Raw genomic sequence first — 57,479 nt, forward strand, 5'->3', positions numbered from 1 at the left:
CCGTCCAGCCGCCTGCCGAGCAAGACGCAGGCAAGTCTGCGCATGACGCATTGGCGAAGGCCGATCGCCTTGACGTCGTCGCTGTGAGCAGCGAGATGCCGACACAGGCTGCTTTGGTCGAACCGCCCGTTGCTCCGCCAGACGACATCCATTTCGATTCGCACAAGCCGGAAACGATCACCCGTCATCGGCACCATCCGAAGAAGATCGCGACCGCCGAACGTCCCAAGCCAAAACCGAAGGCAGCCGTTATCAAGCGAACTGCCAATGTCCAGCGTTCAAAGGCCGCCGACAATACCGAGCCCTGTCGGCTCAAGGCGTTTGGTGGCTTGCGCAAGGCATTGAATTTGACCAGTTGCGAAATCTGAGGACGCTTCCGGCCCCTTGACCTGCATGTGGCGTGCTTGGCCCGACCGGGCAACGCGAGGAATTGTATGCGACCACGCATTCGTACATGATCGCATAGTTCATCACGATTGGCAGACCATAGATGAAACCTGCCTCGGCGAAGTCCATGGCGGAGCGGATGAGGTCATAGCCGCAGGCTGGACCGGCCGAGGTACTCGAGAGCTTGTGCTGTCGTATGCCTTCGGCTCAGGTGACCTGCTTGACCGGCGGAATCTTCCAGGATCCATTGATGATCGAGGGGTTCTTCTCGTTCGGCCAATACAGCCGCATCATCAGGACAAAATCGCCTGACGGTGCGGGAAGCCAGTTGGATTCCTTGTCCTTCCCCGGCGAGTCCTTCTGGATGTAGAGATCGGTGGAGCCGTCAGGATTCGATTTCAAATTCTGTCGCGCGCTGATCGAGTAGCGGTCGAGTGGATTGGCTACGAAGAAATAGTTCGCATCGTACATCGTCAACGACCAGAACCCGAGCGCCGGCGGCAGCTGCCCCTTGGCAAATCGCAGCACGTATTTGTTGGCACCGTTGTATTTGCGGCCGTCAGCGTCTTTCAGCGATGTCGGATATACGGCGTCCTGCGGCCGGTTGGCACCGAGCCCGATGGCGGTAATCAGCGCACGCATCAGATAGTCGGTACCGTAGATGCCGGTCTTGGTGGTGAAGCCCCAGCCGTTCTCGTCCTTCATGTCCTTGTTGATCTTGAACTGAAGCATGATGCGATCGAAGCCGATTTCCGGAACTCGCTTGACGAAATCCGCCTTGAGTTTGCTTGCGTCGAAATCCTGCCCGGGCACGATTCCGATCCTCGCGAACTTGGCGAGTTGCGGCGCGTCGGCGGCCGCCGGCGGATTGTCCTTCATGAGCTTGCAGAGCAACGTGAAATAGGCCGTCGCATCCATGCGATTGACCTGATCACGAACAGCAGTCTTCATGTCGATGGAAGCATCGACCTTGCCTTGGGGCGGTGTGTAGGGTTTGCCATAGGAGCTCAGCGGGACCAGCCTGCATTCATCCTGCAGCTTGTGCACCTCGGCGTAGTCTTCGGGCGTGCCGGTGCAATAGATACGGCCGAGCAGCCACACGATGCTGGTGGGCGACTTGTATTCCTTGACGCCGGACGGCAGCGTGCCCTTCCATCCGGGGCCCGTGATGGCGTAGGTCTGCGCGCCGGTGCCGGTCGTCCGCTTGCCCGGCACCTGGAATACCGTCGTCCAGCCGTCCAGCATCGGGAAGAGTGCGTAACGGCCCTTCATGTCCGGGATGCTGAGCACCCACGGTTCCTTGCCGACGTCGAAGAACGCACTGGTGTAAAGCGTGTCTGCATTTGGTGCCGTCACGTCGCGGAAGGACGCATCAGGGTACTTGCGCAGCTTGATGATCTGGCCCATCGGCGCGCGCGTGCCGACCGGCGTTGCAACGTTGGTGATGACACGGCGCGTCATCTCCATCGTCACGAGCGGATAGCCGAAGATGTAGGCGTCGGTGGCGAGTGCGAACTCCTCGAGTCCCTCGCCGATGCCGAGAAGTTCGCCGAGCTCGGCGTGGCCCATCGTGCTTATCGAGGAACTGGCGAGCAGGCTCATGCCGCCGATCGTTACGTTGCGACGGGTGATATCCATGATACGAACTCCGTTGAAATGAAGAACTGGAAAACTTTCGATGCGCTGGTCGCTCAATTCACCGAGCTAAGGGGAAACCCGCTCTTCTCTCGTCTCAATAACAGGGCGGATACGGGTAATAGCCGCATGCCGGCCGCGCGTAGGGGTGATAGTACGCAGCCGCGCCATGTGCGGCGCCTGCATACATCGCGCCGCGGAATGCGCTGCGCCGGGCAACGCCGGCAAACGACATCGGTGTGAACGGCCGCCCGATGATGTCGATGAAGAGGGCAGCGCCACCGTCGGCGCCGGCAAGATCGCCTTCCAGAGTCTGGACATGGAAGGGGAGCTTCTCGCCCTCGAGCTTCGGATTCTTGAGGACCACGACGGCGTCCTTGATCGAACCATCCTTGCCCAGCACGGAAACGGTCGCGTTCGGAGGATTCTTGACAAAATTGTCATCGCCCGAGCCCCACTCCGCAATCACATCAGCCGTCGCCTGGTGGCCCGCGGATCGCACTGGACGGTCGGCAAATATGATCGAGTTGAGCGACACGCCGGTCAAAGTGAGTGTGTCCCCTTGCAGCGTGGCGCCACGGGAGTTGAGCACGAACAGCGACGGCACGATCTCGGGTTTGGCTGAGGCTGCTGGCGTGCCGATCGTCTTCATGGAAGACGGTGCCGCGTTCTGGGCGAGCGACGCACTGGCGCTGCAAAACGTCATGGCCAGGGCGAGTGTTGCGATAATCCGATCTGATCCTGCGATCCGCATGTGACGTTCACTCCTGTTCTGCCGCTCGTCTTTTTCGTTGGCCGTTACCTGCCGAAACCCAATGGTTGACGGCAGGTATTCCAAATGCCTGCAAGACGCACTTCCCAGTTCACTGATCAATCAAGGTACGCTCGCACCAGCGTTCAGAATGATCTCTCGATGTCGCGACGTCTTGCCATTTCGCGCCAATCATTCCGAGGTCGAGTTAGTCATTTCGAGGTCCCGAGAAGCGCTTACCTGCCGGCTTTGGGGCAAAAGGACCTTACTTCGAGCCATTCGTCCGGTTTGACTGCTGTCGCCGATAGGCAATGGGTTGGATCTTCATCAAGCGCGCGAAGTTGCGGCTGAAGCTGCTTGCACCTGCGAACCCCAAGCGCGCAGCGATGTCGGCGATGTTTTCGTCCGATTCCGCGAGCAGATGGCAGGCGGTGTCGAGCCGAACCTCCGCGACGAGCTCAGCGTAGGTGGTGCCCATCTCGGCAAGGCGGCGCTGCAGCGAGCGGGCACTGATGCCGAGCCGCCGCGCCGTTTGGGGGAGCACCGCACGGTCCTGGCGCAGCGATGCGGCGATGGCCGCTCGGACAGCGTATCGGGACGGTGTGGAGACTCGCTTCATGATGCGGCGCAAAACCTCCGCTCTTCCGACATATTCGCCAATGTTTACGCAGAAGACGCCATTGCGTATGGCCATCGCGCGCCAAAATGCGACCTCGCCGACCGTTGCGAAGGGTAGCGCCGGCATGATGCCGCGGCGCAGCGTGGCAAGGTTGATCTCGAACTCAGTCTAAAGTAGCATCATACGCAGGGCGCACGGTTGCATCACCTTGGGAGGCCGGGACAGCGGAAAGCCGTGTCGTCCCGGGGCACGACCATGAAGGCCATTGTCGTGGCGCGTTGCGCCCTGCTTGCACCATTCGTTGAGGTTTTGAACGATGCCGGGGCCCCGGCTGAACGGATGCTGAGCAGGTTCGGCCTGCCCGCACATCCCGAACAGAAGCCCAATGACTATTTCCCTCTCATTCCCGCACTTCAGTTCGCAACGATTGCACAGTCATCGCAGGGGATTGCGGATCTTGGATTTCGAGCCGTCCAACGAATGCACTTTGGTCATATGAGTGACCAACTTCAAGCTGCGGTTCGCCACGCGCCGACCTTGTTTTCCGTCTTGGAGCAATGGTGTCAGCTTATCCAGATCGAAGACAACTTCGTCCGCTATTGGCTCGAGCGTCATGATGACCTCTTGAGGGTTTGCAACAGCATCTCCGGAACTGCTGGAACTCTGCATCTCGAGCATACGCAATGGCTGCAGAACGTGATGATGGTGTACGTCATCCGCCAGTTTGCAGGGCCGAACTGGGCGCCGGCGACCATTGCCTTTGAAGCTCGATACACGCCTGGTCCCGAGACCCAATCCCGGTGGCCTCACACCCGTTTCCTATCGGGTCAGAAGGTTTCATGGATTGATGTGCCCGTTTCACTGCTGAGCTTGCCCAATCCGGTGAAGCCCGCGGCATCAGGCCCATCGGAGCGCGAGTTTCGGCGCATCGGCACCGATGCCATAACATCGCTCAAGATGATGCTTCCATCGTACCTGGATAAGGGCCCCCCCGGCATCGCCGAGGTGGCGGAGATCGCCGGGACCAGCGTGAGAAGCCTTCAGCGCGGCCTCGCAAGCGCAGGACTGACATACTCTCGTTTGCTCGATCAGGTCCGGTTCGAGAAAGGTGCCGACTTGCTGCGCAAGACGGACGCCAGGATAATCGATGTTGCCTTTGCCACGGGTTACACCGACCCGGCTCACTTTGCCCGTGCGTTCCGCCGCATGGCGGGCATAACGCCGCGCGAGTTTCGAGAGAATTCGCCGCGAGCCTAGCGATGCGAAAGTCCTACAGGAGCGTCGAGCGTCGCGAAGCTCCAAAGTCTGCTTCGCCGGAGCGCACCGGCCCCCGCGACCGACATTGACGCGTCCGCGCGCCTCAAGCCGGCACGATCACCTTGCCGATCGGCCAGAGCGCGATGCCGGCGAGCTTCAGGTGTGCCCAGGCGAAGGGAATACCGATGATGGTGACCGCGAGGACCAGTGCGGTCAGGACATGGCCGAGCGCCAGCCACCAGCCGGCGAGCACGAACCAGATGATGTTGCCGATCACCCCCAGCGGGCCGGTGCCGATATCCTCGACGCCGGTGACGTCGTAACGGTTGACTGCCTTCGAGCCGAACGGCAGCAGCGTGTAGACGGCGATGTTGAACGCCGCCCGCGCCCAGGGCAGGCCGATGATGGTGATGGCCATGATGATGGCAGCCACCAGCCAGCCGAACGCCATCCAGGCGCCGCCGATCAGGATCCAGAGGATGTTGAGGAGAATGGAGACGGGGGCCATGGTTCTATCCGCAGGTCGATGACCCCTTCACTATAGCACGTCCCGCGAGGTCATAGTCCATGACGCCGGCTGCGTTCCGCACGCAGCGATGTGCCGACGAACCCGACATCCTCGATCCCGCGCAAAATCTCCTTCGCGCAGAGCCAGAGCGTCAGCACGGCGACGCCAATCGCGGTGAGTCCCGAGATGAGAATGGGATTCGGACAGAATATGACAAGAAGAACGTCGAGCGGAAGAAATCCGATTGGCATGTGCGGCCAGCAATAAAATGCCAGAGCCCAACCGCACAGCATCACGACGGCGGCGTTCACTCCGGCCAAGGCCGTCACAACGATCGCGAGACCCTTCTTCATGGAGAGCCCGAGATCAACCAGCTTCACGACGGCACAATATGCGACCGCGATCATGATCACCGGCTCCCAACCGGAAGCCCCCACGGCGATGGCCTGGGCCGGACCGCTCCAGACCCACAGCGCCATCACGCAGGCAAGCACGGCCAGATTGACCTTCACGGCTTCGGGAAACTTGCAGCGAAGCAGATAGGCATTCGCCTTCTCGACCAGGTCCAGCAGCGCGCAGACGATCAGCCCGGCCGCAAAGCCACCGAGGTGAACGCCCCAATCGATGCGCGAATTGCCGAGCGCGAACGCAATGTTCAACCCGATGTTGATCGCGAAGAAGTCGAACTCGACCTCGAGCTTGCCGAGGATCCACAGGCAAAGCAGCGCGCCGAGGATGCCCGACGTGGCGCCGGACGCGCCGACCGTCAAATAGGGCGTGGAATGGATACCATTGCCGATGACGGCACCGAGCACCATCGCGCAGAGATAGATGATGAGGAAATAGGCCGGCCCGACCCGCCGCTCCAGATGTGCCCCCCACAGCACGAGGCACAGCATGTTCATGGTGAGATGAACGAAATTGACGTGCAGGAACCCATAGGCGACGAGGCGCCAGTATTCATGCCGAGCGATCACGGTCGCATACATGCCGCCGTAGCGAAACAGCAACTCCGCCGGCGCCGCCGGACCGCCCGCCTGGATAAAGCAGAACCCCGACGCGAGGACCGTCACGGTCATCAGCGTATAGACGGCGGCATGAGGGACTTCGAAGAAGCCGGGACTGGCGCGGTATGAGGGCATGGATGATCGCAACGGGCTGGCGTGGACAACGCCAACCTAGCCGAGCCGACCGACGATTGCTACTCCAGCGCGTTACATCCGGTGTCCGCTACCGTCCCTCGAATTTCGGCGCGCGCTTCTCCATGAAGGCCTTCATGCCCTCGGCCATGTCCTCCGTTTTGAACAGCGGCAGGAGCTGGAGATAGACGTGGTGGACGTGGTCCTGGAAATTCTCATTGAGGCCCATCCGCATCATGCGCTTGGAGGCCTGCACCGCGAGCGGCGCATTGGCGGCGATTTCGCGCGCGATGGCCATGGCGCGGCCCATCAGCTCGGCGTCCGGCACGACCTCGTTGGCCAGACCCCATTCCAGGCACTCGTGCGCACTCAGCGTACGGCCCGTGAAGATCAGCTCGGAGGCCCTTGGCCCAGCCGAGCATGCGCGGCAACAGCCAGGTGCCGCCGGATTCCGGCACCACGCCGCGCTTGACGAAGGCGGCGGCGAGCTTTGCGGACTCGGCCATGATGCGGATGTCGCAGCCGAGCGCTGTGTCCATGCCGTAGCCGGCCGCGCCGCCGTTGACGGCGCAGATGGTCGGCTTGTCCATGGCGTGCAGCACCGTCGGCGGGGTATTGCGGAGGTTGATCGTGGTCGGCGAGGACGCCGCGCTGAGGCCGTTGCCGTCGCGCTCCTTGCGCAGGTCGAGGCCGGCGCAGAACGCCCTGCCCTTGCCGGTGAGGATCACGACGCGGACATTGTTGTCCTCATTGGCCTCGGTCAGCAGCCGGGCGAGGTCGTTCAGCATCGGTCCGGAGATGGTGTTCATGCGCTCCGGCGCGTTCAGCGTGATGGTCGCGATGTGGTCGGCGACTGTGTATAGGACTTCTTTTGTCTCGCTTGCCGCATCACTCATGGGAGCCCCTCTATTACAGCCCGGATGAGCGAAAGCGACATCCGGGGCTTTACTCTCATCGTCCCGGGTATCGCTGCGCTCACCCGGACTACGCACCGTCAGATTTTCCGGCCCACCTGCTCCCAATAGGGATCGCGCAGCCGCCGCTTGAAGATCTTGCCGGAATCTTCGCGCGGCAGCCCGCTGCGGATCTCGATGTGCTTGGGCACCTTGTAATCGGCGAGCGAGGTCTTCAGTCGCGTGCGGACTCCGGCTTCATCGAGCGTGACACCGGCCTGCGGCTCGACCACCGCCATCAGCGCTTCACCGAATTCAGCGTCGGGGATGCCGAACACGGCGCAATCATGCACGCCGGGCACGGCGTGCAGCACGGACTCGATCTCGGCCGGGTAGATGTTGACGCCCCCTGATATCACCATGTCGCGCTTGCGGTCGCAGATGAAGACGTAGCCGTCCTCGTCGATGTAACCGACGTCGCCGGAGGTGATGAAGCCGTCGCGGTCGATCTCGGCGCGCTTCTCCGGCTTGTTGTGATAGGTGAAATCGGCCATCTCGGCCATGCGGGAATAGATCTCGCCGACCTCGCCGACGCCAAGCACGCGGCCGTCCTCGCCGAGGAACCGCAATTCGGCGCCCGGCGAAATCCTGCCGACGGTACCGGGCTTCTTCAGCGCGTCCTCCGACGTCGCGAAGGTGACGGCGCTGGATTCGGTCGAGCCGTAGAACTCGTAGATGACCGGTCCCCACCATTCGATCATGGCGCGCTTGACGTCTGCCGGGCATGGCGCCGCGGCATGAATGACGTGGCGCAGCGAGGAGACGTCGTACCTCCTGCGCACCGCCTCGGGCAGCTTCATCAGACGGATGAACATGGTCGGCACCATGAAGATGGTGTCGATCTCATAGCGCTCGATCAGCTCCAGAAACTCCTCGGCTTCGAAGCGCGGCATCAGCACCAGTACGCCTCCGAGCTTGCCGGCACGGATGCCGAAGGAGTTCGGCGCCGAGTGATAGAGCGGGCCCGGCAGCAGCGCGCGGGCGCCGGGCTTGAGCCCGTAGATCATTGCGCGCATGCGCTCGCCGGCCGCCTGCTGCTCCGGCGTCGGCGCGTGGCGGCGTACGCCCTTGGGATGGCCCGTCGTGCCCGACGTGTAAATCATGTTCATCGGCTGCGGCACCACCGGCCCGTCATAGGGCTGGTGCTGCGCGAGCCAGGATTCGAGACCGATCGCGAAGTCCGGCGTTGTCAGATGCTCGGGATCGATCTTGTAGGTGGAGCGGATCTCGGGCGGCGTCGGCACGCTGAGCACGGTGACGCCGTTGGGGATCGCATCGCGCAAGCCGTGCAGCAGGTCGGCATGGCCGATCAACACCGACGCACGGGAGTCCTCGAGGATATAGTTGATCTCCTCCGGCTTGAAGTGCCAGTTGATCGGCACGCCATAGGCGCCGAGCCGCATCGTCGCGTAGGCGGCTTCGAGGAAGGCGATGTCGTTGCGCATCAGCATGCAGACGCAATCGCCAGGCTTGACGCCGAGCTTGGCGAGGCCGGAGGCGATGCGGTCGCTACGGTCGGCGACCTCGGCGTGGGCACGACGGCGCTCGCCGGAGACGAGGCCGAGGAATTGGGGCGTTTCGCTCATTGTTGTTTTTCTTTGATGTTATCTGCCGTCATTCCGGGGCGATGCGAAGCATCGAACTACGGCGCGCAGTTGCGCACCTGAGAATCTCGAGGTTCCGGGTCTGGTCCTTCGGACCATCCCGGAACGACAGGAAGCTAGTCCGCAAACTTCGGCGCGCGCTTCTCCAGATTGGCGCGCACCGCTTCGGTCTGGTTCGGGCTGCCGATCAGCTTCTGCTGCTCGACGGATTCGGCGAGCAGCGCTGGCCCGGGATCGACCGAGAGATTGTTTAGCATCCGCTTGGCCGCGCGGATTGCTTCGGGGCTTTTTCCCGCGATCGCGCGCGCGGCCTCGAGCGCCGCGGCGCGGGGATCTTCGCAGATGCGCGTGGCGAGGCCGTAGGCCATCGCCTCCTGGGCGGAGAAGATGCGGCCGGTGTAGGTGAGATCGCGCAGGATGTCGTCGCGCACGAGCGAGGCCAGGATCGGCGTGCCCGCCATGTCGGGCACGAGGCCCCATTTGATCTCCATGATCGACATCCGCGCATCCGAGCTGAGAAAGCGCATGTCGGCACCGAGCGAGAGCTGGAAGCCGCCGCCAAAGGCGACGCCATGCACGGCCGCGATGACAGGCACCGGAAGCTGGCGCCAGCCCCACACCGCTTGTTGCGGAAAGTTCGCCTGGCCGTGCGTGCGCTTGGTGAGATCGCGATTTTCGCCACCCGGAATTCCGTTGCCGCCCTTCTCCTTCATGGCGGCAAAACGTCCCATGTCGAGCCCGGCGCAGAAGGCGCGGCCTTCGCCCGAGAGCACGACGGCGCGAAGGCCTTTCTCCCTGGACAGCCGCTCGGTTGCGCCGACAAGGGCCTCGAACATCGCCTGGTCGAGCGCATTCATCTTGTCCGCGCGCACCAGCCGCACGTCGGCGACGCCTTCCGAGATCGAGATCGAGACGCGCTCTTCCATGGACGAATTCTCCCCTGTTCTTGTTCAGTGCCGCTTTACAGGACGCTGGCGGCCGGATTTAGTCAATCGACCAATTAACTGACAATCCCTACGGGGGAAACAGCCATGTTCAAGGAAAATCTTCTCGCCGGCCGGAGCATTCTCGTGACCGGCGGCGGCACGGGACTCGGCAAGTCGATGGCGGAGCGATTCCTCCAGCTCGGCGCCGACGTGCACATTTGCGGACGGCGCAAGATCGTCTGCGACGAGACCGCGACCGAGCTGATGGATCGCCATGGCGGCCGCGTCACCAGCCACGGCGTCGACATCCGCAACGCGCTCGCGGTCGAGGAGATGGTGGAGAACATCTTCCGCGAGGCTCCGCTGACCGACCTCATCAACAACGCCGCCGGCAATTTCATCTCGCGTACCGAGGAGCTGTCGCCGCGCGGCTTCGATGCGGTCGCCAACATCGTCATGCATGGCACGTTCTACGTGACACATGCAGTCGGCAAGCGCTGGATCGCCTTGAAGCAGCCCGGCAACGTCGTCTCGATCGCCACGACCTGGGTGCGCAACGGCTCTCCTTACGTCGTGCCGTCGGCGATGAGCAAATCGGCGATCCACGCCATGACGATGTCGCTGGCGACCGAATGGGGCCGCTACGGCATCCGCCTCAACACCATTGCGCCGGGCGAGATTCCGACCGAGGGCATGAGCAAGCGCATCAAGCCGGGCGACGAGGCCGGCGCGCGCACCAAGGCGATGAACCCGATGGGCCGCGTCGGCACCATGGAGGAACTGCAGAACGTCGCCGTGTTCCTGATCTCCGGCGGCTGCGACTGGATCAACGGCGAGACCATCGCGATGGACGGCGCACAGGCCCTCGCCATGGGCGGCAATTTCTACCAGCTCCGCGACTGGAGCGACGACGACTGGAAGACCGCGCGCGAGAGCATCATGGCGCAGAACGAGAAGGACCGCGCGAAGCGGGGGTGATGCTCTCTCGTGCCCCGGACGCAGCGCAGCTCGCCCCCGGCGATGCGAAGCATCGTCCGGTGCGGCGTGGAGCACTGCTGAGCCGGGGCCCAGATTTCTTGCACGTGGATAGAATGGGTCCCGGCTCTGCGCAGCAGCGCAAGCGCTGCAGCGCGTCCGGGACACGAAATCATCGATTATCTCTCCCATCTTGTCTTCACCCGCGGATGTCGCCACACTCCCAGGCATAAGAACAAGACGTACGGGAGAAACATGTCCACACAGCCATTGGCGAATCTCGCCGATATGGTGCGCGAGCGCGCGAAGAGCCGCCGCAACGCCATCGCCTATGAGTTCGAAGGCCGCACCACCAGCTTTGCCGAATTCGATATCAAGACCAACAAGGTCGCCAACGCCCTGATCGCGATGGGCGTGAAGAAGGTCGACCGCATCGCCTATCTCGGCAAGAATAGCGATATCTATTTCGAGCTGCTGATGGGCGCGATGAAGGCCGGCGCCGTGATGGCGCCGGTGAATTGGCGGCTCGCAGGGCCCGAGGTCGCCTTCATCGTTTCGGACTGCAGGGCGCCGGTGCTGTTCGTCGGGCCGGAGTTCATCACACAGGTTCGCCAGATCAGGGACCGGCTGCCGGGCGTGCGCACTGTCATCACCACCGAAGGCGGCGCACCGGAATGGCAGGATTTTACTGCCTGGCGCGATGCGCAGAGTGGCGACGACCCGAGGGTGCCGATCGACACCAGGGACATCGCGATCCAGCTCTACACCTCGGGCACGACAGGCAAGCCGAAGGGCGCGATGCTGAGCCACGCGAACTTCCTCAACCTGGTGCAGACAGGCAATGCCGAGGACAAGCCGGAATGGAACCGGTGGTCGACCGACGACGTGTCGCTGGTCGCGATGCCGGTCTTCCACATCGGCGGCTCCGGTTGGGGCGTGATGGGGCTCTATCATGGCGCCCGCGGCGTGATCGCGCGCGAATTCGATCCGACCAAGGTTCTGGACTTCTTCGAGCAGTCGGGCATCACGAAATTGTTCATGGTGCCGGCGGCGATGCAGTTCGTGGTGCGGCAGCCGCGCGCCAGGACGGTGGATTTCTCGCGGCTGAAATACATGCTCTACGGCGCTTCCCCGATTCCGGCAGCGCTGCTGAAGGAGTGCATCGACGTCTTCAAATGCGGCTTCGTGCAGATGTACGGCATGACCGAGACCACCGGCACGATCGTGGCGCTGCCGCCGGAGGATCACGTCGAGGGGCTCGAGCGGATGCGCTCGGCCGGCAAGGCGTTGCCGGGCGTCGAGATCGCGATCCTGGACGTGGACGGCAAGCCGCTGCCGCCGCGCCAGGTCGGCGAGATCGCGACGCGTTCGGGCTCGAACATGGCGGGCTACTGGAACCTGCCCGAAGCGACCGCCGCGACGCTGCGCAGTGACGGCTGGCTGCGCACCGGCGATGCCGGCTACATGGACGAGGACGGCTATCTCTACATCCACGACCGGATCAAGGACATGATCATCTCGGGCGGCGAGAATATCTACCCGGCCGAGGTCGAGAGCGCGCTGTGCGATCATCCCGATGTCGCCGAGGCCGCCGTGATCGGCGTGCCCGACGACAAATGGGGCGAGGCGGTGAAAGCGGTCGTGGTGATGAAACCGGGCAAGCAGGCGACCGCCACCGACATCATCAACTTCACCCGCGAGCGCATCGCCGGCTACAAGACGCCGAAGAGCGTGGAGTTCCTGCCGGCGCTGCCGCGCAATCCATCGGGCAAGATCCTGCGACGGCAGTTGCGGGAGCCCTATTGGGCGGGGAAGGACCGAAGGGTGAATTGATCCGCGGTCTCGTAGGGTGGGCAAAGGCGCAAAGCGCCGTGCCCACCATCTCCGTATTCAAGGGATTGTGGGCACGCTCCGCTTTGCTACGACAGCGATGCAAGCCTCAATGCTTCCCCGGGCCCATATAGCCGAACAGGAACCCCGCCACCTTGCGCATCTGGATCTCCTCGCTGCCTTCGGTGATGCGGTAGCGGCGGTGGTGGCGATAGATGTGCTCGAACGGCTTGTGGCGTGAATAGCCCATGCCGCCGTGGACCTGCATGGCACGATCGGCGGATTCGCAGCAAAGGCGGTTTGCCCAGTAGTTGCACATCGAGACGCGGTCGGAGAGCGTACGCTCGATCTGCTCCTCGGTGAGCTGGTCCATCTCCCAGGCGGTCTTGCGGATCAGAAGACGCAGCATCTCGGCTTGCGTGGCGAGCTCGACCAGCGGGAACTGGATCGCCTGGTTCTCGGCGAGCGCCTTGCCGAACGGCTTTCGCTCGCGCGCGTATTTCACGCTCTCATTGATACAGTAGACCGCAGCGCCGAGCGAGCTCGCGGCCTGCCGGATGCGGTTCTGATGCACGAAGCACTGTGCCAGCGAGAGACCACGGCCGACCTCGCCGAACAGCGCATCCTCCGGAACGAAGACGTCGGTGAAGCTGACGCGCGGATGGTCGGTCGGCATGTTGAAGGTCCACATGTACTCTTCGACCTTCACGCCATGGCTCTTTGCGGGCACCAGGAAGCAGGTGATGCCGCGGGCATCGCCGTCATTGCCGCTCGTGCGCGCGAACAGCGCGCAGTGCGTCGCGACGTGCATCCCGGTGGTCCACATCTTCTCGCCGTTGATGATCCAGCCCTTGACGTTGTCGCGCGTCGCCGGCACCGCGCGCGTCTCCATGTGGGTCGCATCCGAGCCGTGATGCGGCTCGGTCAGGCCAAAGGTGATGCGGTACTTGCCCTTGATCGAACCGTCGATCATCGCCTTCTGGTCGTCGCGGCCGTAGCGGTCGAGCATGGTGACGACGGGGAAGTTGCCGACGATCGAGTGCTCGTTCTGGAGATCGTTGTGGAGGCCAAGCCCCTTCGCGGCGAAGTGCTCGCGGATCACGGCCATCCAGAGGTTGGACCCGTCCTTGCCGCCATATTGCTTCGGCACCGGAAAACGCAGATGGCCGGCAGCGTCGGCGAGATCCTTGGCCTTGCGCAGCAGCGCTTCCCATTCGTGGCGCGGCAGGCCGCCGTTCTCGAAATCGGTACGTGCCCATTCGCGGCGGTGGTCGAAGAAGCGGATGTTGTCGTCCGTCTCTTCCAGCGGCTTGATCTCGTGCTCGATGAAACGGTCGAGCTCTCCGAGATAGGCGACGAGATCGGCAGGCAATGAGAAATCCAAAGCTTCTCTCCCGGATGATTTTGTGGTTTTGCGTTAAGGCGCTAGGCGCACTCATGCTTCGCACGATTAAGGTGAGAAGAGCGCGTGCAAGTCAAGCAAGCCGAGACGTGTGGCGCGCGCAAGGCGCATTGCGTAATTCAATGGTGCTCTGCCGCCGGCGCGCTGTAGTATGTCGTCAAATATTCATTCACGAGAAAATGCGGGAGCGCGCGATGGAGCTGAAATTCTCAAAGGTGGAACGCAAGGGGCCGATCACGATCGTCACGCTGTCGCGACCCGAGGTCTACAATGCGCTGCACACCGATGCGCATTTCGAGCTTCAGAAGGTGTTTGACGATTTCTCTACCGATCCCGAGCAGTGGATCGCCATCGTCACGGGCAGCGGCGACAAGGCGTTCTGCGCCGGCAACGACCTGAAGTGGCAGGCGGCGGGCGGCAAGCGCGGCTGGGACAAGGGCGGCTTTGCCGGCCTAACCTCGCGGTTCGACTGCGACAAGCCGATCATCGCTGCCGTCAATGGCGTCGCGATGGGCGGCGGCTTCGAGATCGCGCTGGCGTGCGACCTGATCATTGCGTCGGAGAACGCGACCTTCGCCCTGCCCGAGCCGCGCGTCGGCCTCGCCGCCCTCGCTGGCGGCCTGCACCGGCTGCCGCGGCAGATCGGGCTCAAGCGCGCCATGGGGATGATCCTCACCGCGCGCCATGTCAGCGCCAAGGAAGGGCTCGAGCTCGGCTTCGTCAACGAGGTCGTGCCGCAGGGCGAGGCACTCGCGGGCGCGCTGCGCTGGGCCGAGATGATCGCCAAGAATTCGCCGATGTCGATCCGGGCCTCGAAGCAGGCGATCCAGAAGGGGCTTGGCGTGTCGCTGGAGCAGGCGATCGAGGAGCAGCGCGAGTATCCGGCCGTGAAGGCGATGGTCGCCTCGCAGGACTACATCGAGGGCCCCAAGGCGTTTTCCGAGAAGCGGCCGCCGAAATGGGTGGGGAAGTGACCGCGCTCTGCGCGGTCATTCCGGGGCGCGCCCCGCTTGGGGCGCAAGCCCGGAATCCATTAAGCGTCAGAGACAATGGATAAATGGATTCCGGGCTCGCCGCTTCGCGACGCCCCGGAATGACGGCGGAGGGAGCGCGTAGGATGGGTAGAGCGCAGCGAAACCCATCAATGGTGAAGCGGGATGTGAGATGATGGGTTTCGCTGCGCTCTACCCATCCTACGAATTGCGCCCCTGCTCACGCTTGTAGGACGCATAGTTCGGCTGATCCACCGCGAGCTTGTCCATCGTGGTCGCCCACAGGTGCTCGGCGAAGCCCGGGGTTGCGAGATCGATTTCTCCCTTGGCGATCCGCTCGGCGAGTGCGCGGTTCAGCTCCGTCACCGAGCCATCCATGCCGAGCAGCGCGCGCAGGCGTTCCGCTTCGGCAGCATCGCTCCCCTCTTCCTGCGTCAGCTGCCGGGTCACGAGATCGAGAATGTTGACGGCAACGCGCAGCTTGAAGGCCTGGTGGCCTGAGATCAGCGGCGTGATGTCGTTGCGGAGGAAATCGGCGACCGCTTTCGTCAGCTCGATCGGTGTCGGTTCGTCCTGCATCCGTCAGCTCCCGCGCGGCACCAGGAGCCGCAACAGATCGATCTCGGTCTCGGAGGCACGGCGGCCGATCATGGCGCGTTCCATCGAATGGTCGGGCCCCTCGCGGAAGCGCTGCATCATACCGCCGCACATGATGCCCCAGCGCAGCGTACCCATCACTTCCCAGAATTTCACGCGCGCCGGATCGACCTTTCGGCCCGCCGCCTCGTAGCCGGCGAACAGCTCCTCGCGTGTGCCAAAACCGCCGACCGGCTTGTCGATCTCCCCGAAGCGCCAGGAGTTCACACAGACCCAGCCGAGATCCTCCATGGGATCGCCGAGATGGGCGAGCTCCCAGTCGAGCACGGCACGGACGCCGTCGGCGCCGATGATGAGATTGCCGTTGCGGAAATCACCATGCACCAGCGTGGTCTCGGCCGCGGGACCGGGATCGTGGTCGCGCAGCCAGCGCAGCGCCAGTTCGAACACGGGCTTGGGCCAGTTCAGGCTGCGATAGTCGCGCTCGAATTCGGCGATCTCCTGAGTCGCACCCCGGCTGCGCAGCTCGGGCAATCTGTCCTGCGGCAGCCTGTGAAGGGCCGCAAGAATGTCGCCGATCTGCCGCGCCAGACGCGGCCGCGCCGTGGCGTATTCGTCGTCGCGCAAAATCTTGCGCGCGATGGTCTCGCCCTCGACCCGCTGCATGATGAAGCCGGTGCCGAGATCGTCTTCCGGCACCAGCACATGCATCACGCGCGGTGACGGCACACCGGCCTCGTAGGCGAGCTGCATCAGCTGCGCTTCCGCGGCAAGACCCGCCGCACGCGTCGGTGCTGCGCCATAACCCTTGGGCGAGCGACGGAGGATCGCGCCGATCGGTCCATCGGGATGCACGATGTCGAAGCGCCAGGTTTCCTGGCTGGCGCCGCCGGACAGCTTTGCCGCTCCGGTGACGCCGCTCGCCCCGCTGCACCAGCGCGCGACGCTGCGCGAGAGCTCGGCCTCGATCATTTGCCCTTGAACTGCGCGGGACGCTTCTCGAGAAACGCGCCGACGCCCTCGCGAAAATCCTGGGTGTCGCCGGCGCGGAGCTGGCACTGGAACTCGAGGTTGAGCTGATCCTCGAAGGAATTTTCCGGGCTGTCCCAATAGAGCTTGCGGATCAGCGACAACGCGACCGTCGGGCCGCTGGCGAGATCGCGCGCGAGCTTCATCGCCTCTTCCATCAGTACGCCGTCATCGTAGACGCGGTTGACGAGGCCCCATTCCAGCGCCTTCTCGGCCGGCAGCCGCTCGCCCATCAGCGACAATTCGATCGAGCGCGCCCGGCCGACGAGACGCGGCAGGAGCCAGGTCGAGCCGCAATCCGGCACGAGGCCGATGCGGCGGAACGCCTGCAGGAAGTAGGACGAGCGCGCGCACAGGATCATGTCGCCGAGTAGCGCGAAGCTCATGCCGGCGCCGGCGGCGGGACCATTGACCGCGGTGACGATCGGGCAGTGCAGATTGCGGATGCGGCGCAGGAAAGGGTGGAAGCCGGTTTCCAGCGTCAGGCCGGCCTTGGCCTTCTTCGACTGGTTGTTGCGGCCCTGGAGATTCGCACCGGTGCAGAACGCGCGGCCCGCGCCGGTCAGCACCACACAGCGCACCTCGTCCTTCTTCTCCTCGATCGCATCGAGCGCCTCGGCAAGGCCACCCAGCATGTCCACGGAGACCGCGTTCATCACCTCCTGATGGTCGAGCTTGAGGATCGCGACGGCGCCATCGAAATCGAGCGTGACGTGTTTGAACTGCATGGTTTCCTCGTCGGTTGCGCCTGCGTCAGTTTCGCAGACCGGAATTACTTTTGCCGGGGCGCATATTTGATTTTTGTCGCGACCTTGTCCATGGTGATCGCAGCATGGCAAGCAATCTTGTGCGCAGCGGCTGATGCTGCGGCATGCCAGGATGACTTGCCGAGAACTTGCCAATAGCAGGGAACGCCATGAACCTCTTCGACCTTACTGGCCGCGTCGCCGTGATCACCGGCGGCAATGGCGGCATCGGGCTCGGCATCGCCCAGGCGCTCGCCGCCCAAGGCTGCAACGTCTCGATCTGGGGCCGGAATGCGGACAAGAACAAGGCTGCGGCCGCCAGCATGGCCGGCCTTGCCGGCAAGGTCGAGACCCGCGTCTGCGACGTCACCGATCCCGCATCGGTGAATTCCGCGATGAAGGCGACGCTCGACATTTTCGGCCGGGTCGACGGCTGCTTCGCCAATGCCGGCATCGGCGGCGGCGGCCGGCGCTCCTTCATCGAGCGCACCGAGGAGGAATGGCGCACGATGTTCGCGACCAATCTGGACGGCGTGTTCCACGCCTTCCAGGCCGCCGCGAAGCACATGACGGATCGCGCCAATGGAGGCGATCCCTTCGGCCGCCTCGTCGCGACTTCGAGCCTCGCCTCGATCTTCGGCACGGCACGCAATGAGCATTACGCTGCGACGAAGGCCGCCATCAACGCGCTGGTGCGCGCGCTCGGCGTCGAGCTGGCGCGCCATGGAGTCACCGCCAATGCGATCCTGCCAGGATGGATCAAGAGCGACATGACGGCGGGGCTCATGGCCAACGACAAGTTCGTCGCCAACGTCATGCCGCGCATTCCGATGCGGCGCTTCGGCGAGGCGTCCGATTTCGGCGGCATCGCCGTATATCTGATGAGCAAGGCATCGTCGTATCACACCGCGGACACGTTCGTGATCGACGGCGGCTATACGGCGTTTTGAGATTTCGTAGAGTGGGCAAAGGCGCACTTGCGCCGTGCCCACCATGAGCATTTTTCGAATGTCGGGGGGCACGCTGCGCTTTGCCCACCGTACGGCACCTCGTCTTGTGAGCGCAGAAGGGAATGGGCAAATGTTCTCGCACGTCATGATCGGCACCAACGACCTCGACAAGGCAAAGGCCTTCTACGACCAGCTGCTCGGCACGCTCGAGGTGCGGCCGGCCAGGGTCGACGGCCATCGCATCTTCTACATCACCAAGACCGGCGTGTTCTCGGTGTCGAAGCCGATCAACGGCGAACCGGCGACCTGCGCTAATGGCGGCACGATCGGTTTTGCCTGCAATTCCCCGGAGCAGGTCGACGCGTGGCACGCGGCTGGTGTCGCAGCCGGCGCAAAATCCATCGAGGATCCGCCAGGGGTGCGTCAGGGCCCTGGCGGCAAGCTCTATCTCGCCTATCTGCGCGACCTTGACGGCAACAAGATCTGCGCGATGCACCGGATGCCTGCGTGATCTAGCCACAAACACATCTGTCATGCCCCGGCTTGACCGGGGCATCCAGTACGCCGCGGCCTCTCGGTAAACGACGGCCGTCTCTGGAATACTGGATCGCCCGGTCTTCGCCGGGCGATGACGGTGGGGAGCGGGGCACGTCCGTGGCCGCCCCTCCGCCTCATTCAAACAACATTTCAAACGTCCTCGCGAATTCCATCGCATGGCATGCTTGCGGGTGAAAATGCGCGCTCGCACTTTCACGGCGCTGCGACTATTCTTCGCTCAACACATTCTACCGATCCCGGGAGGAACAATGACAAAACACGCCTACATTCCCCGCACCACCAACTACACCCTCAATCCCGGCGACGAGCTCAACGACCTCAGGATGTCGGACCAGGTCCGCCCGCTCTATGATCACGTCAAGAAGTTCATCCGCGACACCGTCGAGCCGATGTCGATCGAGTTCGCCAAGGCGGGCGAAGGCAAGGAGGATCGCTGGAGCTTCACGCCGAAGCAGCTCGAGGTGCTGGAGAAGGCCAAGAACAAGGCGAAGCAGGAAGGTCTCTGGAACTTCTTCCTGCCCGATGACGAGACCGGCCAGGGCCTGAAGAATCTCGACTACGCCTATATCGCGGCCGAGCTCGGCAAGAGCCCGCTGGCCTCCGAGACCATGAACTGCTCGGCGCCCGACACCGGCAACATGGAGGTGCTGGAGCGCGTAGGCACCAAGGAGCAGAAGGAGAAGTGGCTGAAGCCGCTGCTCAACGGCGAGATCCGCTCGGCCTATGTCATGACCGAGCCGAACGTCGCCTCCTCCGACGCCAAGAACATCTCGACCACGGCCAAGCTCGTCGGCGACGAATGGGTCATCAACGGCGAGAAATACTACATCTCAGGTGTCGGCGATCCCCGCTGCAAGATCCTGATCGTCATGGTGAAGACCAACCCGGATGCAGCGCCGAGCAAGCAGCAGTCGCAGATCCTGGTGCCGCGCGACACGCCCGGCGTCGAGGTGCTCGGCCCCATGTACGTGTTCGGCCAGGACCACGCCCCGCGCGGCCACATGCACATGCGCTTCAACAACGTGCGGGTGCCGAAGGAGAACATCCTGCTCGGCGAAGGCCGCGGCTTCGAGATCTCGCAGCTCCGCCTCGGCCCTGGCCGCATCCATCACTGCATGCGCACCATCGGCAAGGCCGAGAAGGCGCTCGACCTCATGGTACAGCGTGGCCTGACCCGCGAAGCCTTCGGCAAGAAGATCGCCCATCTCGGCGGCAACATGCAGATCATCGCGCAGGCGCGCTGCGAGATCGAGGCGATGCGGCTGATGGTGCTGAAGGCTGCGAAGGCCATGGACGTGCTCGGCAACAAGGAGGCCCGCGTTTGGGTTTCCATGGTCAAGGCCATGGTGCCGGAGCGCGCCTGCAAGATCATCGACCAGGCCATCCAGATGCACGGCGCCACCGGCATCTCGCACTGGACCCCGCTCGCCGAAATGTACCAGGACGTGCGTCACCTGCGCTTTGCCGACGGTCCGGACGAGGTGCACTGGATGGTGGTCGGCCGGCACGAGCTGAGCATGGCATGATCGACGAGATGCCGTGGGGTGGGCAAAGGCGCCCTCGTCGCGCGCCGTGCCCACCATCGCGGCCTACGAGAGAGGTGGTGGGCACGCTTAGGCTTTGCCCACCCTAAGATATTGGCGAATGACGTTACGCAGTCTTCGCCGCCTCGAGCTTGTCCTGTGTCCTGGTCTCGAAATCGCTCGCGTCGTGGCGTTCGTGGAGCTGGCTGGCGGGATCGCCGGAGATACGGTTGACCATGCGGCCGCGCTTCACGGCCGGACGCTTGGCGATCTGGTCGGTCCAGCGCTGCACGTTCTTGTAGTCCTGCACCGAAAGGAATTCGCCGGCGCCATAGACCAGCCCCTTGGCGAGCGCGCCGTACCAGGGCCACACCGCGATGTCGGCAATGGTGTATTCCTTGCCCGCGAGATATTCGTTGTCGGCGAGGCGGCGGTCGAGCACGTCGAGCTGGCGTTTGACTTCCATCGCGAAACGGTCGATGGCGTATTCGATCTTGGTCGGCGCATAGGCGTAGAAGTGACCAAAGCCGCCGCCGAGATACGGCGCGCTGCCCATCTGCCAGAACAGCCAGGACATCGCCTCGGTGCGCGTCTTGATGTCCTTCGGCAGGAAGGCGTCGAACTTCTCGGCCAAGTAGAACAGAATCGAGCCGGACTCGAACACGCGGATCGGCTCCGGACCGGAGCGATCCATCAGCGCCGGGATTTTCGAGTTCGGATTGATATCGACGAAGCCGCTGCCGAACTGATCGCCGTTGCCGATCTTGATCAGCCAGGCGTCATATTCAGCGCCCTTGTGGCCGAGCGCCAAGAGTTCCTCCAGCATCACCGTCACCTTCACCCCGTTCGGCGTCGCCAGCGAATAGAGCTGCAAGGGGTGCTTGCCGACCGGCAGATCCTTCTCGTGGGTCGGGCCGGCGATCGGGCGATTGATGCTGGCGAACTGCCCGCCATTTTCCTTGTTCCAGGTCCAGACTTTGGGCGGCACGTAGGCGGGGGTGTCGGTCATGCGAGGGCTCCGGCGAAAAGATGCGTCTGCATTAATTAGCCCGCGAACGGCCGATGACAAGGCCTCGGAAACGCATTGCCCGGCGGGGAAACTCACCGTTTCGTCATGGCAAGCCCTTCCCCGTCATTCCGGGGCGCCCATAGGGCGAGCCCGGAATCCATCGCCCGCCAGGAATGCGCTGAGATATGGATTCCGGGTTCTCGCTTGCGCGAGCCCCGGAATGACTGAGCGAGAGTGCGCGCTGTCTTAAGATGCCGCCGCCCGCGGCTGGTCCGCCCGCCCCAGCGAAAACCCTTCATATCCCTTCGCAGCGACCTCATCGCAGATCCGCCGGTAGACGCCGACGCCACCGATATAGGGCATGAAGATGCGCGGCTTGCCCGGGATGTTGGCGCCCATGTACCAGGAATTGGCCTGCGGATAGAGCGTGCCCTCGGCGACCTCGTTGACGTGCGCGACCCATTTCTCCTCGGCCTCCCCGCTCGCCTCGATTGTCGTGAGGCCGCGCATGCGCATGTGGGTCAGGCACTCGGCGATCCAGTCGACATGCTGCTCGATCGACACGATCATGTTCGAGAGCACCGACGGGCTGCCGGGCCCGGTGATGATGAAGAGGTTCGGAAAGCCAGCGCTCATCAGGCCGAGAAAGGTCTTGGGGCCCTCCGCCCATTTCTGGTTCAGCGTCTGCCCGCCACGGCCCAGAATGTCGATCCTGGCGACCGAGCCTGTCATGGCGTCGAAGCCGGTCGCCAGCACCAGCGCATCGACCTCGTGATCCTTCCCGGCGACGCGCACGGCGTTCGCCGTGATCTCCTCGATCGGATTGGTCTTGATGTCCACCAGCGAAACATTGGGTCGGTTGAAGGTCGCGAAATAGTCGGTGTCGACGCAGATGCGCTTGGTGCCGATCGGGTGGCTGTTCGGCTGAAGCAGCTTCGCGGTGTCAGGATCTTTCACGATCTCGGCGATCTTGCCGCGCACGAAATCCGCCGCGGTGTCGTTCGCGGCCCTGTCGAGGCCGAGATTGTTATAGGCATACATGAAGGTGAGCCCGCCGCGCTCCCAGCGGGCGGAATACTTGGCGCGCCTGACATCGTCATCGTCATCGAGCGCGCCAAGATCTGGCTGTTCGGTATAGATGCCATTGCGGGCGACCTCGCGGGCGAAGCGACGGATCTCCGGATAGTTCTTGCGAAACGCGCTGCGCTCCTCATGCGTGAGCGCGGCGTTGCGGGCGGGAACGGAGAAATTCGCGGTGCGCTGGAACACCGTGAGATGTCTCGCCTGCTCGGCGATGATGGGAGCCGACTGGATGCCCGATGATCCCGTACCGATCAGGCCAACGCGCAGGCCCGTAAAGTCGACCTCTTCATGCGGCCAGTTGCCGGTGTGGTAGACCGGCCCATTGAAGTTTTCCAGACTCTTGATGTCCGGCTTGCGCGCGTTCGAGAGACAACCTGTGGCGAGTACGACGAATTTGGCTTCGACCGTCTTGCCGTCCGAGGTCGTCACCGACCAGCATGTCGCGCGCGCGTCGAACGCGGCGCGCTCGACGCGCGTGTCGAACTGGATGTCGCGGCGCAGATCAAAGCGGTCGGCGACGTGGTTGGCATATTTCAGGATCTCTGGTTGCGGCGCGTAGCGTTCGCTCCAGTCCCATTCCTGCTGGAGCTCTTCGGAGAACGAGTACGAATATTGCATGCTCTCGACGTCACAGCGCGCGCCGGGATAGCGGTTCCAGTACCAGGTGCCGCCGACGCCGCCGCCCTGCTCGTAGACGCGCGCGGAGAAGCCGAGCCCGCGCAGGCGATGCAGCATGTACAGGCCGGCAAAGCCGGCGCCGACGACGACCACGTCGTAAGCCTCGGCGGCGCGGGCCGGGTTCGATTGCGCTGACGACATTGGCGCTCCCTGATTTTTCTGTTGTTGCGAGCCAGCATTTGCTGTCGCTCTCGAAAGCGCAAGAGGCAAATCGGGCGGCTCTGGGCCGCTTATTTTGTACAGCGGAATGGCTCGTCCGCCTCGTGGCGCCTGCACGCAAGATGCGCGGCCAAATCCGGCTTGGCATCGCGGATGGCGATGGGCTAGCGTCGAGCGCCTGCACAAGCAAAGCAACAACAGCAACGCGAAGGCTGCTGCCGGGAGAGGGCCATGAAATCGCCGATCTGCGACATGCTGGGCATCGAGTTCCCGCTGCTCGCCTTCAGCCATTGCCGCGATGTCGTTGCCGCCGTCAGCCGCGCCGGCGGCTTCGGCGTGCTGGGCGCGACCGTGCACACGCCCGAGACGCTCGAACGCGAACTGGCGTGGATCGATGCGCATGTCGACGGCAAGCCCTACGGCATCGACGTGCTGATCCCCGAGAACATCTCGACCGCGGGCGAGAAGGACGTCACCTGGAAGAGCCTGGAAGCGCGGGTGCCGCAAGAGCATCGCAACTATACGCGCGATCTCCTGAAGAAGTACGACATCGAACTCACCACCACCGAGGTCGCGGAAGACCAGCCGCAGCCGTTCGATGCGAAGACGGCGCTTGAGCTGCTCGAAGTCTCTTTTCGTCATCCGATCCGGCTGATCGCCAACGCGCTGGGCGTGCCGCCGAAGGCGATGATCGAGATGGGCAGGAAACACGGCGTCCCCGTTGCGGCACTGGTCGGCGCCAAGGAGCATGCGCTGCGCCAGGTCGCAGCCGGCGTCGACATCCTCGTGGTTCAGGGCACCGAGGCCGGCGGTCATTGCGGCGAGGTCTCGACCATGGTGCTGGTGCCGGAGGTGATCAAGGCAATCAAGAATATCCGCGACGTGCCGGTGCTGGCGGCCGGCGGCATCATGACGGGACGGCAGATGGCGGCCTGCATGGCGATGGGCGCGGCCGGCGCCTGGACAGGCTCGGTGTGGCTTGCGACCGTCGAGGCGGAGACCACGGAGATCTTTCGCGAGAAGATGATCGCGGCCTCCTCGCGCGACGCCGTGCGCTCGAAGGGCCGCACCGGAAAGCCGGCGCGGCAGCTCCGTTCGGTCTGGACCGATGCCTGGGACCGTGCGCCGGAGAGCCCCGGAGCGCTGCCAATGCCGCTGCAAAGCATCATCAGCCGCGACGCCTTCAATTCGATCGACCGCGCGGCGGCGAGCGGGAATGCGAGGGCGCGCGATCTCGTCAGCTATTTCGTCGGCCAGGGCGTCGGCCTGGTCGACAGCGTGAAATCGGCAGGCGCGGTGGTGCAGGAGTTCAAGGAAGAATTTGCGGAAGCCGTCGAGCACATGAATGCGCTGGTCGCGGAGTAAGCCCTATTCGTCATTGCGAGCGCAGCGAAGCAATCCAGGCTGCCTCTACGGAAAGATCATGGATTGCTTCGCTACGCTCGCAATGACGAAACAACTGACATCGTGAATTGAAGCATGACAGATAAGAATGAGATTCCTGAAGACTGCATTCCCGTCATCGTCGGCGTCGGCGAGATCGTCGACCGCCCGAAAGAGATCACCGAGGGCCTCGAGCCGCTCGATCTACTCGAACGGGCGCTGCGGCGCGCGGAAGCGGATGCGAGCGCAAAACTGCTCGGCGAGGTGCAGTCGCTCGACGTCGTCAACTTCCTGAGCTGGCGCTATCGCGATCCGGAACAGCTTCTGGCGCAACGGCTCGGGATCGCGCCCGCGCATTGCTATTACGGCCCGGTCGGCGGCGAGAGCCCGATCCGCTACATCCACGAGGCGGCAAAGCGCATCGCGCGGGGCGAATGCAGCGTGGCGGCCGTGTGTGGTGCCGAGGCGCAGTCGACCGCGACCAAGGCGGAACGCGCGGGCGTCAAGCTGCCATGGACCCCGTTCGCGCATGACGTCGAGGAGCCCAAGCGCGGCGCGGCGTTCCAGAAGCCGCTGGCGGTCAAGCTCGGCGTGTTCCGTCCCGTCACGGTCTATCCGTTCTATGAGGCGGCTTCCTCCGCCCATTGGGGCCAGACGCCGCGCGAGGCGATGGCCGAGTCCGGCGTGCTGTGGTCGCGCTATTCCGAAGCCGCCGCGCAAAATCCCAACGCGTGGCTGAAGCGGCGCTATGCGCCCGAGGAGATCACGACGCCGACCGCCGACAACCGCCTGATCGCATGGCCCTACAACAAGCTCATGGTTGCCAACCCGAGCGTTAACATGGGCGGCGCGCTGCTGCTCACCAGCCTTGCCAAGGCGCGCGACGCGGGGATTCCCGAGGACAGGCTGGTCTACCCGCTCGGCGGCGCCTCGGCCGAAGAGCCGCGCGACTATCTGCTGCGCGACCAGTTTTACGAGAGCCATCCGCAGAACGCGGTGCTGAACGCCGTGATGGACCTCGCCGGCGGCAACGGCAGAAAGTTCGATGCGATCGAGCTCTATAGCTGCTTCCCCTGCGTGCCCAAGATGGCGCGGCGGACGCTTGGCCTGGGCGCTGACGTGCAGCCGACCGTGACCGGCGGGCTCACCTTCTTCGGGGCGCCGCTCAACACCTACATGACGCATGCAGCCTGTGCGATGGTGCGGCGCCTGCGCGGCGGCGCCGGGCTCGGCCTGCTCTACGGTCAGGGCGGCTTCGTCACCAAGCACCACGCGCTCGTCGTTTCGACGACGGCGCCGCGCGAAGCGTTGATGCAGGAGACGAGCGTGCAGGCTGAGGCCGACCGCAACAAGCGCGCGGTGCCGGAGTTCGTCACCGAGGCCGGACGCAAGGGCAGGGGCGAGAGCTTTACGGTGCTCTATGGCCGCGGCGGCGATGTCGAACACGGCGTGGTGATGCTGCGCACCGAAGACGACCGGCGCACGCTGGCGCGGATTCCGGCGACCGACGGCGCGACGCTCGCGCATCTGCTCGACATGGATCGCACGCCGGTCGGCTCAATCGGCGAGATCGCGATGGCCGCGGATGGCGTGCCGGAGTGGCGGGTGGCGTAGCTCCCGCAAGGTAGGCAAAGCGAAGCGTGCCCACCATCTGCATGTGAGAAGGATTGGTGGGCACGGCGCAATCGCGCCTTTGCCCACCCTACGAGACCTGCGTCCGGGGCACGAGACCGTCCTAGCTCTTCGGTGCCTGCTTCTCGGACGCCGTTGCCGGTTTGCCCTTGGCGCCGACGACGCGGACTGCATCGCCATCCGAGAGACCATCCGGCGGGGCGGCGATGATGCGATCGTCCGGCGCGATTCCCGACGCGAGCTCGATCTCGCGGCCGAGATCGCGCGCGATGGTGACCGGCTTGAACAGCACCTTGTCGTCCGCACCGACGGTCGCCACGCGCAGGCCGCTGCCGTTGAAGATCAGGGCGCTGGCGGGGATGCTGAGCGGCGCGGAGTCACGCTGGAGGCTGAGCTTCACGCTGGCATAGCCGCCGGGCATCAACTCGCCTTTGGAATTGTCGAGCCCGAGCTGCATGCGCGTGGTGCCGGAAGCGACGTCGACGGCCTGCGAGGAAGCCTCCACCGTCGCCTGAAAAGTCCGGTTGGGATATTCCGGCAGCGTGATGATCGCCTTGGCCCCGATCTTGATCGCCGGCACGTAGTTCTGCGGCACGTTGACGTAGACGCGCAGCTTGGTGATGTCCGAGATCACGAACATCGCCGGGCCCGAGCCGCCGCCGGCATTGATGAGCGCGCCGACATCGGTGTCGCGCGCTGTGACGACGCCGTCGAACGGCGCGGTGATCTTCTTGTAGCCAGCGAGCGCTTCCAGCCGCTCGACGTTGGCCTGCCCCGAATTGACGGCGGCCTTCTTGTTGGAGAGGTCGGCGGTGCGCTCGTCAATCTCCTGCGCGGAGACGAAGTTGGAGGCAACCAGCGTCTTGCGCCGGTTCAGCGTTGCCTCCGACAGCCTGGCGCTGGCCTGCTGGCTGGCGAGGTCGGCGCGGGCTTGCAGCAGCTGCTGATCGAGGTCGGGCGCCTCGATCTCGGCAATCACCTGGCCGGCCTTGACGCGCGCGCCGATGTCGGCGCTCCACCTCGTCAGGTAGCCCGACACGCGCGCGAAGATCGGAGCGCGGTAGTAGGCTTCCAGCCGGCCTGGCAGCTCGATGGTGGCATCGAGGTCCTTGGCATTGGGCAGCGTCACCGCCACGCTGGGAATGGCCTGGTCGTCGGTCCATTCTTTCAGCTTGGAGCCCTGCTCCTCGCGGGCACGGATGCCGGTGCCCACGACGAGGCCTGCCGCAATCAGCGCCACCACGCCGAAGATGCCCAGTTTCCGGTGCGACACCGGGGAGCGGGGTTCAGTGGGCGACATGCGGAGTCTCCAATGAGGCGGCGGCTTCGGCGCCCTGTTTCTTGTGAACCATGCTGAACACCACGGGAACAAACATCAGCGTGGCGAAGGTTGCAAAGATCAGGCCGCCGATCACGGCCCGGCCGAGCGGTGCGTTCTGCTCGCCGCCCTCACCCAACCCCAGCGCCATCGGCGCCATGCCGATGATCATGGCGAGCGCGGTCATCAGCACCGGGCGGAACCGGACGAAGCCGGCTTCGAGCGCGGCGGCGATGGGATCGCCGAGTTCCTCGTAGCGCTCGCGGGCAAAGGAGATCACGAGCACGCTGTTGGCGGTGGCAACCCCCATGCACATGATGGCGCCGGTCAGTGCCGGCACCGACAGCGTGGTCTCGGTCATGAACAGCATCCAGACGATGCCGGCGAGCGCGGCCGGCAACGCGGTGATGATCACGAACGGGTCGGACCAGGACTGGAAGTTCACGACGATCAGGAGGTAGATCAGCACGACGGCCCCGAGGAGACCGAACAGCAGGCCGGTGAAGGCGCTGTTCATGGTCTGCACCTGGCCGAGCAGCACCACGGACGAGCCCTTCGGGACCTCCTTGGCGGTGTCGGCGATCAGCTGGCGGATGTCAGCGGCAACCGCGCCGAGATCGCGGCCGGAGGTCGTGGCAAAGATCTGTACCATGGACTGGATGTCGTATTGCGAGACCACCGCGCTCGACGTCGAGCGCTTGATGTCGGCGATGCCGCCGAGAATCGGCGACTGCGCGTTGCTGGCCGCGGTGATCGGCAGGGTCTGCAGCGCACTGAGCGAGTCTATCTGGTATTGCGGCGTCTGCATCACGATCGAGTAGGACACGCCGTTGTCGGGATTGAGATAGTAGGTCGGCGCCACCTGCGAGGAACCGGCGAGATTGACCACGAGGCTGTTGGTGACGTCGCGCTCGGTCAGGCCGACATATTGCGCGCGGGTGCGGTCGACATCGATGTTGAAGGTCGGGTTGTTCGGCGATTGCTGGATACGCGCATCGGCAACGCCGGGAATCTTGCGGACCTTCGCCAGCAGGCTGTTGGCATAGGCGAAATTCGCGCTGACATTGGCGCCGCGGATTTGCAGGTCGATCGGCGCCGGCGCGCCGAAATTCAGGATCTGGCTGACGATGTCGGCCGGCAGGAACGCGAAGCTCACGCCGGGAAACAGCCGCGGCAACTGCTCGCGCAGCACGCGGACATGCTCTTCGGTCGGCTTGTGGCCTTCCTTCAGCTTGATCTGAATGTCGCCGTCCTGCGGGCCGATCACGCCGGTGTTGTTGTAGGTCAGGTTGATGCCGGAGATCGGCATGCCGATGTTGTCGGTCATGGTTTCGATCTCGCCCGGAATCAACCGGCGCACCGCCTTCTGGATATCGGCGAGCTGGTTTGCGCTCTCCTCGATTCGGGTGCCGACCTGGGTGCGGACATGCATCAGGATGTTGCCGGCATCGACGGCTGGAAAGAAGTTGCGGCCGAGGAACGGCACCAGTGTGAAGGACGCGCCGACGATGCAGATGAAACCGATGACGAACACCGCCCGGTGTGCCAGCGCCAAGCCGAGGAGGCCGTGATAACCACCGCGGATGCGTTCGAACCGCGCCTCGAATCCGCGCTGGAACCAGACGAAGGGATTGCGCGATGCTGGGGGCCCCCCCTCGTGATGGACATGCGCCTTGAGCAGATAGTTCGCCATGGTCGGCACAAGCGTGCGCGACAGGATGAACGACCAGATCATCGCGAAGATCACGGCTTCCGCCATCGGCACGAACAGGAAGCGCGCGACGCCTGAAAGGAAGAACATCGGCACGAACACGATGCAGATGCACAGCAGCGAAACGAAGGCCGGGGTCACGATCTGGTTGGCGCCGTCGAGGATGGACTGCTCGACCGGCTTGCCCTGCTCCAGATGGTAGTTGATGTTCTCGATCGTGACCGTGGCGTCGTCGACGAGGATGCCGACCGCGAGCGCGAGGCCGCCGAGCGTCATGATGTTCAGCGTCTCGCCGATCGCCGACAACATGATGATGGCGCCCAGCACCGACAGCGGGATGGAGACCGCGATGATGATCGTCGAGCGCCAGCTGCCGAGGAACAGCAGGATCATGACGCTGGTGAGCAACGCCGCGATCACGCCCTCGAAGGCGACACCCTGGATCGCGCCGCGGACGAACACCGACTGATCACCGATGAAGCCGATCTTCAGTGCGTCGGGCAGCTGATCCTTGACGTCGATGACCTTCTGCTTGATGCCGGCGATGATATCGAGCGTCGATGTCGCGCCCGCCTTCAGCACCATCATCAGCACCGAGCGGTTGCCGTCGACATGAACGATGTTGGTCTGCGGCGGATTGCCGTCTCGCACGGTCGCGACGTCTCGCACATAGACCATGGCGCCGTTGACGGTCTTGATCGGCAGATTGCCGAGTTCCTCGATCCGGAGCGGCGAGTTGTTGAGCTGGATGTTGTACTCGAACTGGCCGATCTTCTGGGTGCCGACCGGTGTGATCAGGTTCTGGGCGGCCAACGCGTTGGCAACGTCCTGGCCGGAGAGACCACGGGCCTGGAGCGCGGTCGGATTGAGATCGATCTGAACCTGGCGCTGCTTGCCGCCGAACGGATAGGGAATCGCCGCGCCCGGCACCGTGACCAAGGGCGTACGAAGCTGGTTGATGCCGATATCGGCGAGATTCTGCTCGGTGAGCCCGTCGCCCGACAGCGCCACCTGAATGATCGGCACGGTGGACGCCGAGTAGTTCAGGATCAAGGGTGGCGTCGCGCCCGGCGGCATCTGCTTGAGCAGCGTCTGCGAGATCGCGGTGACCTGGGCGTTGGCGGTGCGGATGTCGACGTTGGGCTGGAAGAAGATCTTGATGATGCCAAAGCCGTTGTAGGAATTGGCGACGATATGCTCGATGTCGTTGACCGTGGTCGTCAGCGCGCGCTGGAACGGCGTGGTAATGCGGCCGGACATCTGGTCCGGCGGCAGGCCGGTGTACTGCCAGACCACGCCGATGACAGGAATACGGATATCCGGGAAGATGTCGGTCGGGGTCCGCAGCGCCGCGAGCGGTCCGATAATCAGCAGCAGCAGCGCCAGTACCACGAACGTGTAAGGCCGGCTCAGGGCAATACGGACCAGAGCAATCATGCGCCAGGCAATTCCAGGTCAAGCGAGAATATGGAATCCGCCCCCTACGGCGATCCCCTTCCCCCTTTACCTGAGCACCGCCGGAAACGCTAACCCCCGGCGACTATCCTGCATTCACTTCCCCGCTACCGCACTGCGAAACGGACATCGCAGCCATGCGGCCGCACGCCTCAGGCGGCGCGGACCGAGTTCAGGAACTTGCCGACCTCGAGCTTGAGGCGGTTGGAGTCGCGCGACAGCATCTGCGCCGCCGACAGCACCTGCGACGACGCCGAGCCGGTTTCGGAGGCGCCGCGCTGGACATCGCCGACATTGGACGACACCTGCTGCGTTCCCCTGGCCGCCTCCTGAACGTTGCGGGCGATCTCCTGGGTTGCGGCGCCCTGCTGCTCCACGGCCGCGGCGATCGCCGAGGCGATCTCCGACAGGCGCGCGATGGTGCCGCTGATCTCGCCGATGGCGCTGACGGAATCCTGCGTCGCCGCCTGGATGCCGCCGATCTGCTGGCCGATCTCGCCGGTGGCTTTGGCCGTCTGCTCGGCCAGCGCCTTGACCTCGGAAGCCACCACCGCGAAGCCGCGACCGGCCTCGCCCGCCCGCGCCGCCTCGATCGTGGCATTGAGCGCCAGCAGGTTGGTCTGGCCGGCAATCGCGTTGATGAGCTCGACGACATCGCCGATCCGCGATGCAGCCCGCGACAATTCGCTGACACGTTCGGTAGTCGCGTGGGCCTGACTGACCGCCTCGCTCGCGATCCGGGAAGAATCCTGCACCTGCCGGCCGATCTCGCGTACCGAGGACGACATCTCTTCGGCGGCCGACGCAACCGAATGGACATTGGTCGACGCGGCTTCCGAGCCGGTTGCGACCGCCGTCGCCAATTCCTGCGCCCGGCCCGCGGTCGAGGACAGCGTCGAGGCCGAGGCCTCCAGCTCGGTCGCCGCCGACGACACGGTCTCGACGATCTCGCCGATCGCGGCCTCGAAGCCGTTGGCGAGCTTGGTCATGTCGGCCTTGCGTTGCGCCTCGGCACGGCGCTGCACCGCCTGCACCTCGTCGCGGCTGAAGCGGACCAGGGTTTGCACGGTCTGAAGGTTGCGCAGCGCCTCGCCGATCTCGTCGTCACGCTCGATCACGATGCGATTGTCGAGCTTGTCCTGGACGATGTTGACCAGAGTGTCGTTCAGCTGCCGCATCGGCTCCTGGATCGCACGCATGGTCGCAAAGCCAGCGAAGCAGACGATGGCAGCGGCTACGACGGCAAGCGCCGACAGGATGAGACTGGCCGAACCGCCGGTGGAGAGCGCCCCGCCGACGCCGAGCGCGAGCATGAACAGCACCTGGAGCACCATGGTCGTGACCAGGCGTGCCTTCAGCGTGCCGGTGAAGATGCTGAAGCGGTCGAGCCAGGAGCGGCGACGGATGATGCCGGCGTCGATACGATAGCCGTGCGCCTTCTTCTCACGGATCGCGGCGTAGACCTCTTCGGCGAGCTTGCGCTGGTCGGCCGGCAGCCTGGTGCGGATCGAGGTGTAGCCCTTGACCTCGCCGTTCTCGCGGATCGGTGAGGCCGTCGCCAGCACCCAGTAGAAGTCGCCGTTCTTGCGGCGGTTCTTCACTGCGCCGAGCCAGGGCTTGCCGGCCTTCAGCGTGTCCCAGAGATTGTCGAACGCCTCCGGCGGCATGTCGGGGTGGCGGACGATGTTGTGCGGCTGGCCCATGAGTTCCGCCGACGTGAAGCCGGCAGCGGCAATGAAATCCTCATTGAAGTAAGTGAGCTTGCCCTTGAGATCGGTTCGCGAAACGATCAGCGTCTCGTCACTGACGGGATATTCGACGGCCGTGACCGGAAAATTCTTGCGCATCGGATCCCCCAAAAAGACCGGTTCAGTGTGAAATCATTCCAATGGGAATCTCGCCCCTTGCTGGGCTGCCCTCGCCCCAACATTCGTAAAGCCGGTTTAACTATCCATGAAACGGCGTGCCCGTAAGATTACTGGGAAGGCCTCGGACGCTTGCATCAAATGACATGATGCTACCGAAAAAAAAACGAGCGGCGCTTACAGCGCCGCTCATGGGCTTGATGGATGGGCCGCGCTTTACGCAGCGCGGACGTTGGTCAGGAATCTGTCGACCTCGGTCTTGAGCCGGTTCGAGTCGTTCGACAGCATCTGCGCCGCCGACAGCACCTGCGAGGAGGCCGTGCCGGTTTCGGTCGCCCCGCGCTGCACGTCGGTGATGTTCGACGACACCTGCTGCGTGCCCTGCGCGGCCTGCTGCACGTTGCGAGCGATTTCCTGCGTCGCCGCGCCTTGCTCTTCCACCGCCGCCGCGATCGCCGACGAGATCTCCGACAGCCGCTCGATGGTCGAGGAGATCTCCTTGATCGCACCGACCGAATCGTTGGTCGCGGCCTGGATGCCGGAAATCTGCTGGCCGATCTCGCCGGTCGCCTTCGCGGTCTGCTCGGCAAGCGCCTTCACCTCGGAAGCGACCACGGCGAAGCCGCGGCCGGCTTCGCCCGCTCGCGCCGCCTCGATGGTGGCGTTCAGCGCGAGCAGATTGGTCTGGCCGGCGATGGTGTTGATCAGCTCGACGACGTCGCCGATGCGCGCGGCGGCCTTGGAGAGCTCGCTGACGCGCTCGGTGGTGGCGCGCGCCTGGCCCACGGCATCGCCCGCCATCCGCGCCGATTCCTGCACCTGACGGCTGATCTCGCCGACCGACGAAGCCATCTCTTCGGTCGCCGAGGCGACCGATTGCACGTTGGTCGAGGCTTCCTCCGAAGCGGAGGCGACCGTGGTCGCCAATTGCTGCGAGCGTTCGGCCGTACCCGTCAGGGTGGTGGCCGACGCTTCGAGCTGCGTCGAGGCGGACGAGACCGTTCCGATGATCTGACCGACAGCGCCTTCGAAATCGTCTGCGAGTCTGGTCATGTCCTGCTTGCGTTGTTCCGCATTCCGTCGCTCAGCTTCGACCTGTTCCGCCTTCAACCGCTCGACCTCGATGGCATTGGTCTTGAACACCTGGACCGCCTGGGCCATCGCGCCAATCTCGTCCTTGCGTTCTGTGCCCGATACGACCACCGACGTATCTCCCTTCGCCAGAATGCCCATCTCGCTGGTGATGCGCTGGATGGGACGGGTCACCGCGACGGCGACACCGAAGGCGCCCACCAGCGAAAGCAGCAGAGTCAGGAGGCCGCCGATCATCATGGAGAGCGTCGCGTTGGCGGAAGCGGCATCGGATGCCGCAGCGCGCACCGACAGGAGCGATCGCTCCTCTGCATCCATCTCCTGCACGACCGCGCGCAGTCCATCCATGGACTTTTTGCCGGCGCCGGATGCCTCGAGTTCCCGTGCCTTGGACTGGGTTGCAGGGTCCTTCATCATCGCGATTTCGCGCTGCGCGACATTGGTGGTCCAATCGCTGGCGAACGCCTTCACGCGCTCGAGGCGCTTCTGCTGCGCGGCGTTATCGGACGTCAGGCTGCCGACCTTGGCCGCTGCGGCCTGAAACTGCTTCTGGCCGGACTCGTAAGGCCCGAGAAAGGCGCTGTCTGCCGAAACGAGGTAGCCGCGCACGCCCGTTTCCGAATTGACCATGGCTCCGACGAGGTCGGAGAGCTGCTCCAGCACCTCATAGGTATGCACCGTCATCTTCGCCGTGGAGTCCATCACCCTCAGCGAATTGTAGATCGCCGCGGTGCTGCCGGCGACGACGAGACAGATCGCCACAAACACCGCAGAAACCTTAATCGAAATGCGAACGTTGTTTATCCAAGACATCAAAATTCCCCAGTATTGCAGATTGAAGGCGCCTATCGGATCGCCGGCCCGTCCAACCTCGACCAACTCCAACCCGACATTGATACGGCCCCTCAGGATCATTCACCTTAACGGCACTCCGTACTTGTACTGAGCCGCCATCAAGGAAGTAGTCCGGACTTCTTCGGGCATCTCCAGGCGCGACCCAGTATACGAGCGCCCCGGAGAGTACAGCTGCTGATGCCGACCTCGTTGACTCTGTGGCCATGGCCCGGAATGCCAAGCCGTTCCGTCGTCGGCAGGTGCCCGAAAAGACGAGAGCGGCGCACGGCGCCGCTCTCACTTGACGAAAGGAGACGCGCTCGCTTCTAAGCCGCGCGGACGTTGGTCAGGAACTTGCCGACCTCGGTCTTGAGCCGGTTCGAGTCGTTCGACAGCATCTGCGCCGCCGACAGCACCTGCGAGGAGGCCGTGCCGGTCTCGGTCGCCCCGCGCTGCACGTCGGTGATGTTCGACGACACCTGCTGCGTGCCCTGCGCGGCCTGCTGCACGTTGCGAGCGATTTCCTGCGTCGCCGCGCCTTGCTCTTCCACCGCCGCCGCGATCGCCGACGAGATCTCCGACAGCCGCTCGATGGTCGAGGAGATCTCCTTGATCGCACCGACCGAATCGTTGGTCGCGGCCTGGATGCCGGAAATCTGCTGGCCGATCTCGCCGGTCGCCTTCGCGGTCTGCTCGGCAAGCGCCTTCACCTCGGAAGCGACCACGGCGAAGCCGCGGCCGGCTTCGCCCGCTCGCGCCGCCTCGATGGTGGCGTTCAGCGCGAGCAGATTGGTCTGGCCGGCGATGGTGTTGATCAGCTCGACGACGTCGCCGATGCGCGCGGCGGCCTTGGAGAGCTCGCTGACGCGCTCGGTGGTGGCGCGGGCCTGGCCGACGGCATCGCCCGCCATCCGTGCCGATTCCTGCACCTGACGGCTGATCTCGCCGACCGACGAAGCCATCTCCTCCGTCGCCGAGGCGACCGATTGCACGTTGGTCGAAGCTTCCTCCGAAGCGCCGGCCACCGTGGTTGCCAGCCGCTGCGAGCGATCCGCGGTCGCAGTCAGCGTCGAGGCGGAGGCTTCGAGCTGAGTCGAGGCCGACGACACGGTCTGAACGATCTCGCCGATCATCGTTTCGAATTCGCGGGTGATATTGTCGACACGGCGGCCGCGCTCGATCTTCGCTTCGGCGTCCGCCGCGGCGGCTTCGTCGGCGGCCTTCTTGGCGATCAGCGCCTCCTTGAAGATCTGGAGCACGTCAGCCATGGCGCCGATCTCGGTCTTCTCGCCGCGGTGGGGGACCTCTGCGGAAAGGTCGCCCTTGCCCAGCGCCTGCATCGGCTGGATGATCGAGCCGATGCCGCTGGAGACGTCTCGGACGAGATAGAAGCCGAGCCCAAGGCCGATCACGACAGCGGCGCCGAGAATGACCGAAACCAGCATGAAGGCATAGGCGTAGCTGTCGGCAGCATCCTGAGCGGCCCGATCGCCGCCCATGGTGTTAAGCTCGATGTCCTTGTTCAGGACCTCGTCGGCCTGGAGCCCGATCTTGTTGACGGTCTTGGAGTTGAGCTCCTGCGCCTCGCGCGGGAGCTTGCCGGCCTCCTTGCGCGACAATGCCATGACCTCCTCGGTGCCCTTCTTGTAGTCGTCCCAGAGCCTGGACCACTGGTTGTAGAGCGACCGCTCTTCCGGGGAGGTGATCATCGGCTCGTACTTGGCGCGCACCTTGGCGAGCGACTCAGTTACGGTGGCGGCGGTCTTCTCGGTCGCGAGCTTGTCTTCCAGAGCTTCGGCCAGCATGTGCTGGCGAACCACGTTGCGGTAGGTGATGACGCTGGCGCGCAAATCCCCGATTGTCCGCACGCTGGGCATCCAATTGGTGGTGATGTCCACGGTGCTGGCGTTGATCGATCGCATCTTCATGACGGCAAGCAGGCCCATGCCGGCCATCGCAACCAGCAGGAATGCCACGACACTGACGATTTTGGTGCGGATGGAGAGTTTGGCGAACATAATCGGGTCTCGCTGTATTGGCGCCGGCGCGCGTCGGAATTCTACGAATCAACCAAAGGGAGCAGCACCGACATCCAACACCAGAGCACTTGTGCAGATGTTAACGACGGCTCCGCGCGAGTACGGAGCCCGAAAGAAATGAACAGGCAGCTAAAAATGCTCTGCGCTCAGCGCATGAGCCTAAGTGCGTCGGAGAAAAACTCCGCTCCGCCGAAATTTCCGGACTTCAGAGCGAGCAGCATGTCGCTTGCGGCACCCACCGCGCGCAGCACCGGAACGCCTGCGGCAATTTCCACTCCCACGAGAAATCCAGGAATCTTCAACCGATCGACAACGGCCCCCGACGTCTCGCCGCCGGCAACGATCAGTCGCCGGACGCCCGATTTTACGAGGCTTTCTGCGATATCGGCCATGGCCTGCTCGATGGCATGGCCGGCGGCGTCGCGACCGTGGCGCGCCTGCAGCGCGGCGACCTGATCGGGTGTCGAGCTCGATGCGATCAGCACCGGACCGTCGGCCAGTCGCGGTGCTGCCCAGTCCAGCGCGCGCTGCACTTCGTCTGCCCGCGCGATGATACGGTCCGGATCGAGATGAAGCACCGGCATGATGCGTTCGGCATTGGCGATCTGCTGAAGCGTCGCCTGCGAGCAACTCCCGGCAAGGCATGCCGCGGGTCCGCCGACCGGCGCGCCTGCATCACTGATTGCCGCTGCCTTGACGCTTCCAGTCGATACCAGAGCCCGTGCGAGCCCAAGGCCGATGCCTGAGGCGCCGACCGACAGCCGATGTTCGGCGGCGACGAGACCGATGGTCTCGAGATCACGGTCGAAGACGGCGTCGATGATCGCGGCGCCGATGCCCTTGCCCGCGAGCTCGGCCAATCGCGCCCGCACGGCCTCCGCGCCGCGCGTGACGGTGGCGAGATCGACGAGGCCGATCTGCGTGTTGCTCTGGCGCGCCAGCACGCGCACCAGGTTCGAATCGTGCATCGGGTTGAGCGGATGGTCCTTCAGCGGGCTCTCGTTGAGCGGCACGGCACCGACGAACAGGTTGCCCTGGTAGACGGTGCGGCCGGTCTCGGGGAACGCCGGTGTCACCAGCACGACGGCTTCGCCGCAATCGGCCCGCAACGCGTCCATCACCGGGCCGATATTGCCGGCGTCGGTGGAATCGAAGGTCGAGCAGATCTTGAACAGCACGTGGCGCGCGCCACGGCCACGCAGCCATGTCTCCGCCGCGCGCGAGCGCGACACCGCGAGGCCGGCTTCGATCGAGCGGCTCTTCAGCGACACCACGACGGCATCGACTTCGGGCAGCGCGAGATCGTCGGCGGGCACGCCGATGGTCTGCACGGTGCGCAGGCCCGCGCGCGTCAGCGTGTTGGCGAGATCGGAGGCGCCGGTGTAGTCGTCGGCGATGCAGCCCAACGCAAGCGTCACGACTTCACTCCTGCGTAAGGCTTGAACCAGGCGAGCCCATCGGTGGTCTTGCCGCGCGGATTGTATTCGCAGCCGACGAAGCCGGCATAGCCGAGCCGGTCGAGCTCTGCGAACAGGAACGGATAGTTCAGCTCCTCGCCGTCGGGCTCGTTGCGTGAGGGGATGCTGGCGATCTGGACGTGGCCGATGATGGGCATCATCTCGCGCAGCCGCATCGTGACGTCGCCATGGATGATCTGGCAGTGATAGATGTCGAACTGGAGCTTCAGGTTCGCAAGCCTCAGCTCCTGGATCAGATCGCGCGCGAAGCCGAAATCGTTGAGGAAGTAGCCGGGCACGTTGCGGGCATTGATCGGCTCAAGCACGATGTCGATGCCATGCGGCGCGAAGAATTCAGCAGCCCAGGCCACCGACTTGTAGAACGCCTCGATCGCCACGCGCTCGCCGCGGTTGGCGATGCCGGCCATCAAATGCAGCCGCTTGACGCCGGTCGCCTTGGCATAGGGCAGCGCGGTCTCCAGGCTCGCCTTGAGATCATTGAAGCGCGCTGGCAGCGCCGCAAAGCCCTTCTCGCCGGCGTTCCAGTCGCCCGGCGGCAGGTTGAACAGCGCCTGGGTCAGGCCGTTGCGCTTGAGCCGCTCGCCGACGGCCTCGGCCGGATGCTCGTAGGGAAAGAGAAACTCGACGGCGGTGAAGCCGGCCTGGGCTGCGGCGTCAAAGCGGTCGAGGAACGGCACCTCGGTGAACATCATCGAGAGATTGGCGGCGAAACGGGGCATTGGAGTTCCTCTTGCTTATTTGTCGCCGGGCAGCTTGACGCCGGTGACCTGCGCGTACATGCGCGCCACCGAAGCATCGTCGTCACGGCCCATGCCGGCGGCTGATGTCATCAGAAACATCTGGAGCGCGGCGGCGGAGACCGGCACGGGGAATCGGGCCGTGCGTGCCATGTCCTGAATGATGCCAAGGTCCTTGACGAAGATCTCGACGGCGCTGCGCGGCGTGTAATCGCCGTCGAGCACGTGCGGCATGCGATTCTCGAACATCCAGGAATTGCCGGCCGAAGCCGTGATCACCTCATAGACCTTGCGGATGTCGAGGCCCTGCTTCGCCGCGAACGCCATCGCTTCGCTGGCGGCGGCGATGTGCACGCCGGCGAGCAATTGATTGATCATCTTGAACGCAGCGCCCTGCCCTGCGGCATCGCCGAGCTCGTAGAGCTTTGCGGCCATCGCATCGAGCGCGGGCCGCGCCTTTGCAAAAGCGGCGGGACTGCCGGAGGCGAGGATCGTCAACTCGCCTTGCGCGGCGCGCTGCGCCCCGCCGGAGATCGGCGCATCGAGATAGTGGCGGCCGGTCGCCTCGAGCTGCTTGGCAAGGCGCCGCGCCACGTCGGGATCCATGGTAGCCGAGGATACGAACACGCTGTCCTTCGGCATGGTCTCGGCGGCACCATCCTTGCCGAACAGGATCGCCTCGGTCTGCGCGGCATTGACGACGACGCTGACGACGATAGCGGCCTCCCTGGCCGCTTCGGCCGGCGTCCTGGCCCCCGCGCCGCCATCCTTCACGAAGCGCGCGACGACATCCGTGGAAACGTCGCAGCCGGTCACAGCGTGGCCGGCGCGCTTCAGCGAGGTCGCCATGCCAAAACCCATCGAGCCGAGCCCGATGACGGCGATACGCTGATTTTGTGACGTGGAGGCCGACATGCAACTGATCCTTGCGAACGTTTCCCGGACGGCCGCCCTTTGCGGCGGCTCATCGAACCGATAACACGGCTTGGCCGCGCTGCCAAAGCGTGAGACAAGCAGGCATGACGGCCATGAGCAACGAGACACGGCTGCGCGAGGATATCTGCCGCTTCGGACGATCCCTGTTCGAGCGCGGGCTGACGCCGGGCTCCTCCGGCAATATCAGCGTGCGGCTGGACAGCGACGGCTGGCTGGTGACGCCGACCAATGCCTCGCTGGGCTTCCTCGATCCCGCGAAGCTGTCGCGGCTGGACGATCAGGGCCGGCTGCTGTCGGGCGACGCGCCGACCAAGGAAGTTCCGCTGCACACGGCGCTCTACGAGACGCGTGGGAGTGCGCGGGCGATCGTACACCTGCACTCGACCCATTCGGTCGCGCTCTCGATGCTGCCCGAGATCGACCCGCGCGCCGCGCTGCCGCCGATGACGGCCTATTACCTGATGAAATGCGGCGCCACCGCGCTCGTGCCCTATTATCGCCCAGGCGATCCCGCAGTCGCGGATGCGATCAAGGGACTGGCGGGAAAATATTCGTCCGTGCTGCTCGCCAATCACGGCCCGGTCGTTGCCGGCGACACGCTTGAGGCCGCGGTGTTCGCGACGGAGGAGTTGGAGGAGACGGCGAAGCTGTACCTGCTGCTGCGCGGGATGAACCCGCGGTATCTGTCGCCGGAGCAGGTGACGGATCTGGTGAGGGTGTTCGGAGTGACGTTGCCGGAGCATGGGCACGGGCATTGATCCCCCACTGCTGTCATTCCCCGCGAAAGCGGGGAATCCAGTACACCGCGGCTTCTCCGCATATCACTGCCGTCTCGGAGTACTGGATCGCCCGATCAAGTCGGGCGATGACACCGAATATGTTGCGCTGGCGTGGCCGATACTTCTCGCCTACAGCCCCAGATACGCCTTTCGCACATCCGGATTTCCCTTGATCTCGCTTGCTGCGCCCTGCATCAGCACGCGGCCGGTTTGCAGGATGTAGGCGCGGTCGGCGATCTCCAGGCACTCGGCCATGCGCTGCTCGACGATCAGGACGGTCATGCCGGCATCGCGGATGCGCTTCACCGCCTGGAAGATCTCGTCGACCAGCTTCGGCATGATGCCCTGCGACGGCTCGTCGAGCATCAGAAGCCGCGGGCGTGTCATCAGCGCGCGGCCGATCGCGAGCATTTGCTGCTCGCCGCCGGAGAGCGTCTCGGCGCGCTGCTCCAAACGTTCCTGAAGACGCGGGAACAGCTTGAAGACGAGATCGAGCGGCCCTTCGCGGTTGGCTTCGCCACGGTAGAGGTAGCTGCCGAGGCGAAGATTGTCGCGCACCGACAGCCGTGGAAACAGGCGGCGGTTTTCCGGCACATAGGCGATGCCGGCGGCGGTGATGTGGTGCTGCGCCATACCGTCGATGCGCTTGCCGTCGAACGTCACCGTGCCCGAGCGCGGACGCTCGGCACCGGCGATGGATTTGAGCAGCGTCGACTTGCCCGCGCCGTTGGCCCCGGCGACGCAGACGATCTCGCCCTTCTGGACCTCGATCGAGACCGCGGAGATCGCGACGAGGCCCTGATAGGCGGTCGTGACTTCACGCACCGACAGCATGACGATCTCCCAGATATGCGCTGATCACCTTGGGATCGCGGACGACGTCGGCGGGCTTGCCCTCGACCAGCACCTTGCCGAGATCGAGCACGATGGCGCGGTCGACCAGCGGCATCACGATCTCCATGACGTGCTCGACCATCAGCACGGTGATGCCGGCATCGCGCACCTTGCGCACCAGCGCCACACCGGTCTGCGCTTCGGTCGGCGTGAGCCCGGTGAGAACTTCGTCGAGCAGCAGCAGCTTCGGTTCGGTCGCGAGCGCACGGGCAACTTCGAGACGGCGCTTCTCGGCCGGCACGAGGTCGCTGGCGAGCACGTCGGCGCGCGCGGCAAGGCCGGTGAATTCCAGCACCTCATGGGCCTTGCGGCGCGCCTCGCGCATCACGGTGTTGCGGACCAAGGCACCGACGATCACGTTGTCGATTACCGTCATGGTCTCGAAGCTCTTGACGACCTGGAAGGTCCGGCCGATCCCGCGCTGACAGCGCTCGGCCGCCGGCATGCGGGTGACATCCTCGCCGTCGAATAGAATCGAGCCTTGGGTCGGCGGCAGCACGCCCGCGATGAGATTGAACAGGGTCGACTTGCCGGCGCCGTTCGGGCCGATCAGGCCGACGATCTCGCCGCGGCCAACCGAGATCGACACATCGCTGTTGGCGATGAGACCGCCAAAGCGCTGCCAGACGCCGCGGGTTTCAAGGAGCGCCGTCATCGCGTTGCTCCCTTTGCTTTCGAACGGGAGAACAGGCTCACCAGACCTTGCGGCAGGGCCAGCGAGATCAGCACGATCAGGGTGCCGTAAACGATGAGATCGACGCCGCGCCCGGAGCCGCCGATATAGGAGCGGGTCAGCTCCGTCATCGGGATCAGGATGGCGGCCCCCAACACCGGGCCCCAGAGGGTGCCGATGCCGCCGAGCACGGCCGGCAGCGCCATCAGCAGCGAGAACTGGAAGCCCATCACGCTTTCAGGATCGATATAGGCGAGAAACTGCGCGTAGAAGGCGCCGCCGATGGCGACCAGGAAGGCGGAGACGGCGGCCGCGCCCATCTTGGAATTGAACACGACGACGCCGAGGCTTTCGGCCGCTTCCGGATTGTCCTTCACCGCACGCCACCAGAAGCCCCATTTGGAATCTTCCAGCCACCAGGTGACGAACCAGGCGAGGCAGCACAGGCCCAGCGCGAAGTAGAAATACGGCAGCTTGGTGCGCAGGAACTGGAATTTCAGCCAGCTGTCGCCGCGGATCGGAATGGTGATGCCCATCGCGGCTCCCGCCCATTCCCAGTTCTGGAACAGGAGCAGACCGATCTCGGCGATGACGATGGTCGCGATCACGAAGTAATGGCCGCGCAGGCGGAAGAAGGGATAGCCGAGCCCCATTGCGATGAGTGCCGCGATCACGCCGCCGCCGAGCATGCTGAACCAGGGCAGCACGCCGAACTTGGTGAACAGCAACTCGGTGGTGTAGGCGCCGATGCCGAAATAGAGCGCGTGTCCGAGCGAGATCTGTCCGCAATAGCCGGACAGGATGTTCCAGCTCTGCGACAGCGCTGCGTACATCAGCGTCAGGATCAGGATGTTCTGGACGTAGACGTCCTTGACGAACAGCGGCGCCAGTGCGGCGATCCCGGCCAGTCCTGCGGCGATGATGAGGTCGCGGCGGCGCCGCGCTGCAAAATTCTTGTCCATCACATCGACCCGAACAGGCCGCGTGGCCGGATGAAGACGACGAGCAGGTAGACGGCGTAGATGCCGACGGATTTCAGCGAGGGCGGCAGCACCAAGGCCGTGACCGCCTCGACGAGACCGACGATGATGCCGCCGGCGAAGGCCCCGAACACGCTGCCGAAGCCGCCCAGCGCCACCGTGACATAGGCGATCAGCGCGAAGGACGCGCCGACGTCGGGGTAGATGTAGAAAAACACCGCCATGATCGCGCCGGCGAGACCGACCAGCGCGGCGCCGAGGCCCCAACCGAACGCGAACACGCGGTTCTTGTCGATGCCGACGAGAGCCACCGCACCTGGATCTTCGCGGGTGGCCTCGATCGCGCGGCCGAAATCGGTGCGGTGGATGAAGAAGTAGAGACCGGCAAAGGCGAGAATCGAGACCAGCGCGCCGACCAGCTGCGGCTCCGGCAGGAAGATGCCGGCAAAGGAGATGGTTTTGCCGCCGAGCCAGGACTGCGGAATGCTGCGGTAGTCAGGAGTGAAGAAGAACTGCGCGAGCCCGCGCATCACGATGGCGAGACCGAAGGTGGTGAAGATCTGCACCATGCCGGCATTGGCCTTGGCCCGCATGGCGAAGCGAACAATGAGCAGGTAGATCACCGCTCCGAAAACGAACAGCGCCGCGGCGACCAGGGGCGCCGACAGCAAGGGGTCGATGGCGAAGAACGCGAACAGAAAGAAGGACAGGTACATCGCGAGCATCAGGAACTCGCCATGGGCGAAGTTCGTGACGTCCATCAGGCCGAAGATCAGCGCGAGGCCGACTGCGATCAGTCCGTAGAGCAGGCCCATGAGGAGGCCGCTCGCGAGACTTTGAATTATGGCTTGGGCTGTCAAAAGTCTGTCCCCCGAAATAGATCCTCATCCTGAGGAGCGCGCATCAGTGCGCGTCTCGAAGGATGGCCCAGCCCTCGTCCTTTGAGACGCGGGCTACGCCCGCTCCTCAGGATGAGGGCGGGAGCTACATCTGAGCTCCCGCTTCCCACTCTTACTTCATCGGCCAGATCGCCTCGGCGATCGCGGCCTGCGGCGGGAAGATAGTGACGAACTTGCCGCCGACATATTGCAGCAGCACCGGGTCGGCGTCGTTGTTCTGGCCCATCTCGTCGAACTTGACGCGCTTCCAGGGCATAATGGTCTGATCGCCCGGGATGTCGGTCGCCGCCAGCGCGTCGCGGATCTTCTCGCCGTCGGTCGACTTGGCGCGGTTGATGGCGTCGGCGAGGATAATCAGGCCCATGAACTGGCGCGAGGTGAGATCGTTGAAATCCTTGCCGGACTTCGCCTTGAACATGTCGTTGATCTTGCCGACCATCGGACGCTTCTGCGCGAGGTCGAGCGAGAAGGTGCCGCGCGAGATGACGCCTTCGAGCTTGTCGCCGACGGCATCATAGAGCGCCTTCTCGGAGAAGCCGGCGTCCTGCGCCACGATCGCATTCGGCTTGTAGCCGAGCTCGGCCATGGTCTTGACCAGGAGGATGCCGTCGGTTGTGTAGCTCGAGGGCATCAGCACGTCGGCATTGGCGGTCTTGAGCTGCTGCACCTCGGCCGAGAGCGAGGGCGAGTTGGCGCGGTACTTGATGTCGGTGACGATCTTGTAGCCGCGCTCGCCGGCGATCTTGGTCTGGGCATTTCCGGAGTCGGTGCCGAAGATGGTGTCCTCGTGGAACAGCGACAGCGTCTCGATCTTGGTGCCCTTCTTCTTCATGGCATCGAAGAAGTCGAACATCGCGGCCGAGTACATCTCGTCATGCGGCGCGGCGCGGAAGTAATATTTCAGGCCGCGGCGATGCAGGCTGGGAGAGGAATTGTCGGCGGACACGAACGGGACCTGGTAGCGTTCGCAGATCTGGCTGACGGTGACGGCGACGGCGCTCTGATAGGTCCCGATGATGGCGCAGACCTTCTCCTGCGTGATCAGGCGCTCGGCCTCGGCGCGGCCCTTCTGCGGATCGGCCTGGTGATCGGCGAACACGAGACGGATCTTCGCGCCGCCGAGACCCGGCAGGCCTTCGCCCTTCGCCAGCGGCAGGTCGAAATCGGTGTTCTTGTTGATGACTTCGAGCGCAGTCTCATAGGCCTTCTGCGCGTCGACGCCTTGTTGCGCGCTGCCGCCCGAGAACGGATAGATCACGCCGATCACGACTTCCGAGGTCTGTGCGCGCGCTGCCAGCGGCACGAGAGCGGCAGTGGCGGTGGCTCCCAACAACACGTCGCGGCGAGTGATCGTCATGGCAAAGTCCCCTGTTACTGAATTTCGGCTGATCGAATGAAGCGAATGATGGATGCGGTAAAGCCTGAAGAAGCAGCAGACGCTGCCCACTAAATCACGGCCATGGTTCTGTTCTTCAGATCCGTCACCAGCATGAGGCCGGGCGAATGCGTGATGGCGAACGGGAGTTTCGCGGCGTTGATCACCGATTGCGGCGTCACCCCGCAGGCCCAGAACACCGGAATCTCGTCGTCGGCGACCGGCACCGGATCGCCGTAGTCGGGCTTGGCGATGTCCTTGATGCCGATCAGATGCGGATGGCCGAGATGCACGGGTGCGCCGTGCACGGCGGGATAGCGTGAGGTGACCTGCACCGCGCGGATCGCGTCGGCCGGCTTGAACGGGCGCATCGACACCACCATCGGACCGGCGAATGGACCAGCCTCGCCGCAGGCGATGTTGGTGCGGTACATCGGCACGCGCACATTGTGCTCGATGTGCCGGATCGGCATGCCCTCCTCGAGCAGAGCTTCTTCGAACGAGAAGGAGCAACCGAGCACGAAGGTCACGAGATCGTCGCGCCAATACTTCGTCACGTCGGTCGGCTCGTCCACGACCTCGCCGTCGCGCCAGACGCGGTAGCGCGGCACGTCGGTGCGGATGTCGAGATCGGCACCGAGGGACGGGATGTGCGGGCTGCCGACATCGGACATGCCGATGATCGGGCATGGCTTCGGATTGAGCTGGCAGAAGCGGTGAAAGGCGCCCGCATATTCGGCAGGCAGGATCGCCAGATTGCCCTGGACAAAACCCGGAGCGACGCCGGCGGTGGAGGCGACCAGCCCCTCGCGATAGGCCAGCCGAGCCTTGCGGCTCGGAAGGGAGTCGGGTGTTTCAGTTTGCTGCGCTGCCACCAAAACAGTCATGTGATCGACCTGCCTAGAAACTCGACAAAGACAAGCCAACACCAAGCGTGCTATAAAGTCTAATCGTCGTTTCTAATCAATATCGATAAATCCAATTTATCGATCGGGAAAATCCTTCCAATGCTGGACTTCAGGTCGATCGAGACATTCCTCTGGGTTGTGAAGCTCGGCAGCTTCCGTGGCGCCGCACAGCGGCTCAACACCACCCAGCCGGCGATCTCGCAACGGATCGCCCAGCTCGAGCGCGAGATGGGCGTGAAGCTCCTGAACCGCGATCATCGCGTCGCCTCACCGACACCGAGCGGCCGGCAGATGATGGTCTATGTCGAGAAGCTGATCGGCCTGCGCGCGCAGATGATGGCGGAGATCGGCGACCGGTCGGCGATGCGCGGCGTGATGCGGCTCGGCGTCGCCGAGACCATCGTGCACACCTGGCTGCCGCGGCTGGTGAAGAGCGTGAACGAGGTCTATCCGAACCTGTCGCTGGAGATCGAGGTCGACATCACGCCGAACCTCACCGCGCGCCTGCTCGCGCAGGAGATCGAGCTCGCTTTCGTCGTCGGGCCGTTGTCCGCCTCCGGCGTGCACAACCGCGTGCTCGCCGATTATCCGATCGGCTTTCTCGCAAGCCCCTCGCTGGGGCTCGGCAAGGGCCCGGTGACGCCGGCGGACCTCGCCCGGTTTCCGATCATCACCTTCCCGCGCAAGACCAAGCCTTACGAGGTTGTCCGCGAGGTGTTCGACCGGCCGGAGCTGCCGCCGATCCGCCTGCATGCCTCTGCTTCGCTCGCGACGGTCATCCACATGGCGGTCGAGGGACTCGGCATCGCCGTGATCCCCGACGCCATCGTGGCGAACGAGCTCGCCGACGGACGGCTGCAACTGCTCGACACCGATCTCGCGATCGCGCCGCTGACATTCACCGCGAGCTGGCTCGCCTCTCCCGACGTCGTCGCCGTGGAGCGCGTCGCCGAGTTGGCAAGGCAGATTGCGCAGAGCAGCCTCGCGGTTGACGCGCCCGCGCAGGCGCGTCATTGAAAAAGCGCCGGGTTTTCTACCGTCATTCCGGGGCTCGCGCAGCGAGAACCCGGAATCTCGAGATTCCGGGTTCGCCCTTTGGGCGCCCCGGGATGACAGCGATCAATGGAAGAGACGCATGAGCCGAGCCGCCACCAATCTGCAAATCGATTCCGCCCGCCTCTGGGGCTCCATTCACGAGACCGCGCAGTTTGGCGGGACGGCCAAGGGCGGCGTACGGCGGCTGACGCTGAGCAGCGAAGACAAGCAGGTACGCGACTGGTTCCGCAAGGCCTGCGAGGACGCCGGGCTCGAAGTCCACGTCGACGCGCTCGGCTCCATGTTCGGCCTGCGCAAGGGCCGCGACATGTCGAAGCCGCCCGTCGGCATCGGCTCGCATCTCGACACCCAGCCGACCGGCGGCAAATATGACGGCATCCTGGGGACGCTCGGCGCGCTGGAGGTGATCCGGACGCTGAACGACGCCGGCATCGAGACCGAGGCTCCGATCTGCGTCGTCAACTGGACCAACGAGGAAGGCTCGCGTTTCGCACCAGCGATGATGGCCTCCGCCGCCTATGTCGGCGACTTCACCACCGACGACATTCTGTCGCGCAAGGACGCCGAAGGCATCACCGTCGGTCAGGCGCTCGACGGCATCGGCTATCGCGGCAACAAGCCGGTCGGCTTCCAGAAGCTCGGCTGCTTCGTCGAGCTGCACATCGAGCAGGGTCCCATTCTGGAAGCGGAAGGCAAGACCATCGGCGTGGTCGATTCCGGCCAGGGCGTGCTCTGGTACGACGGCAAGATTTCCGGCTTCGAGAGCCATGCGGGTTCGACCCCGATGCCGCTGCGGCGCGACGCGCTGGCCACACTGTCGGAGATCGTGCTGGCGATGGAGGCCATCGCGAGGAAGCACGGGCCGAACGCGGTCGGCACCATCGGCGAGGCCGTGATCGCCAATCCATCGCGTAACGTCATTCCCGGCGAGATCGCCTTCACCATGGATTGCCGCAGCGCCGACGGCGCCATCATGGACGCGCTCGATCGCGATTTGCGCGCCGCCATCACCGATATCGCCGCGCGCCGCAAGGTCGATGTGAAGATTGATCTGGTCTGGCGCAAGCCGCCGACGCATTTCGATCCCAAGCTGATCGCGGCCGTCGAGAACGCCGCGAAGACACTCGGCTATTCCTCGCGCCGCATCACCTCCGGCGCCGGCCACGACGCCTGCAACCTCAACACGATCATGCCGGCCGCGATGGTGTTCGTACCCTGCAAGGACGGCATCAGCCACAACGAGCTGGAGGATGCCACGCAGGCCGACTGTGCCGCAGGCACCAACGTCCTCATGCATACCGTGCTGGCGATCGCCGGCGTCGCGTCCTGATTGGAGAGAGCCATGCGCGGAGTTTTCGTCGACGCCAATGAAGCCCTCGCCGTGATCATGGAGCGGCTGGAGAAACCCGGTGATCCCAAGGTGCGGATCCACAGGGACCCCGACATCAAGCCCGAGCAATACCCGGAAATCCTCGACGGCGCCGAGATCGCGATCGTCGACCACACCGCGCTTCCCACCGAGGTGGCGAGGAAATGCACGGGGCTGAAGCACGTCGTGTTCCTCGGCACCGGGGCGCGCAGCTACATGAACCCGGAGGAGCTCGCCGAGCTCGGCATCTCCGTGCATCTGATCAAGGGCTATGGCGACACGGCAGTGGCCGAATGCGCGATCGCCCTGATGTGGGCCTCCGCCCGCGTCATCGCGATGATGGACCGCGAGATGCGGGCCGGCAACTGGCTGCGCGAGGACGGCACGCAGCTCACCGGCAAGACGCTCGGCCTGATCGGGTTCGGCGGTATCGCGGCGGAAGTTGCGCGCATTGCCACGGGAAGCGGCATGAAGGTGATCGCCTGGAATCGCTCGCCGAAGAGCTATCCCGGTGTCGAATTCACCGATCTCGATACGGTGCTGGCGAAGAGCGACGTCGTGTCGCTGCATCTGCTGCTCAACGACGAAACCCGCGGCATGATCACGCGCGACAAGATCTTCGCGATGAAACGTGGTGTCATCCTCGTCAACACTGCCCGCGCTGCGATCGTCGACGAAGCCGCCATGATCGACGCGCTGAAGTCCGGCCACATCCGCCATGCCGGCCTCGACGTCTTCAACACGGAGCCGCTCCCCGGCGATCATCCGCTGACGAAACTGCCGAACGTGACGCTGTCGGCGCATTCGGCCTTCCGCACGCCGGAGGCGAGCGAGAACCTGATTGAAGCGGCCTGGGTCCACTGCCGCCGGATCGTGAAGGGATAAGAGCACAACAAATGGCTGACTATCGCACCATCAAGGCGGAAGCGCTCACCAGCGCCGTCCGCGCCATCGTCAAGGCCGGCGGCTCCTCGGACCGAGAGGCCGAGCTCGTGTCCACCAATCTCGTCGAGGCCAATCTCAAAGGCCACGACTCGCACGGGGTCGGCATGGTCCCGCGCTACGTCCAGAGCGTCACGACCGGCGGCCTCGCCGTGAACCAGCACGTCAAGATCGTGCTCGACACCGGTCCGCTTCTCACCCTCGACGGCCTCACGGGTTATGGACAGGTGATCGGCCATGAAGCGATGGAGCTGGCGGCCGAGCGCGCCAAGCGCAACGGCGTGTGCCTCGTCGGCCTCTCCAACGCGCATCACATCGGCCGGATCGGTCACTGGGCCGAGCAGTGCATCGAGCACGGCCTGGTCTCGATCCACTTCGTCAACGTGATCTCGCGTCCGATCGTGGCGCCCTGGGGCGGCAGCGATGCCCGCCACGGCACCAACCCCTTCTGCGTCGGCATCCCGCGCAGGGGCAAGGAGCCGATCGTGCTCGACTTCGCCACCAGCAGGATCGCGCAGGGCAAGACCCGCGTTGCCCACAACAAGGGCGTCGAGCTCGAGCCCGGTACCATCATCGACAATGAAGGCAAACCCACCGTCAATCCGCGCTACACCGTGATCCCGCCGTACGGCGCCATCCTGCCGTTCGGCGAGCATAAGGGGTCGGGCCTCGCGTTGGTCTGCGAAATCCTCGGCGGCGCGCTCTCAGGCGGGCAGGTGGTCAAGGGCCCGTCCGACGGCAAGCACAATGTCCTCAACGGCATGCTCTCGATCGTCATCGACCCGGGCAAGCTCGGCACCGCCGAAAACCTCGCGCGCGAAGTCGAAAGTTTCGTCGACTGGCACACCGGCTCACCGCCCGCTGCCGGCGTCGACAAGGTGAAGATCGCCGGCGAGCCCGAGCGCGAGACCAAGAAGAAGCGCCTCGCCGAAGGCATTCCGGTCGACCCGACCACCTGGCAGGAGATTCTCGAGGCCGGGAAGAAGTTCGGGCTGGACCACGCAGCGATCGAGAAGATCGTCGGCTGATTGGAGACAATACGTCGGCAGCTACACTTTCCTTTCTCTCCCTGTGGGAGAGGTGGCGCGAAGCGCCGGATGAGGGGTTCGTTCCGCGACGAATAGTTTCTCAATGGAAGGGGCTGCCTCCGCGGAGAGATACCCCTCACCCGTCTCGCCGCTACGGGCCACCCTCTCCCGCAAAGGGGAGAGGGTGAAGCACCGAACTAATCCACCATGTCCGCGACCGCCTTGCCGCAGGCCGTGGTATCGGCATTGCCGCCGAGATCCTTCGTCCGCAGCGTGCGTTCGGCCAGCGTGCGCTCGATCGCATCGACGATCGATTTTCCTGCTTCCTTCTCGCCGAGATGCTCGAGCATCATGGCGCCCGACCAGATCATGCCGATCGGGTTGGCGATGCCTTGCCCCGCGATATCAGGCGCCGAGCCGTGCACCGGCTCGAACACCGAGGGGAAATCGCCCTCGGGATTGATGTTGCCTGATGGAGCGATGCCGATCGTGCCGGTGCAGGCCGGGCCGAGATCGGAGAGGATGTCGCCGAACAGGTTCGAGCCGACCACGACGTCGAACCAGTCCGGATGCAGCACGAAGTTCGCCGTCAGGATGTCGATGTGGTACTTGTCCCACTTCACGCCCGGAAACTTCTTGGCCATCGCCTCCACACGCTCATCCCAATAGGGCATTGTGATCGAGATGCCGTTCGACTTGGTCGCCGAAGTCAGGTGCTTCTTCGGCCGCGACTGCGCGAGCTCGAAGGCGAATTTCAGGATGCGATCGACGCCGGTGCGGGTCATCACCGTCTGCTGTGTCACGAACTCGCGGTCGGTGTCGGGGAACATGCGGCCGCCGACCGAGGAATATTCGCCTTCGGTGTTCTCGCGCACCACCCAGAAATCGATGTCGCCGGGCTTGCGGCCCGCCAGCGGCGACGGCACGCCGGGCATCAGGCGCACCGGGCGAAGGTTCACGTACTGGTCGAACTCGCGGCGGAACTTGATCAGCGAGCCCCACAGCGAGACGTGATCCGGGATCTTGGCCGGCCAGCCGACCGCCCCGAAATAGATCGCATCGTGCTTGCCGATCTTTTCCTTCCAGTCGTCAGGCATCATCTGGCCGTGCTTCTCGTAATAGTCGTACGACGAGAAGTCGAAATGGTCGAAATGCACGGAGACGCCATGCTTCTTCGCCGCCGCCTCCAGAACGCGCAGCCCCTCCGGCATCACTTCCTTGCCGATGCCGTCGCCGGGAATGACCGCGATCCGGTATTGTTTCTTGCTCATCGAGAACGTCCTTGGTTGGTCCGGCAGCCGCCGCATTTTGATCGCACTGCAATGGACCAAAGTCGCGGGCGGTGCAACGCTGCACTGCAATGTTGACCATGGCGCGGCCGAGCGCCTACTGGTTTCATCCTGTACCTATCCTGCGAGTACTCCCATGGATCTGCATCTGCGTGGCAAGCGCGTCCTGATCACCGGCGCGTCCAAGGGCATCGGCGCAGCCGCCGCCGAGGCGTTTGCCGAGGAAGGCGCGCATCTCCTGCTCGCCGCCCGCACTGGCGAGGCGCTGAAGGCGCTGGCCGACCGCCTGCGCTCCGCACACCAGATCGACGCCGCAACGAGCATCGTCGATCTGCGCAAGGAGGAGGACGTGGCGCGGCTGGCGAAAGAAGCCGCCGACATCGACGTGCTCGTCAACAATGCCGGCGACATCCCCGGCGGCTCGATCGACAAGATCGACGAGGCCACCTGGCGGCACGCCTGGGAATTGAAAGTGTTCGGCTACATCAACCTGACGCGGCACATCTATGCGCAGATGAAGGCGAAGGGCGGCGGCGTCATCGTCAATGACATCGGCGCGGCCGGCGAAAAATTCGACGCCAACTACATCTGCGGCAGCGCCGGCAACGCCGCGCTGATGGCGTTCACGCGCGCGCTCGGCGGCAAGAGCCTCGCCGACAACATCCGCGTCGTCGGCATCAATCCCGGTCCCGTCGGCACCGATCGCCACGTCACCCTGCTCAAGACGCGGGCAAAGCACCAGTTCGGCGACGAGAGCCGCTACAAGGAATTCCAGAAGAGCCTGCCGCTCGGCCGCCCCGCGCATGCGCGCGAGATCGGCGACCTCATGGCGTTCCTGGCGTCGGATCGCTCCGGCTACACGTCGGGCGTGATATATACGGTGGACGGAGGCATCAGCGCGGGGTGGGGTTAATTGCTCACGTCGTTCCGGGGCGATGCAAAGCATCGAACCCGGAACCTCGAGATTCCGGGTTCGCCCTTTTGGGCGCCCCGGAATGACAATCAAGAGGTAGGAGTAAACTAATTGTCTCAAGACCTGATCCGCGAAACAGCATGCGCCGTCGTCGACAAGCTGCGGTCCGGCGACGTCTCGCCGCTCGAGCTCCTGGATGTGCTGGAGAAGCGCATCGGTGAGGTCGACGGCAAGGTCAACGCGCTGCCGATACTGTGCTTCGATCGCGCGCGAACCAATGCGAAAGCGCTGATGCAGAAGCCGGCCGGGGCGCGCGGGCTGCTCGCTGGCCTGCCGGTGCCGATCAAGGACCTCACCGACGTCGGGGGCGTGTTGAACACGCAGGGCTCGCCGATTTTCAAGGACAACATCCCCGCGAAGTCCGACCTCATGGTCGAGAACCTCGAGGCGAACGGCGCGGTGGTCTACGCCAAATCCAACACGCCGGAATTCGGCGCTGGCGCCAACACCTTCAACGAGGTGTTCGGTGCGACCCTCAATCCCTGGGATACGACGAAATCGGCAGCGGGCTCCTCCGGCGGCGCGGCCGTGGCGCTCGCAACCGGCATGGCCTGGCTCGCGCAGGGCTCCGACATGGGCGGGTCCTTGCGCAACCCGGCGGCTTTCTGCGGCGTCGTCGGCATGCGGCCGAGCATCGGCCGTGTCGCGCATACCCCGAAGTCAGGTATCGATCGCAATCTCGGCGTGGTCGGCCCGATGGCGCGCAACGTCGAGGATCTCGCGCTGCTGCTGGACGCCATGAGCGGCGACTATGCGGACGATCCGCTGTCGCTGCCGGCGCCAACGACCTCGTTCCTTTCGGCGGCTCAGGCAGGCAAGAAGCCGAAGCGCATCGCCTATTCACCCGACCTTGGCATCACGCCGGTCGATCCAGAAGTGAAGGCGATCACACGTAAGGCCGCGGAGCGCTTCGCGGAGGCCGGCGCGATCGTGGAGGAGGCGCATCCGGACTGGCGCGAGGCGCATGAATGCTTCCACGTGCTGCGCGCGTTCGATTTCGCGATCACCAAGGCCAACCTGCTGCGCACCAAACGCGACATGCTCAAGCCCGAGGTGATCTGGAACATCGAGGAAGGCCTCAAGCTCACGGTCGATCAGCTCGCGCGCGCCGAGGCGCAGCGCGTCGGCATGACCGCGCGGGCGGTCGAGTTCTTCAAGACCTACGATCTCCTGCTGGTACCGACGACGATCGTGCCGCCCTTCCCGATCGAACACCGCTATGTCGCCGAATGCGCCGGCAAGAGATTCGACAATTACGTCGAGTGGCTCGGCATCGTCTACGCCATCACGCTCGCCTGCTGTCCTGCGCTCTCGCTGCCGTGCGGCTTCACGGCGTCGGGCCTGCCGGTCGGCGTGCAAGTCGTCGGCGCACCGCGGGCCGACGCACAGGTGATCGCCGGCGCGAAGGTGCTGGAGGATATTCTGGGCCTGCGCGGCACGACCCCGATCGATCCGAAGGTGAAGAACTGACGTCGACCCCATGACGACGACGCCTCGCATCGCCCTCATCCACGCCCTCAAGCACTCCATCGCCCCGATCGAGGCGGCGTTCGCGACGGCGTGGCCTGAGGCGCGGCTGATGAACCTGCTCGACGACAGCCTGTCTGCGGATCTGGCGCGCGACGGCACGCTCGCCGATGCCATGACCGAGCGCTTCCTCGCGCTGGGCGATTACGCAGCGGCGACGGGAGCGGATGGAATCTTGTTCACTTGTTCCGCGTTCGGCCCCTGCATCGAGGCGGTCGCGCGCGCACATGCTTCGATGCCGGTGCTGAAGCCGAACGAGGCCATGATCGAACGTGCCGTAACCATGGGTGAGCGCGTCGGCCTGCTCTCGACCTTTCCGCCGACGCTGGCCTCGATGCCGTCCGAGTTCCCTGCCTCCGTCCAGATCGTGCCGAAACTGGCCGAGGGCGCGCTGGCTGCGCTCGATCGCGGCGACCGTGCCACGCACGACCGGCTGATCGCGGAAGCATCTCGCGATTTGCGCGACTGCGACGTCATCGCGCTCGCGCAATTCAGCATCGCCGCGACTGCGCCGCTGGTTGCAGAGGCCACCGGCCGCCCGGTCGTGACGACGCCGGACAGTGCCGTCGACAAGCTGATGAGGCTGCTGCAGGCGAAGGCTTAGGCGCCGGCCTTTGTCCGGCGCCGCGCATCCTTGATCGCGACCGCGAGCGCAGCCTTTGTCTCATTGACGAAATCCTCGACCAATTCCTCGCGCGTGGCATGCGCCGCCTCGCCGGTGAACAGGCCCTGCTCGGCCAGCATCACCACCCCATGCAGCGCGGCCCAGATCTTGAGCGCCTGCCGCTCGCGCAAGTAGCCGACCGCCGGGGCCTCCAGCGCCTCGATCACGAGCGCAAAGGTCTCCCGCGTCGCCTCGTGCAGCTCGCTGCCCTTGGCCGCGCAGGACACGGTGCGCGAGGCGAACATCAAGCGGTAGATACCGTTACGGCGCAGACCGAAATCGAGCGTCGCTTGCGCGAGTCGCGAGAGCTTCGACTGCTTCGACGGCTCCGCCATCGCCTCGCGTAGAACCGTTGTGAGTTGCCGGAACGCCTCCGCCGTGACCGCCGCGAGCAGCGCCTCGCGGTCGGCGAAATGCCGGTATGGCGCCGGCTGCGAAACACCGAGCTGCCTGGCAAGCGCCTTGATGCTGATCGCCTCGGCGCCGCCCCGTTCCGCTTCGCGCAATGCGGCCTTGATCAAGGCGTCGCGGAGATCGCCATGGTGATAGGTCTTCTCGGATTTGCGAGCGAATTGTGAACGCATGTTGAGTCGAAGCCTATGAGTTTGCGCTTGACAGGGGAAGCCCGCCGCGAATGTAATAGGATATAACTTAGAACAATCCCAGATGAGGAACGCGCCGCCCCTTCGGGCCCCGCGCACACACGACCGAGGAAGCCGCAATGTCAGAGCGACTAAGGGTTCACGTCGATCCGGAGAAATGCCAGGGCCACGCCCGCTGCAAGGCCCTCGCGCCGGAGCTTTTCGAGCTCGACGAATATGGCAACGCGCACGAAGCCGGCGACGGCGCCGTCCCGCCGGGGCTTGAGGACAAGGCCTGGCTTGCGAAAGCCAACTGCCCGGAAATCGCAATCGATGTGATCGAGGAGTAGCGCGGCCGCCTGCGTGCTTCCAGCGAACACGAGCCAAGGGATTCCCTGCCATGACCGACGTCAACCAGCCCACCGCCCATCCGCCCGTGACCGACTGGGTCCATGATTTCGACCACACCGATCCGCAATGGACGGAGGACCCGTTCCCGATCTGGGACGAACTACGCGCCGCGAGTCCCGTGGTGCACACGGAACGCTTCCTCGGCTGCTACCTGCCGACGACCTATGAAGCCGTGCGCGAGATCGCCAACGACACCCAGCACTTCTCCTCACGCCGCATCATCGTCCGCGATGTGCGCCCCGAAGTCGCGAGGAACGCGGCGCCGCCGATCACCTCGGACCCGCCCGAGCACAAGCCGGCCAAGCAATTGCTGCTGCCGCCTTTCACGCCGGACGCGATGAAGAAGCTCGAACCGCGGGTTCGCGCCATCTGCAACGAACTGATCGACGAGTTCATCGCCGACGGCAAGGTCGACGCCGCCGCACGCTACAGCAAATACATCCCGGTTCGGGCGATCGCGCACATGCTCGGCATTCCCGAGAGCGACAGCGATCTCTTCATCAACTGGATTCACATGATCCTCGAGCTCGGCATCAAGGACGAGAGCAAGCTGCTCCAGGCCGTGCAGGAGATGACGGCCTATTTCAGCGGCCACATCGAAACGCGCAAGAACAAGCCCAGCGACGACCTGATCTCCTATCTGATGAACGCCAGGGACAAGCAAGGCAATCCGCTCGAGGACTCCCACGTGCTGGGCTCGCTGCGCCTGCTGCTGATCGCCGGCATCGACACCACCTGGAGCGCGATTGGCTCCTCGCTCTGGCATCTTGCGAAGACGCCGGCCGACCGCGAGCGGCTGATCGCCGAGCCCGGACTGATCCCGACCGCGGTGGAGGAGCTGCTGCGCGCCTATTCACCGGTGACGATGGCGCGCGAGGTGGTCAAGGAAACCACGGTCTCGGGTTGTCCGGTGAAGCCCGGCAACATGGTGCTGCTGTCGTTCCCGGCCGCGAACCGTGACCCCAAGATGTTTCCGGACGCTGACAAAGTCGTGATCGACCGCCGCGAGAACCGCCACGCCGCCTTCGGCCTCGGCATTCATCGCTGCGTCGGTTCCAACCTTGCGCGAATGGAGATGCAGGTTGCGCTGGAGGAATGGCTCAAGCGGATTCCGGACTTCCGGCTCGATCCGGCAGGCACTGTGACCTGGTCACAGGGCACGGTGAGAGGCCCCCGGCAGTTGCCATTTTTGCTGGGAAAGGCGATGTAGGCCTTCCCCAGACAAAAGGAAGCGGAAGGCCGGACGTGACAGAGCAAGCAATCCAACCGGCCTCCGAGACTTTTGACGTCGCCGACGCTGAACGGCGGATCAAGGCGATCTTCATCGGCTCCATCGGCAAT

The 57,479-nt window shown here is 64.4% G+C and carries 50 protein-coding genes and 1 pseudogene (2 of these 51 running past the window's edge); 21 read left to right on the forward strand and 30 right to left on the reverse strand.

Going from position 1 to position 57,479, the window contains the following annotated elements; genetic code table 11:
* Positions 1–368 carry the 3' portion of a hypothetical protein gene (locus XH96_RS27745; RefSeq protein WP_246789763.1) on the forward strand. The gene continues 37 nt to the left of window position 1, outside the view, so the window shows 368 of its 405 coding nt (coding positions 38–405); its start codon lies off the left edge, out of view; it ends in the stop codon at positions 366–368.
* A gap of 226 nt (positions 369–594) precedes the next feature.
* On the opposite strand, the gene XH96_RS27750 is transcribed toward XH96_RS27745, so the two are convergent.
* The 3 genes from XH96_RS27750 to XH96_RS27760 all read right to left on the reverse strand — a co-directional run bounded on the left by XH96_RS27750 (position 595) and on the right by XH96_RS27760 (position 3,518).
* Positions 595–2,025, reverse strand: coding sequence for a DUF1254 domain-containing protein (locus tag XH96_RS27750; RefSeq protein ID WP_194388614.1), 1,431 nt, complete (start codon positions 2,023–2,025; stop codon positions 595–597).
* A gap of 94 nt (positions 2,026–2,119) precedes the next feature.
* Positions 2,120–2,776: a hypothetical protein gene (locus XH96_RS27755; RefSeq protein WP_371740182.1), complete on the reverse strand. Its 657-nt coding sequence runs from the start codon at positions 2,774–2,776 to the stop codon at positions 2,120–2,122.
* 262 nt (positions 2,777–3,038) lie between these two features.
* On the reverse strand, positions 3,039–3,518 hold the full coding sequence (locus XH96_RS27760; protein ID WP_194388615.1) for a helix-turn-helix transcriptional regulator: 480 nt from the start codon (positions 3,516–3,518) through the stop codon (positions 3,039–3,041).
* A 129-nt stretch (positions 3,519–3,647) separates the two neighbouring features.
* Between XH96_RS27760 and XH96_RS27765 the strand changes: the two genes are divergently transcribed.
* Entirely contained in the window at positions 3,648–4,649 is a 1,002-nt protein-coding gene (locus XH96_RS27765; protein WP_194388617.1) for an AraC family transcriptional regulator, read from the forward strand.
* A gap of 103 nt (positions 4,650–4,752) precedes the next feature.
* Here the strand turns inward: XH96_RS27765 and XH96_RS27770 are convergent, their stop codons facing one another.
* From XH96_RS27770 to XH96_RS27790, 5 genes and pseudogenes are all read right to left on the reverse strand, one after another.
* On the reverse strand, positions 4,753–5,157 hold the full coding sequence (locus XH96_RS27770) for a YccF domain-containing protein (RefSeq protein ID WP_194388619.1): 405 nt from the start codon (positions 5,155–5,157) through the stop codon (positions 4,753–4,755).
* A gap of 50 nt (positions 5,158–5,207) precedes the next feature.
* A complete protein-coding gene (locus tag XH96_RS27775; RefSeq protein WP_194388620.1) occupies positions 5,208–6,299 on the reverse strand; it encodes a rhomboid family intramembrane serine protease in 1,092 nt (363 codons plus the stop codon).
* Between the two features lie 88 nt (positions 6,300–6,387).
* Positions 6,388–7,192, reverse strand: a pseudogene (locus tag XH96_RS27780) (enoyl-CoA hydratase/isomerase family protein).
* Between the two features lie 98 nt (positions 7,193–7,290).
* Entirely contained in the window at positions 7,291–8,835 is a 1,545-nt protein-coding gene (locus XH96_RS27785; RefSeq protein WP_194388622.1) for an acyl-CoA synthetase, read from the reverse strand.
* Positions 8,836–8,969: 134 nt separating this feature from the next.
* Positions 8,970–9,779 (reverse strand): crotonase/enoyl-CoA hydratase family protein, encoded by an 810-nt coding sequence (locus XH96_RS27790; RefSeq protein ID WP_194388624.1) that lies wholly within the window; start codon positions 9,777–9,779, stop codon positions 8,970–8,972.
* 105 nt (positions 9,780–9,884) lie between these two features.
* Between XH96_RS27790 and XH96_RS27795 the strand changes: the two genes are divergently transcribed.
* The gene (locus tag XH96_RS27795) at positions 9,885–10,757 is read left to right on the forward strand and encodes an SDR family oxidoreductase (protein WP_194388626.1); all 873 of its coding nucleotides are present in this window, start codon (positions 9,885–9,887) and stop codon (positions 10,755–10,757) included.
* A 252-nt stretch (positions 10,758–11,009) separates the two neighbouring features.
* On the forward strand, positions 11,010–12,587 hold the full coding sequence (locus XH96_RS27800) for a fatty acid--CoA ligase (protein ID WP_194388628.1): 1,578 nt from the start codon (positions 11,010–11,012) through the stop codon (positions 12,585–12,587).
* Between the two features lie 106 nt (positions 12,588–12,693).
* On the opposite strand, the gene XH96_RS27805 is transcribed toward XH96_RS27800, so the two are convergent.
* Positions 12,694–13,968, reverse strand: a complete 1,275-nt coding sequence (locus XH96_RS27805; RefSeq protein WP_194388630.1) for an acyl-CoA dehydrogenase family protein — start codon at positions 13,966–13,968, stop codon at positions 12,694–12,696.
* Between the two features lie 212 nt (positions 13,969–14,180).
* Between XH96_RS27805 and XH96_RS27810 the strand changes: the two genes are divergently transcribed.
* Positions 14,181–14,960: an enoyl-CoA hydratase-related protein gene (locus XH96_RS27810; RefSeq protein WP_194388632.1), complete on the forward strand. Its 780-nt coding sequence runs from the start codon at positions 14,181–14,183 to the stop codon at positions 14,958–14,960.
* Between the two features lie 219 nt (positions 14,961–15,179).
* Here the strand turns inward: XH96_RS27810 and XH96_RS27815 are convergent, their stop codons facing one another.
* Genes XH96_RS27815 through XH96_RS27825 form a run of 3 tightly spaced genes read right to left on the reverse strand, consistent with a single transcriptional unit; the run spans position 15,180 to position 17,332 of the window.
* A complete protein-coding gene (locus tag XH96_RS27815) occupies positions 15,180–15,557 on the reverse strand; it encodes a DUF6285 domain-containing protein (RefSeq protein WP_194388633.1) in 378 nt (125 codons plus the stop codon).
* Positions 15,558–15,560: 3 nt separating this feature from the next.
* Positions 15,561–16,547: a phosphotransferase family protein gene (locus tag XH96_RS27820; RefSeq protein WP_194388635.1), complete on the reverse strand. Its 987-nt coding sequence runs from the start codon at positions 16,545–16,547 to the stop codon at positions 15,561–15,563.
* On the reverse strand, positions 16,544–17,332 hold the full coding sequence (locus XH96_RS27825; RefSeq protein ID WP_194388637.1) for an enoyl-CoA hydratase/isomerase: 789 nt from the start codon (positions 17,330–17,332) through the stop codon (positions 16,544–16,546). Before XH96_RS27825 ends, XH96_RS27820 begins: the two co-directional genes overlap by 4 nt.
* Positions 17,333–17,520: 188 nt before the next feature.
* Here XH96_RS27825 and XH96_RS27830 point away from each other — a divergent pair, with 188 nt between their 5' ends.
* The 3 genes from XH96_RS27830 to XH96_RS27840 all read left to right on the forward strand — a co-directional run bounded on the left by XH96_RS27830 (position 17,521) and on the right by XH96_RS27840 (position 20,384).
* Positions 17,521–18,300 carry an SDR family NAD(P)-dependent oxidoreductase gene (locus XH96_RS27830; RefSeq protein ID WP_194388639.1) on the forward strand — a complete coding sequence of 260 codons (780 nt, stop codon included), beginning with the start codon at positions 17,521–17,523 and terminating at the stop codon, positions 18,298–18,300.
* A gap of 130 nt (positions 18,301–18,430) precedes the next feature.
* Positions 18,431–18,811 carry a VOC family protein gene (locus XH96_RS27835; RefSeq protein ID WP_194388640.1) on the forward strand — a complete coding sequence of 127 codons (381 nt, stop codon included), beginning with the start codon at positions 18,431–18,433 and terminating at the stop codon, positions 18,809–18,811.
* A 295-nt stretch (positions 18,812–19,106) separates the two neighbouring features.
* On the forward strand, positions 19,107–20,384 hold the full coding sequence (locus XH96_RS27840; protein WP_028178340.1) for an acyl-CoA dehydrogenase family protein: 1,278 nt from the start codon (positions 19,107–19,109) through the stop codon (positions 20,382–20,384).
* A gap of 124 nt (positions 20,385–20,508) precedes the next feature.
* Here the strand turns inward: XH96_RS27840 and yghU are convergent, their stop codons facing one another.
* Positions 20,509–21,390, reverse strand: coding sequence for a glutathione-dependent disulfide-bond oxidoreductase (yghU, locus tag XH96_RS27845; protein WP_194388642.1), 882 nt, complete (start codon positions 21,388–21,390; stop codon positions 20,509–20,511).
* A gap of 246 nt (positions 21,391–21,636) precedes the next feature.
* Positions 21,637–23,292: an NAD(P)/FAD-dependent oxidoreductase gene (locus XH96_RS27850; RefSeq protein WP_194388644.1), complete on the reverse strand. Its 1,656-nt coding sequence runs from the start codon at positions 23,290–23,292 to the stop codon at positions 21,637–21,639.
* Positions 23,293–23,541: 249 nt separating this feature from the next.
* Between XH96_RS27850 and XH96_RS27855 the strand changes: the two genes are divergently transcribed.
* Both XH96_RS27855 and XH96_RS27860 read left to right on the forward strand, forming a co-directional pair.
* Entirely contained in the window at positions 23,542–24,675 is a 1,134-nt protein-coding gene (locus XH96_RS27855; RefSeq protein ID WP_194388646.1) for a nitronate monooxygenase, read from the forward strand.
* Positions 24,676–24,789: 114 nt separating this feature from the next.
* Positions 24,790–26,307 (forward strand): acetyl-CoA acetyltransferase, encoded by a 1,518-nt coding sequence (locus tag XH96_RS27860; protein ID WP_194388648.1) that lies wholly within the window; start codon positions 24,790–24,792, stop codon positions 26,305–26,307.
* A 121-nt stretch (positions 26,308–26,428) separates the two neighbouring features.
* Here the strand turns inward: XH96_RS27860 and XH96_RS27865 are convergent, their stop codons facing one another.
* The 8 genes from XH96_RS27865 to ltnD all read right to left on the reverse strand — a co-directional run bounded on the left by XH96_RS27865 (position 26,429) and on the right by ltnD (position 39,769).
* On the reverse strand, positions 26,429–27,625 hold the full coding sequence (locus tag XH96_RS27865) for an efflux RND transporter periplasmic adaptor subunit (RefSeq protein ID WP_194388650.1): 1,197 nt from the start codon (positions 27,623–27,625) through the stop codon (positions 26,429–26,431).
* Positions 27,612–30,791 (reverse strand): efflux RND transporter permease subunit, encoded by a 3,180-nt coding sequence (locus XH96_RS27870; protein WP_194388652.1) that lies wholly within the window; start codon positions 30,789–30,791, stop codon positions 27,612–27,614. Before XH96_RS27870 ends, XH96_RS27865 begins: the two co-directional genes overlap by 14 nt.
* Before the next feature lie 170 nt (positions 30,792–30,961).
* Entirely contained in the window at positions 30,962–32,656 is a 1,695-nt protein-coding gene (locus tag XH96_RS27875) for a methyl-accepting chemotaxis protein (protein WP_194388653.1), read from the reverse strand.
* Positions 32,657–32,890: 234 nt separating this feature from the next.
* Positions 32,891–34,579, reverse strand: a complete 1,689-nt coding sequence (locus XH96_RS27880) for a methyl-accepting chemotaxis protein (protein ID WP_194388655.1) — start codon at positions 34,577–34,579, stop codon at positions 32,891–32,893.
* 347 nt (positions 34,580–34,926) lie between these two features.
* Complete coding sequence (locus tag XH96_RS27885; RefSeq protein WP_194388657.1) at positions 34,927–36,618, reverse strand: methyl-accepting chemotaxis protein; 1,692 nt, start codon at positions 36,616–36,618, stop codon at positions 34,927–34,929.
* Positions 36,619–36,785: 167 nt separating this feature from the next.
* Positions 36,786–38,057: a 3-oxo-tetronate kinase gene (gene otnK, locus XH96_RS27890; RefSeq protein WP_194388658.1), complete on the reverse strand. Its 1,272-nt coding sequence runs from the start codon at positions 38,055–38,057 to the stop codon at positions 36,786–36,788.
* Complete coding sequence (gene otnI / locus XH96_RS27895) at positions 38,054–38,836, reverse strand: 2-oxo-tetronate isomerase (RefSeq protein ID WP_194388659.1); 783 nt, start codon at positions 38,834–38,836, stop codon at positions 38,054–38,056. Before otnI ends, otnK begins: the two co-directional genes overlap by 4 nt.
* Positions 38,837–38,851: 15 nt before the next feature.
* Entirely contained in the window at positions 38,852–39,769 is a 918-nt protein-coding gene (gene ltnD / locus XH96_RS27900; protein ID WP_194388660.1) for an L-threonate dehydrogenase, read from the reverse strand.
* A gap of 104 nt (positions 39,770–39,873) precedes the next feature.
* Here ltnD and XH96_RS27905 point away from each other — a divergent pair, with 104 nt between their 5' ends.
* Positions 39,874–40,548, forward strand: coding sequence for an aldolase (locus tag XH96_RS27905; protein WP_194388661.1), 675 nt, complete (start codon positions 39,874–39,876; stop codon positions 40,546–40,548).
* Between the two features lie 150 nt (positions 40,549–40,698).
* On the opposite strand, the gene XH96_RS27910 is transcribed toward XH96_RS27905, so the two are convergent.
* From XH96_RS27910 to XH96_RS27935, 6 genes are all read right to left on the reverse strand, one after another.
* On the reverse strand, positions 40,699–41,403 hold the full coding sequence (locus XH96_RS27910; protein WP_194388662.1) for an ABC transporter ATP-binding protein: 705 nt from the start codon (positions 41,401–41,403) through the stop codon (positions 40,699–40,701).
* Positions 41,387–42,118, reverse strand: a complete 732-nt coding sequence (locus XH96_RS27915; protein WP_194388663.1) for an ABC transporter ATP-binding protein — start codon at positions 42,116–42,118, stop codon at positions 41,387–41,389. The genes XH96_RS27910 and XH96_RS27915 overlap by 17 nt, the downstream gene beginning before the upstream one ends.
* Entirely contained in the window at positions 42,115–43,098 is a 984-nt protein-coding gene (locus tag XH96_RS27920) for a branched-chain amino acid ABC transporter permease (RefSeq protein WP_194388665.1), read from the reverse strand. The genes XH96_RS27915 and XH96_RS27920 overlap by 4 nt, the downstream gene beginning before the upstream one ends.
* Positions 43,098–43,931 carry a branched-chain amino acid ABC transporter permease gene (locus XH96_RS27925; protein ID WP_246789764.1) on the reverse strand — a complete coding sequence of 278 codons (834 nt, stop codon included), beginning with the start codon at positions 43,929–43,931 and terminating at the stop codon, positions 43,098–43,100. The genes XH96_RS27920 and XH96_RS27925 overlap by 1 nt, the downstream gene beginning before the upstream one ends.
* Before the next feature lie 196 nt (positions 43,932–44,127).
* The gene (locus XH96_RS27930; protein WP_194388668.1) at positions 44,128–45,372 is read right to left on the reverse strand and encodes an ABC transporter substrate-binding protein; all 1,245 of its coding nucleotides are present in this window, start codon (positions 45,370–45,372) and stop codon (positions 44,128–44,130) included.
* An 89-nt stretch (positions 45,373–45,461) separates the two neighbouring features.
* The gene (locus XH96_RS27935; protein WP_194388670.1) at positions 45,462–46,277 is read right to left on the reverse strand and encodes a putative hydro-lyase; all 816 of its coding nucleotides are present in this window, start codon (positions 46,275–46,277) and stop codon (positions 45,462–45,464) included.
* Positions 46,278–46,397: 120 nt separating this feature from the next.
* Between XH96_RS27935 and XH96_RS27940 the strand changes: the two genes are divergently transcribed.
* The 4 genes from XH96_RS27940 (at position 46,398) to XH96_RS27955 (ending at position 50,693) form a co-directional block, all read left to right on the forward strand.
* Positions 46,398–47,315, forward strand: a complete 918-nt coding sequence (locus XH96_RS27940; RefSeq protein WP_194388672.1) for a LysR family transcriptional regulator — start codon at positions 46,398–46,400, stop codon at positions 47,313–47,315.
* A gap of 118 nt (positions 47,316–47,433) precedes the next feature.
* A complete protein-coding gene (locus tag XH96_RS27945) occupies positions 47,434–48,684 on the forward strand; it encodes a Zn-dependent hydrolase (protein ID WP_194388674.1) in 1,251 nt (416 codons plus the stop codon).
* Between the two features lie 12 nt (positions 48,685–48,696).
* Entirely contained in the window at positions 48,697–49,608 is a 912-nt protein-coding gene (locus XH96_RS27950) for an NAD(P)-dependent oxidoreductase (protein WP_194388676.1), read from the forward strand.
* Positions 49,609–49,619: 11 nt separating this feature from the next.
* Positions 49,620–50,693, forward strand: coding sequence for a malate/lactate/ureidoglycolate dehydrogenase (locus XH96_RS27955; RefSeq protein ID WP_194388678.1), 1,074 nt, complete (start codon positions 49,620–49,622; stop codon positions 50,691–50,693).
* A gap of 197 nt (positions 50,694–50,890) precedes the next feature.
* On the opposite strand, the gene XH96_RS27960 is transcribed toward XH96_RS27955, so the two are convergent.
* Positions 50,891–51,964, reverse strand: coding sequence for a tartrate dehydrogenase (locus XH96_RS27960; RefSeq protein WP_194388680.1), 1,074 nt, complete (start codon positions 51,962–51,964; stop codon positions 50,891–50,893).
* Between the two features lie 154 nt (positions 51,965–52,118).
* Between XH96_RS27960 and XH96_RS27965 the strand changes: the two genes are divergently transcribed.
* The 3 genes from XH96_RS27965 (at position 52,119) to XH96_RS27975 (ending at position 55,086) form a co-directional block, all read left to right on the forward strand.
* The gene (locus XH96_RS27965) at positions 52,119–52,895 is read left to right on the forward strand and encodes an SDR family oxidoreductase (protein WP_194388682.1); all 777 of its coding nucleotides are present in this window, start codon (positions 52,119–52,121) and stop codon (positions 52,893–52,895) included.
* Positions 52,896–53,006: 111 nt separating this feature from the next.
* Positions 53,007–54,425 carry an amidase gene (locus XH96_RS27970; RefSeq protein WP_194388684.1) on the forward strand — a complete coding sequence of 473 codons (1,419 nt, stop codon included), beginning with the start codon at positions 53,007–53,009 and terminating at the stop codon, positions 54,423–54,425.
* 10 nt (positions 54,426–54,435) lie between these two features.
* On the forward strand, positions 54,436–55,086 hold the full coding sequence (locus tag XH96_RS27975; RefSeq protein ID WP_194388686.1) for an aspartate/glutamate racemase family protein: 651 nt from the start codon (positions 54,436–54,438) through the stop codon (positions 55,084–55,086).
* On the opposite strand, the gene XH96_RS27980 is transcribed toward XH96_RS27975, so the two are convergent.
* On the reverse strand, positions 55,083–55,730 hold the full coding sequence (locus tag XH96_RS27980; RefSeq protein WP_194388688.1) for a TetR/AcrR family transcriptional regulator: 648 nt from the start codon (positions 55,728–55,730) through the stop codon (positions 55,083–55,085). The two genes, XH96_RS27975 and XH96_RS27980, sit on opposite strands and share 4 nt — an antisense overlap.
* 137 nt (positions 55,731–55,867) lie before the next feature.
* Between XH96_RS27980 and XH96_RS27985 the strand changes: the two genes are divergently transcribed.
* The 3 genes in view from XH96_RS27985 to XH96_RS27995 are tightly spaced (at most 50 nt apart) and all read left to right on the forward strand, a layout consistent with a single transcriptional unit that may run on beyond the window.
* Positions 55,868–56,077 (forward strand): ferredoxin, encoded by a 210-nt coding sequence (locus XH96_RS27985; protein WP_028178369.1) that lies wholly within the window; start codon positions 55,868–55,870, stop codon positions 56,075–56,077.
* Positions 56,078–56,127: 50 nt separating this feature from the next.
* On the forward strand, positions 56,128–57,348 hold the full coding sequence (locus XH96_RS27990; protein WP_194388689.1) for a cytochrome P450: 1,221 nt from the start codon (positions 56,128–56,130) through the stop codon (positions 57,346–57,348).
* 35 nt (positions 57,349–57,383) lie between these two features.
* Positions 57,384–57,479, forward strand: the 5' portion of a protein-coding gene (locus tag XH96_RS27995; protein WP_194388691.1) for an MFS transporter. The gene runs 1,227 nt beyond the window's last position; 96 of the gene's 1,323 nt are visible here — the first part of the coding sequence; the start codon lies at positions 57,384–57,386; its stop codon lies off the right edge, out of view.

The sequence above is a fragment of the Bradyrhizobium sp. CCBAU 51765 genome, from assembly GCF_015291725.1.
Lineage (GTDB): Bacteria > Pseudomonadota > Alphaproteobacteria > Rhizobiales > Xanthobacteraceae > Bradyrhizobium > Bradyrhizobium liaoningense.

Bases quoted from the DNA above. Each gene is read 5' to 3' on its own strand.
- XH96_RS27750 (WP_194388614.1), bottom strand. From the start codon at position 2,025: ATGGATATCACCCGTCGCAACGTAACGATCGGCGGCATGAGCCTGCTC.
- XH96_RS27755 (WP_371740182.1), bottom strand. From the start codon at position 2,776: ATGCGGATCGCAGGATCAGATCGGATTATCGCAACACTCGCCCTGGCC.
- XH96_RS27760 (WP_194388615.1), bottom strand. From the start codon at position 3,518: ATGCCGGCGCTACCCTTCGCAACGGTCGGCGAGGTCGCATTTTGGCGC.
- XH96_RS27765 (WP_194388617.1), top strand. From the start codon at position 3,648: ATGAAGGCCATTGTCGTGGCGCGTTGCGCCCTGCTTGCACCATTCGTT.
- XH96_RS27770 (WP_194388619.1), bottom strand. From the start codon at position 5,157: ATGGCCCCCGTCTCCATTCTCCTCAACATCCTCTGGATCCTGATCGGC.
- XH96_RS27775 (WP_194388620.1), bottom strand. From the start codon at position 6,299: ATGCCCTCATACCGCGCCAGTCCCGGCTTCTTCGAAGTCCCTCATGCC.
- XH96_RS27785 (WP_194388622.1), bottom strand. From the start codon at position 8,835: ATGAGCGAAACGCCCCAATTCCTCGGCCTCGTCTCCGGCGAGCGCCGT.
- XH96_RS27790 (WP_194388624.1), bottom strand. From the start codon at position 9,779: ATGGAAGAGCGCGTCTCGATCTCGATCTCGGAAGGCGTCGCCGACGTG.
- XH96_RS27795 (WP_194388626.1), top strand. From the start codon at position 9,885: ATGTTCAAGGAAAATCTTCTCGCCGGCCGGAGCATTCTCGTGACCGGC.
- XH96_RS27800 (WP_194388628.1), top strand. From the start codon at position 11,010: ATGTCCACACAGCCATTGGCGAATCTCGCCGATATGGTGCGCGAGCGC.
- XH96_RS27810 (WP_194388632.1), top strand. From the start codon at position 14,181: ATGGAGCTGAAATTCTCAAAGGTGGAACGCAAGGGGCCGATCACGATC.
- XH96_RS27815 (WP_194388633.1), bottom strand. From the start codon at position 15,557: ATGCAGGACGAACCGACACCGATCGAGCTGACGAAAGCGGTCGCCGAT.
- XH96_RS27820 (WP_194388635.1), bottom strand. From the start codon at position 16,547: ATGATCGAGGCCGAGCTCTCGCGCAGCGTCGCGCGCTGGTGCAGCGGG.
- XH96_RS27825 (WP_194388637.1), bottom strand. From the start codon at position 17,332: ATGCAGTTCAAACACGTCACGCTCGATTTCGATGGCGCCGTCGCGATC.
- XH96_RS27830 (WP_194388639.1), top strand. From the start codon at position 17,521: ATGAACCTCTTCGACCTTACTGGCCGCGTCGCCGTGATCACCGGCGGC.
- XH96_RS27835 (WP_194388640.1), top strand. From the start codon at position 18,431: ATGTTCTCGCACGTCATGATCGGCACCAACGACCTCGACAAGGCAAAG.
- XH96_RS27840 (WP_028178340.1), top strand. From the start codon at position 19,107: ATGACAAAACACGCCTACATTCCCCGCACCACCAACTACACCCTCAAT.
- yghU (WP_194388642.1), bottom strand. From the start codon at position 21,390: ATGACCGACACCCCCGCCTACGTGCCGCCCAAAGTCTGGACCTGGAAC.
- XH96_RS27850 (WP_194388644.1), bottom strand. From the start codon at position 23,292: ATGTCGTCAGCGCAATCGAACCCGGCCCGCGCCGCCGAGGCTTACGAC.
- XH96_RS27855 (WP_194388646.1), top strand. From the start codon at position 23,542: ATGAAATCGCCGATCTGCGACATGCTGGGCATCGAGTTCCCGCTGCTC.
- XH96_RS27860 (WP_194388648.1), top strand. From the start codon at position 24,790: ATGACAGATAAGAATGAGATTCCTGAAGACTGCATTCCCGTCATCGTC.
- XH96_RS27865 (WP_194388650.1), bottom strand. From the start codon at position 27,625: ATGTCGCCCACTGAACCCCGCTCCCCGGTGTCGCACCGGAAACTGGGC.
- XH96_RS27870 (WP_194388652.1), bottom strand. From the start codon at position 30,791: ATGATTGCTCTGGTCCGTATTGCCCTGAGCCGGCCTTACACGTTCGTG.
- XH96_RS27875 (WP_194388653.1), bottom strand. From the start codon at position 32,656: ATGCGCAAGAATTTTCCGGTCACGGCCGTCGAATATCCCGTCAGTGAC.
- XH96_RS27880 (WP_194388655.1), bottom strand. From the start codon at position 34,579: ATGTCTTGGATAAACAACGTTCGCATTTCGATTAAGGTTTCTGCGGTG.
- XH96_RS27885 (WP_194388657.1), bottom strand. From the start codon at position 36,618: ATGTTCGCCAAACTCTCCATCCGCACCAAAATCGTCAGTGTCGTGGCA.
- otnI (WP_194388659.1), bottom strand. From the start codon at position 38,836: ATGCCCCGTTTCGCCGCCAATCTCTCGATGATGTTCACCGAGGTGCCG.
- ltnD (WP_194388660.1), bottom strand. From the start codon at position 39,769: ATGTCGGCCTCCACGTCACAAAATCAGCGTATCGCCGTCATCGGGCTC.
- XH96_RS27905 (WP_194388661.1), top strand. From the start codon at position 39,874: ATGACGGCCATGAGCAACGAGACACGGCTGCGCGAGGATATCTGCCGC.
- XH96_RS27910 (WP_194388662.1), bottom strand. From the start codon at position 41,403: ATGCTGTCGGTGCGTGAAGTCACGACCGCCTATCAGGGCCTCGTCGCG.
- XH96_RS27915 (WP_194388663.1), bottom strand. From the start codon at position 42,118: ATGACGGCGCTCCTTGAAACCCGCGGCGTCTGGCAGCGCTTTGGCGGT.
- XH96_RS27920 (WP_194388665.1), bottom strand. From the start codon at position 43,098: ATGGACAAGAATTTTGCAGCGCGGCGCCGCCGCGACCTCATCATCGCC.
- XH96_RS27925 (WP_246789764.1), bottom strand. From the start codon at position 43,931: ATGGGCCTGCTCTACGGACTGATCGCAGTCGGCCTCGCGCTGATCTTC.
- XH96_RS27930 (WP_194388668.1), bottom strand. From the start codon at position 45,372: ATGACGATCACTCGCCGCGACGTGTTGTTGGGAGCCACCGCCACTGCC.
- XH96_RS27935 (WP_194388670.1), bottom strand. From the start codon at position 46,277: ATGACTGTTTTGGTGGCAGCGCAGCAAACTGAAACACCCGACTCCCTT.
- XH96_RS27940 (WP_194388672.1), top strand. From the start codon at position 46,398: ATGCTGGACTTCAGGTCGATCGAGACATTCCTCTGGGTTGTGAAGCTC.
- XH96_RS27945 (WP_194388674.1), top strand. From the start codon at position 47,434: ATGAGCCGAGCCGCCACCAATCTGCAAATCGATTCCGCCCGCCTCTGG.
- XH96_RS27950 (WP_194388676.1), top strand. From the start codon at position 48,697: ATGCGCGGAGTTTTCGTCGACGCCAATGAAGCCCTCGCCGTGATCATG.
- XH96_RS27955 (WP_194388678.1), top strand. From the start codon at position 49,620: ATGGCTGACTATCGCACCATCAAGGCGGAAGCGCTCACCAGCGCCGTC.
- XH96_RS27960 (WP_194388680.1), bottom strand. From the start codon at position 51,964: ATGAGCAAGAAACAATACCGGATCGCGGTCATTCCCGGCGACGGCATC.
- XH96_RS27965 (WP_194388682.1), top strand. From the start codon at position 52,119: ATGGATCTGCATCTGCGTGGCAAGCGCGTCCTGATCACCGGCGCGTCC.
- XH96_RS27975 (WP_194388686.1), top strand. From the start codon at position 54,436: ATGACGACGACGCCTCGCATCGCCCTCATCCACGCCCTCAAGCACTCC.
- XH96_RS27980 (WP_194388688.1), bottom strand. From the start codon at position 55,730: ATGCGTTCACAATTCGCTCGCAAATCCGAGAAGACCTATCACCATGGC.
- XH96_RS27985 (WP_028178369.1), top strand. From the start codon at position 55,868: ATGTCAGAGCGACTAAGGGTTCACGTCGATCCGGAGAAATGCCAGGGC.
- XH96_RS27990 (WP_194388689.1), top strand. From the start codon at position 56,128: ATGACCGACGTCAACCAGCCCACCGCCCATCCGCCCGTGACCGACTGG.